At 57.9% G+C, this 50,110-nt stretch carries 27 protein-coding genes; 6 read left to right on the forward strand and 21 right to left on the reverse strand.

Features of this window, described 5'->3' with window-relative positions; translation table 11 throughout:
- The first annotated feature begins 419 nt into the window (after positions 1-419).
- Complete coding sequence (locus KYK14_RS08460) at positions 420-953, forward strand: fasciclin domain-containing protein (protein WP_219158442.1); 534 nt, start codon at positions 420-422, stop codon at positions 951-953.
- A 90-nt stretch (positions 954-1,043) separates the two neighbouring features.
- Here the strand turns inward: KYK14_RS08460 and KYK14_RS08465 are convergent, their stop codons facing one another.
- From KYK14_RS08465 to KYK14_RS08485, 5 genes are all read right to left on the reverse strand, one after another.
- Positions 1,044-3,458 (reverse strand): glycoside hydrolase family 2 TIM barrel-domain containing protein, encoded by a 2,415-nt coding sequence (locus tag KYK14_RS08465; protein ID WP_219158444.1) that lies wholly within the window; start codon positions 3,456-3,458, stop codon positions 1,044-1,046.
- 33 nt (positions 3,459-3,491) lie between these two features.
- Entirely contained in the window at positions 3,492-5,066 is a 1,575-nt protein-coding gene (locus KYK14_RS08470; RefSeq protein ID WP_219158445.1) for a glycoside hydrolase, read from the reverse strand.
- A 175-nt stretch (positions 5,067-5,241) separates the two neighbouring features.
- Complete coding sequence (locus tag KYK14_RS08475) at positions 5,242-6,786, reverse strand: RagB/SusD family nutrient uptake outer membrane protein (protein ID WP_219158447.1); 1,545 nt, start codon at positions 6,784-6,786, stop codon at positions 5,242-5,244.
- A gap of 140 nt (positions 6,787-6,926) precedes the next feature.
- On the reverse strand, positions 6,927-10,001 hold the full coding sequence (locus KYK14_RS08480) for a SusC/RagA family TonB-linked outer membrane protein (RefSeq protein WP_219158448.1): 3,075 nt from the start codon (positions 9,999-10,001) through the stop codon (positions 6,927-6,929).
- Between the two features lie 629 nt (positions 10,002-10,630).
- The gene (locus tag KYK14_RS08485) at positions 10,631-11,860 is read right to left on the reverse strand and encodes a PQQ-dependent sugar dehydrogenase (RefSeq protein ID WP_219158450.1); all 1,230 of its coding nucleotides are present in this window, start codon (positions 11,858-11,860) and stop codon (positions 10,631-10,633) included.
- A 220-nt stretch (positions 11,861-12,080) separates the two neighbouring features.
- On the opposite strand from KYK14_RS08485, the gene KYK14_RS08490 reads away from it, so the two are divergent.
- Entirely contained in the window at positions 12,081-12,887 is an 807-nt protein-coding gene (locus KYK14_RS08490; protein WP_219158452.1) for a DUF1223 domain-containing protein, read from the forward strand.
- Positions 12,888-12,963: 76 nt separating this feature from the next.
- Here the strand turns inward: KYK14_RS08490 and KYK14_RS08495 are convergent, their stop codons facing one another.
- The 3 genes from KYK14_RS08495 to KYK14_RS08505 all read right to left on the reverse strand — a co-directional run bounded on the left by KYK14_RS08495 (position 12,964) and on the right by KYK14_RS08505 (position 16,946).
- Positions 12,964-13,800, reverse strand: a complete 837-nt coding sequence (locus tag KYK14_RS08495) for a bacteriorhodopsin (protein ID WP_219158454.1) — start codon at positions 13,798-13,800, stop codon at positions 12,964-12,966.
- Between the two features lie 317 nt (positions 13,801-14,117).
- On the reverse strand, positions 14,118-14,630 hold the full coding sequence (locus tag KYK14_RS08500; RefSeq protein WP_219158456.1) for a hypothetical protein: 513 nt from the start codon (positions 14,628-14,630) through the stop codon (positions 14,118-14,120).
- A 21-nt stretch (positions 14,631-14,651) separates the two neighbouring features.
- On the reverse strand, positions 14,652-16,946 hold the full coding sequence (locus tag KYK14_RS08505; RefSeq protein ID WP_219158458.1) for a GH92 family glycosyl hydrolase: 2,295 nt from the start codon (positions 16,944-16,946) through the stop codon (positions 14,652-14,654).
- Positions 16,947-17,148: 202 nt separating this feature from the next.
- On the opposite strand from KYK14_RS08505, the gene KYK14_RS08510 reads away from it, so the two are divergent.
- From KYK14_RS08510 to KYK14_RS08520, 3 genes are all read left to right on the forward strand, one after another.
- Positions 17,149-17,481 carry a hypothetical protein gene (locus KYK14_RS08510; protein WP_219158460.1) on the forward strand — a complete coding sequence of 111 codons (333 nt, stop codon included), beginning with the start codon at positions 17,149-17,151 and terminating at the stop codon, positions 17,479-17,481.
- A gap of 196 nt (positions 17,482-17,677) precedes the next feature.
- Positions 17,678-20,941: a VCBS repeat-containing protein gene (locus KYK14_RS08515; RefSeq protein ID WP_246601748.1), complete on the forward strand. Its 3,264-nt coding sequence runs from the start codon at positions 17,678-17,680 to the stop codon at positions 20,939-20,941.
- On the forward strand, positions 20,938-22,272 hold the full coding sequence (locus KYK14_RS08520; RefSeq protein ID WP_219158464.1) for a vanadium-dependent haloperoxidase: 1,335 nt from the start codon (positions 20,938-20,940) through the stop codon (positions 22,270-22,272). The genes KYK14_RS08515 and KYK14_RS08520 overlap by 4 nt, the downstream gene beginning before the upstream one ends.
- A gap of 86 nt (positions 22,273-22,358) precedes the next feature.
- Here the strand turns inward: KYK14_RS08520 and KYK14_RS08525 are convergent, their stop codons facing one another.
- The 3 genes from KYK14_RS08525 to KYK14_RS08535 all read right to left on the reverse strand — a co-directional run bounded on the left by KYK14_RS08525 (position 22,359) and on the right by KYK14_RS08535 (position 28,292).
- Entirely contained in the window at positions 22,359-23,471 is a 1,113-nt protein-coding gene (locus KYK14_RS08525; protein ID WP_246601749.1) for a carbohydrate-binding family 9-like protein, read from the reverse strand.
- Positions 23,472-23,579: 108 nt separating this feature from the next.
- Positions 23,580-25,181, reverse strand: coding sequence for a SusD/RagB family nutrient-binding outer membrane lipoprotein (locus tag KYK14_RS08530; RefSeq protein ID WP_185280689.1), 1,602 nt, complete (start codon positions 25,179-25,181; stop codon positions 23,580-23,582).
- Between the two features lie 9 nt (positions 25,182-25,190).
- The gene (locus KYK14_RS08535; RefSeq protein ID WP_185280690.1) at positions 25,191-28,292 is read right to left on the reverse strand and encodes a SusC/RagA family TonB-linked outer membrane protein; all 3,102 of its coding nucleotides are present in this window, start codon (positions 28,290-28,292) and stop codon (positions 25,191-25,193) included.
- Between the two features lie 1,145 nt (positions 28,293-29,437).
- Here KYK14_RS08535 and KYK14_RS08540 point away from each other — a divergent pair.
- Positions 29,438-30,502 carry a LacI family DNA-binding transcriptional regulator gene (locus KYK14_RS08540; RefSeq protein WP_219158466.1) on the forward strand — a complete coding sequence of 355 codons (1,065 nt, stop codon included), beginning with the start codon at positions 29,438-29,440 and terminating at the stop codon, positions 30,500-30,502.
- Between the two features lie 149 nt (positions 30,503-30,651).
- On the opposite strand, the gene KYK14_RS08545 is transcribed toward KYK14_RS08540, so the two are convergent.
- The 10 genes from KYK14_RS08545 to KYK14_RS08590 form a co-directional block, all read right to left on the reverse strand.
- A complete protein-coding gene (locus KYK14_RS08545; protein ID WP_219158468.1) occupies positions 30,652-32,973 on the reverse strand; it encodes a GH92 family glycosyl hydrolase in 2,322 nt (773 codons plus the stop codon).
- 32 nt (positions 32,974-33,005) lie between these two features.
- The gene (locus tag KYK14_RS08550; protein ID WP_219158470.1) at positions 33,006-35,297 is read right to left on the reverse strand and encodes a family 20 glycosylhydrolase; all 2,292 of its coding nucleotides are present in this window, start codon (positions 35,295-35,297) and stop codon (positions 33,006-33,008) included.
- A gap of 190 nt (positions 35,298-35,487) precedes the next feature.
- Positions 35,488-38,130, reverse strand: coding sequence for a glycoside hydrolase family 2 protein (locus KYK14_RS08555; protein ID WP_219158472.1), 2,643 nt, complete (start codon positions 38,128-38,130; stop codon positions 35,488-35,490).
- A 58-nt stretch (positions 38,131-38,188) separates the two neighbouring features.
- A complete protein-coding gene (locus tag KYK14_RS08560; RefSeq protein WP_185280696.1) occupies positions 38,189-39,475 on the reverse strand; it encodes a sugar MFS transporter in 1,287 nt (428 codons plus the stop codon).
- A gap of 35 nt (positions 39,476-39,510) precedes the next feature.
- Positions 39,511-40,398, reverse strand: coding sequence for an ROK family protein (locus KYK14_RS08565; protein WP_219158474.1), 888 nt, complete (start codon positions 40,396-40,398; stop codon positions 39,511-39,513).
- A gap of 264 nt (positions 40,399-40,662) precedes the next feature.
- Complete coding sequence (gene nagB, locus KYK14_RS08570) at positions 40,663-42,582, reverse strand: glucosamine-6-phosphate deaminase (RefSeq protein WP_219158476.1); 1,920 nt, start codon at positions 42,580-42,582, stop codon at positions 40,663-40,665.
- A 110-nt stretch (positions 42,583-42,692) separates the two neighbouring features.
- On the reverse strand, positions 42,693-43,943 hold the full coding sequence (locus KYK14_RS08575; RefSeq protein ID WP_219158477.1) for an ROK family protein: 1,251 nt from the start codon (positions 43,941-43,943) through the stop codon (positions 42,693-42,695).
- 319 nt (positions 43,944-44,262) lie between these two features.
- The gene (locus KYK14_RS08580) at positions 44,263-45,300 is read right to left on the reverse strand and encodes a sialidase family protein (protein ID WP_219158478.1); all 1,038 of its coding nucleotides are present in this window, start codon (positions 45,298-45,300) and stop codon (positions 44,263-44,265) included.
- Positions 45,301-45,439: 139 nt separating this feature from the next.
- On the reverse strand, positions 45,440-47,827 hold the full coding sequence (locus KYK14_RS08585; RefSeq protein ID WP_219158480.1) for a glycoside hydrolase family 3 N-terminal domain-containing protein: 2,388 nt from the start codon (positions 47,825-47,827) through the stop codon (positions 45,440-45,442).
- Between the two features lie 150 nt (positions 47,828-47,977).
- Entirely contained in the window at positions 47,978-49,864 is a 1,887-nt protein-coding gene (locus KYK14_RS08590) for a beta-galactosidase (protein WP_219158482.1), read from the reverse strand.
- Positions 49,865-50,110: the final 246 nt, after the last annotated feature.

Genomic DNA, 50,110 nt, shown 5'->3' on the forward strand with positions numbered 1-50,110 from the left:
CCGCCTGTTGGCCCTGGCTTGCGGAATCTGGAATTGGCATCTCAGAAAACGAAAAGAGATTATTTAGGAACAAGTCTTATGTATACTACTCAAGACGTTTTGTTCTATCAATAGCCCGATGGGCAGGCGTAGTTACAGGAAAAATAGATTGTTAGAAAAGGCAATCAATAAGAAATTCTCACTGACATACGCCCGACGGTTCTCGCCGATAATGGCTTAGTGCCCTTACCCTACTCATCGCCGAAAGCAAGCCCAAGGATAAGGTCATGATGGCAACGCTGGTGGTAGATATGATTACCCAAGAAAACTAAACAGTAGTCTTGCCGGCTAGGTCAGATGAACGCGTTACTATACGAACCCTATCCTACTACCTCCGTAAGTACATATCTATAAGCTCTTTACAAATACTGCAAACACCTATGAAAAATCTGCTTTTCACTTCTGCTCTTTGCTGCGGCCTGCTGGTTGCCGGTCTTGATACCACGGCCCTCGCGCAAACCGGCGCCCCGGTTACCAATCAGGCCAACGGCAATCTGCTCAATATGTCGCGGCTTTCGTCCAACCATAACACCCTGATGAAAGCCGTGAAAGCGGCTGGCCTCGACGATAAGGCCCGCGGCACCACCAAATACACCGTTTTTGCGCCTACCGACGCAGCCTTCAACAAGCTGCCCAGCGGCAAACTAGATGAGCTGCTGAAACCCGCCAACAAGCAGCAGTTAGCAATGCTGATTTCCTACCATGTGGTACCCGGCAGCTATCTGGCGGCCAATCTGAAAGACGGTCAGACGCTTACCACGGTACAGGGCGAAACGCTCACAGTGATGCGCCAGGGCCAGTCCATTATGATTAAAGACGCCAAAGGCAACACTGCCAACGTGGTCAACACCGATGTTGTGGCTTCCAACGGCATTGTACAGTCCATTGATGCGGTGCTGATGCCCACGAAGTAACCAGGCTTCCCGTCACTTGCTGCATATTAAAGGCCCAGCCGGTATTGCTACCCGCCGGGCCTTTTAGCGTAAACGCGGCAGCTTCTGCCGTTATTTCGCTTGCAGCGTTACCTGCTGGCTTTGCAGCCCTGGCGCCTGCATCTGCACACTGATACGCCCCGCGCCAGTGGGCTGCACAAACACCAATAGCTTGCCGTGGTAAGCACGGTGCTTGGGTGCTTGGTAGTCCTCATGGCTGGCCAAGTCGCCGCTTTCGATGCCCACCACCATGCCGGGACCCTGCACCGACACGCTAATTTCGTGGGTGGCATCTTGCATTAGGTTGCCGCTTTGGTCTACCACGCGCACCTCCATCTGCGCCAGCTCGTGGGTGCTGGCTGCGAGCTTGGTTTGATAGGCCGTGGCTTGCAGCGCGTGCGGCGCGGTGGCAGTGTGTAACTCGGTGCGGCTGACCTCCTTGCCTTGGTTGTATCCTTTGAGTAAGAGGGTACCCGGCTGGTAGGGCACGTCCCAATACACCTCGCGGCCGGTTTTGCGGCCCAGCGATTTTCCATTCAGCACCAACTCCGTGGCCTCGCAGTTCGTGAAGCCTACCACCCGCACCTGCTCGCCGGCAGGCCAGTTCCAGGTAGGCTGAAGGCGGCGGTGGTTTACGTTAGGCGAGTCGCCGGCTTTGGGTGCGGGCGCAACGGCCACGTACGTCATCGGCTTGGTAGTCCAGAGGCTTTGGCGGAAGTAGTATTCGGGTTTCGGGAAACCGGCCAGGTCCAGCAGGCCCGCGCCATTGCTGCGCTGGGGCCACTTGCCGGCCTCACCCATATAGTCGATGCCCGTCCAGAGGTACTGGGCCGAGATGTAGGCGTTGGTATCAACGGCTGCCCAGGCGGCGCGGCCCATGCCGTTTTCGCTGCCGTAGATGATGCGGTTGGGGTATTTCTGGTGGTCTTCGGGGTAGCGAAACTCCTGGTAGTTGTAGCCCACTACGTCCAGCACATCGGGGTAGTCGGTGAAGTTGGACATGACCACGCCCGCCAGCGCCGCCGTAATGGGCCGCGAGGTGTCATACTGCTTGGCTACCTCCACTAGGTGCCGGGCCAGCACGCCCAGCCGACTGGCCGGCGGGTGGTCGGGTAGGTAGCCTTTGCCGTAGATCTGCGGATTACGGCCGGTGTTCAGCACCTCGTGGGAGTAGGGGTCGTTGGGGTAGTCAATTTCGTTGCCGATGCTCCACATAATAATAGATGGCCGGTTGCGGTTGCGCAGAATCATGTCGCGCAGGTCACGGTCGGCCCACTCCTGGAAATGCTCGTGCGAGCCAAACTTGGCGGGCGTGCCCACGTTCCATCCTTCCACCCACTTGTTTTTGCCTACCTCCCACTCATCGAAGGCCTCGTCCATCACCAGGAAGCCCATCCGGTCGCAGAGCGTGTAGAAGTAATCGGCGTGGGGGTTGTGGCTCATGCGGATGGAGTTGCAGCCTACCTCTTTTAGCGCTTTCAGGCGCCGCTCCCACACTTCCAACGGCACGGCCACGCCCAGCGCGCCGGCATCGTCGTGCAGACACACGCCTTTGAGCTTGAGGTTCTTGCCATTCAGAAAGAAACCCTGCGCAGCATCAAACCGAATGGTGCGCACGCCTACCTCCTCCTCCACTGCATCAAGGGGTTTCCCTTGCACCGATAGCGCCACGCGCAACTTGTACAGGTTCGGATTCTCTACTGACCACAGAGTAGGCTTGTTGATTTTCAGCGTGAGAACAGCCGGCGTATCGGTGCCAGGCTGGGCCTGTACTTGCTGCTGGGCTGTGGCTACTACCTTGCCTTTGGCATCTGTTAACGTGGCCTTTACCAGCACCGGCGTAGCGGTGGTGCTGGCGTTGGTTACGGCCACCGTCACCTGCCCCGTAGCCGCTACGGCCGTTACCTCGGGCGTGGTGAAGCCTACCCCCCACCGCGCCACGTGCACGGGCGCAGTGCCTACCAGGTACACGTTGCGGTAGATGCCCGAGCCGGTGTACCAGCGTGAATCGGCTACCTGGCTGTGCTCCGCTTTCACGGCCAGCAGGTTCTTACCATTCGGGTTCAAGTAGGGCGTCAGCTCGTATTCGAAGGAGGCAAAGCCGCTGGGGCGCTTGCCCAACGAGTGGCCGTTGAGCCACACTTCACTGTTCTTGTACACCCCGTCGAAATACACGAATACCTTCTTGCCGCGCATCTCAGCGGGCACCTCAAACGACTTGCGGTACCAGCCCACCCCGCCGGGCAAAAACGCCGTGGCGCTGGCCCACTCCTGACTGAATGGCCCTTCGATGCTCCAATCGTGAGGGAGCAGCACAGTGCGCCACGCGTGGTCGTCGAGGCCGGTGGTTTCGCCTGCGGGCACGTCGCCTTTGTGAAAGCGCCAGTCGTCGTTGAACAGGAGCGTGCGGCGCTCTTGCGCGTGGGCGCTTGTAGTGGCAAGCCAGCCCCCTATCAGAAGCAGTGTAAGTAGAAATGTACGGGTCATGGGAAAGGAAGAGTAGCTAGGTGGAGGTAGTGCTTAGCGTAGGTTGCCGATGAGGGTAGTGATAGACTGCGGCGCGACCCGCACCGGCTGTTTGGCGCGCGGCGCGGGGGTAGGCACCAAATTGGCGGTGGCGGAGGTAGTGTAGGTGCGTTGCGGAAGCCAGGCTTTCTTGCCCAGTTGGAGGTTCAGCGCCGCCGCGTCGTTACTCGAGTTGACCACTACTACCACGAGCTGCTTGCTGGCCGCATCGCGGTACGCCGATACTAATAGTTGCTGTTCCGGCGTGGCTTTCTGGGCTATTTGTGCCGCTACGCGCACCGCGCCGGGGCGCACAAACCGGCTGTAGTTACCCAAGGCCCACAGCATTTTGCTGTCGTGGTAGGCGCCGTCGGTTTTGTTGCGGTCGATGTAGATGAGGCCGTCTTTGTAGTCGTAGGGCGAAATGGCTACCCACCACTGCCAAGCTGCGGCGTTGGCTACCACCAAATCGTTGTGGATGGTGCGCGCCAAATACAGCGCCGGCCCGATGCCCAGGTCGCGCTTGTTGCCGTTGATTTCGCCCGCGTTATCACCCAAAATGCAGTACTCCGATTGCCAGTAACGAAGACCCTGCACCTGCGCTACCTTATCGGCTAGTTGCTGCCGCACGGCCACGGCCTGGGGGTAGGGCGAGGTGGTGAAGTAGCTGTGCCCGGCAATGATGGAGGCCACACGCGGCAGGTTGCCCACGTAGGTAGGCGAGCTGGGTTTAAAGAACGCGTTGATCTGGTCGCCGCGCTCGGGTTTGTCTTCCGTTGCCAGCAGGTAATTCAGCTTGCCTGCTTCCATCAACAGAATCTTGGTAGGCAGGTTTTGTTGCACTAGTTGTGCGTTCAGCGCCTTCGTAAGACCCGCAATTTCTGCGTTGCGGAAGGGCGTGCCTTCCTGGCCGCCGTCGCTCCAGTCCCATTGGGGCTCGTTTACGGGGCTCAGATAGTCGAAGGTGATGCCGGTCGTCTGCTTCACGCCTTCTACTACCTTGGCCATGTAGGTGGCCGCATCGGCGTAGTGCTCGGGAGCCAGGTTGGTCTTGGCGTCGGTGGCGTAGGCTTTGCCATTGACGGTGTATTGCACGGGCGGACTATTCAGAAAGCCCAAAAACTGCCGCACGCCGCGCTGCTGCGCCGCTTTCAGAAACCACACTTGGCCAGCTTGCTTGGTCCAGTCGTAAGTATTGTCCGAAGTCAGAAACGACTCGGCGCGGCGCCACTCGTCCTTGATGCCGCTTTGCTCGCCCTGCTGCGCGCTTCCCGCGCCGATATTAAAGCGCCACATCGACAGGCCAATGCCCTTGGGTTGCCCGCCGGGCCCTACCTCCGTGCTGAATAGCCAGTCGGCCATGGCGTTCTTTTTGGCCTCGGGCCACTGCCCCACAAACTGGCACGACCACGCATCAGAAGCGCTGAAGTTGTCGATAGTCTGGTAGGTTTTAGCCGGGTCGATGGCGACAGTTGTTGCCGTCGAGGACTGACCGTGTGCGGTGGCAGCTCTTAGCAGGAGGGCTGCTACCCAAGCGCCCGAGCAGTAGGCAGGCACTAGTCGAAAAGGCCATATTACGTTGTTTTTCATATACTTCTGCTAAGTATTGTGGTAAGGCGACCGGAGTGGCGGCTGCATCCTGAAACGCTTATCACCCCAGTAGAACCACGGCAAGCGTGACCCACTGGGGTGAACTGAATAGTCGCGGCTGGGTGCCGGTCCAACAAACGAGACACAGAACAGTGTGTCGTTTGTCGAGTGCCCTTTAGTACCCGGGGTTCTGCACCACGTTGCCTCCCGAGAGCTGAATCTGGGGGGTAGGAATGGGGAACAGGTTGTTCTTTTCCGAAATCTGGTCTTTCACTTTGCCCTTATCGTAGGGGTCGGTGCTGGTGAGCTGGGCGGCGTTGAAGGCTTGTATCACGGCTACCAGGCGCTTTTGGCGCACCAAGTCGTAGTAGCGGTGGCCTTCCATGGCCAACTCCAGGCGGCGCTCCAACCAGATGTGGTTGAGCAGGTCCGTGCCCGTGGAGGTGCGCGGCAGCACCGTGCCGGGCTGCAAGCGGTTGGCGCGGGCCCGCACTAGGTTCAGCGACGACAGCGCTTTGGCCTCCTGGCCCAGCCGGAACGAAGCCTCAGCATGCATCAGCAGCAAATCGGCATAGCGCAGCTCAATACGGTTGAGGGGGGCGTGCTCCCGCTCGTTGGCGGGGCGGTCGGCCAGGGGTAGGAAAATCTTACGGCTCATGCGGCCCGACTCGTTTTCCGAGGGCTTGGTGTCGTAGTTGGAGTAGTCGAAATTGGCGGTTTTCGGTCCCACGTTGTCGCCCTGCCGGATGATGGTCCACTGCCGGCGCGGGTCGTTTTCCTGGATGAAGGCCTGCTCCAGGTTGCTGCTGGGCGTGTTGAAGCCCCAACCGCCATCGGCACGGCTGCGCATAATCACCGTCATCGACGTGCCCAGGTTGAACGTCTGGTTGGGGCTGTAGTTCAGCTCAAACAACGACTCGGGGCCGTTCACGTTGCCCACCGTCCAGATGTTGCTGAAGTCCGTGCTCAGGTTGTACTCGTTGGAGGTCATCACCGTTTCGGCCGCCTGCTGGGCCTGGGCCCACTGCTCGGTGTAGAGGTAGGCTTTGGCCAGGTAGCCGTTGGCGGCACCTTTGGTGGCGCGGCCCAGGTCGCCGGTGGCGCGGGCGCTCTTGAGGGGTAGGGCGGCGGCGGCTTCCTGCAAATCCTTGATAACCTGCGCGTACACCTCAGCGGCGGTAGCGCGCGTCAGCGTTATCGACTCGCTCGGGGATACGGGCGTGAGCACCAGCGGCACGCCGCCGTAGCCCTTCACCAGCTCAAAGTAATTGTAGGCCCGAATAAACTTCACCTCGCCTATGAGTTGCTGCTTCAGCGTGTTGTCGATGGGGGCCGACTCGATGCCTACCAGCGCCGCGTTGCAGTTGCCGATGGACTGGTAGATGTGGGTGTAGCGGTTGTCGAACCACTCGTTGTTGGGCAGCCAGAAAAAGCGGGCGAAGTCGCCAAACTCGCGCTGGTCGCCGGCAATGGCGTTGCCTTTCCAGGCGTCGTCCGAGCCGGCGTCGCCGAACATGCGGGTGCGGTCAATCTTCCACCAATCGTCCTGGTCGGTGGTGGCGTAGCAGCCCATCACGGCCGCCTTGCACTCCTCGGCATTGGAGTAGTAGTTGTTCACGTTCTGCTGGCCCTGCGGGGGCTTGTCCAGGAACGATTCGCAGCCTTGCAGGCCCAGGCCAAGCCCGAGCATCAGGGTGAGAGTAAAGCGGATATTTTTCATGATACAGTGCGGGAGTTTTTTTAGCTGTTAGCTGATGGCTGTTAGCTATTAGCTTTTTTCATCAGAATGCAAGCCAAGCTTCTGTTTATCAGCCAGTAGAAAGCTAATAGCCAACAGCTATCAGCTAACAGCTTAGAAAATTAAAAGCCGATGTTAGCGCCCACCAGGAAGGTGCGGGCCGTGGGGTAGTTGCCCAGGTCCACGCCGCGGTTCAGGGCCGAGGCGCCATCAGTGTAGGAGCGGCCGTACCCGATTTCGGGGTCCACACCGCTGTAGTTGGTGAAGGTCAGCAGGTTCTGGGCGCTCACGTAGAGGCGCAGGCTGCTGGTGTGCAGCATGGTGTTCACGCCCTTGGTGAAGGTGTAGCCCAACTGCAAATTGCGCAGACGTGCGTAGGAGCCGTTTTCCACGTAGAAGTTGGAGAAGCGCGTGAGGTTCTGGTTGTTGTCGTTGGCGACAATGCGCGGTACCGAGTTCGAAGTACCCTCGCCGCTCCACGCCATGTTTTCGAGGCCAGCAATCTTATTATAGTTGTAGCTGCCCGAGTACCACCAGCCCTTGTTGGCATTCACAATGTCGTTGCCGAGGCTGCCGATGAGCGAGGCTTGCAGGTCGAAGCCCTTATAGCCCATGGTCAGGTTCACACCAAAGGTCAGGTCGGGGGTAGGGTTGCCGATGTACTTCTGGTCTTTCTCGTCAATCACGCCGTCGCCGTTCAGGTCGGCAAAGCGGAAGTCGCCGGGCTTGGCGTTGGGCTGAATGAGCGTGCCGCCGGCCGAACGGTAGGCGTCTACCTCACCCTGATTTTGGAAAATACCCGTGTTCTGGTAGCCGTAGAAGGCGCCTACGTAGCCACCTTCCTCAGTCTTAGAAGGCCGCCCAAAAATGGGCGTGTTACCCGAATAGATGGCCTGCCCGTTAGCCAGCTTGTCAATCTTGCTGATGGCGCGGGTGGCATTTACGCTCAGACCGTAGGTGAAATCACCTTTGGTTTCGGCGTAGCCCACTGTGAAGTCCAAGCCATTAGTATTCATGCTGCCTACGTTGGTCACGGGGCTGTTGTAGCCGTAGCCTGCGTGCCCCGGAATCGACTGGAACATGAGCATGTCGTAGGTATTGCGGCGGAACACGTCGGCGGTCAGGGTCAGGCGGTTCTGCAACAGGCCCAGGTCCACGCCAATGTCGTAGTCCTCCACGGTTTCCCACTTCACGTTGGGGTTAGGCACGTTGCCCTGCACGGCGCCCAATTGCAGGGTGCGGTCGGGGCCGGTGACGTAATACGTTCTACCAATGGTGCCCGTGTAGGCGCTGTTGGTCAGGCTGGCAATGTTCTGGTTGCCTACCCGGCCCCAGCTGGCGCGCAGCTTGGCGAAGTTCAGAGCGTTCTGGTTTTTCAAGAAGCTCTCCTCCGACACCAGCCAGCCCACCGACACCGACGGGAACGTGCCCCAGCGGTTGTCCGTCGGGAACACCGAGGCGCCGTCGCGGCGGATGCTGGCGCCCAGCAGGTACTTGCCGCGGTAGTCGTAGTTCACGCGCCCAATCAGCGAGGCAATGGTATTGGTGAAGGTGTTGCCACCAATGGCAAAGCCTGTGGTGGCCGCATCGGGGTAGCGCAGGCTAGGGTCGTTGCTAGGAATGCCCTGGCCCGAGGTGTATTCTGTATTCGTCTGGAAGCGCTCCAAGGTCACGGCCGCCAGCGCCGACACATTATGGTCACCAAAAGCATGGGTGTAGTTCAGCGTGTTGGTGTTGTTCCAGTTGATTTCGATGTTGTGCTCCCGCACCACCGAGTTCACCTGGTTGCGCTCGTTGGCGTCGATGGTGTAGAACGGGTTGAAGTTGTTGCGGCGGTACACGTTGTTGTTGGTACCGAAGCGCGTTTCCGCAATCAGACCCGGAATGAACTCGTAGTTGGCGTACACGGTGCCCACCAGGAAATACTGCTTGCGCTTGTCGTCATTGCGCTCCACGGTGGCAAGCGGGTTGCCCACGTCAGTAGGCGAGGCGCCGTAGTAGTCGTAGGGGTTGCCGGAGGTGCCGGGCACGCGGGCCGGCGTGATGGGGTCGTCGTTGAAGGCGTCGCGGAACAGCGAGCCGCTGTTGAGGTAGTTGCGCGAGGTCATCGAGATGTTGAAGTCCTCCCCTATTTTCAGGCGCTTGGTGGCCTGGTACTCCGATTTCATGCGCAACGCTAGTCGATCGAAATCAGAGCCTTGTACCAAGCCGCGCTCCTTGAAATAGCTCAGGCCCGTGGAGTACACTACCTTGTCGCTGCCACCGGAGAGGCCCACCGAGTAGTTCTGCGTGATGCCGCGCCGGGCAATTTGCTTCCACCAGTCGGTGGTCTGGGTGTACTGCTCGGGGTTAGGGTACACGGCGGCGTTGCCCGAGTTGGTAGCCGCCAAGTTCATAATGCGGGCGTACTCGCTGGCCGAGGCCATGTTGGGCACGTTGGTTGGGTTCGACACGCCAAAGGTGCCGTCTACCGTGATGCGCGGCTCGCCTTTTACACCGGCTTTCGTGGTGATGAGCACCACGCCATTGGCCGCCCGCGAGCCGTAGATAGCCGCCGAAGCCGCGTCTTTCAGTACGCTCAGGGTCGCAATGTCCTTGGGGTTGAGGTAGTCGATGTTGGCCACCGGGAGGCCGTCTACCACGTAGAGCGGGCTGTTGCCGTTGATGGTCGAAATACCGCGAATCAGGATTTGCGGGGCCGAACCGGGCTCCGAGCCCGCGCCTACCACCGTCACGCCGGCGGCTTTGCCTTGCAGGGCGCTGCCTACGTCGGCTACCGTCAGCTTGCTCAGCTCTTCGCCTTGCACCGTCGTCACGGCGTTGGTGAGGGTGCGCTTTTCCTGGCTGCCGTAGCCCACTACCACCACTTCCGACATCACCTGGTTATCCGTACCCAGCGACACATTGAGGGTAGTGCGGCCGCCAATGGCTACCTCCTGCTGCTTGTAGCCCACAAAGGAGAATTGCAATACTCCCGCGTTGGCATCGGGCACATCCAAGGAGAAGTTGCCGTCAGAGCCCGTGGCGGTGCCAGTGGTGGTGCCTTTTAGCAGCACCGTTACGCCGGGTAGGCCGGTGCCCGTTTCATCGCGCACGGTGCCCCGCACCGTGGCAGATTGGGCAAAGGCTGTCGTAATCGACAAGCAGAAAAGCAGTAGGTACGCGGCGTACCATCGCGGGGGGAAGAAGTTTTTCATACAGATGAGTTGGTGGATTTAGGAGAAGATTGAATGCAACTATAGGCGGCGCGGCGGCGACTCTTCGGCAAGTGAATCCTGTCTACCACTTTCCATTTATTCGCCTACCCTAGAGAAGCAGCATGCCGCTTTAGAGCAGCTTATAAGACGTGCCCTACCGTTCGCAATCGTTTGCAAAACACACGGTACCAAGGCGTTTTCAGAAGCAAAACTACGGTCTCCTGCTGTCTACGGGCGGGGGTATTCTCGTGAAAAGGCGGGGGTATTTTAGGTCCTGAGTGCGTCTAACAGCTATTTGAGGCCGTCATTTTCGCATACCGTCACAGGGTGCCTACTGCTCTGCTGGCGTGTGTGCCGGGCGCGCGCACTTACCGGTTCCGCATCTGTGACGCGCACGGTCGCGCACGGTCGCGCAATCAAGCCGAACGTTTCAGATGGGGCAGCGGTGCAGGCAGACGCGCGCTAGCCTTCCCTACCCGTTGCCACCAAAAAAACTTGCTCTTGACGAACGGAAGATTCCGTTTATCAAGAGCAGGTTTTTTGGTGGAGATAGGAAGCGGGTAGTCGATTATTAAAGCGCCCCTACCCTGCGCTTACTGCGTTGCGGCGCGAAGCCTGGAAAACGAGTGCTACGATCTATCAATCCGGTACAACCGGCCCTGATCGGTAATGGCATACAAGGCGCCGTCGCTACCCTGGGTGATGGCGCGGAATCGCTGCTCCTCGCTTGCTAGCAACCGTTCTTCGCCTACTACCCGGTTGTTGTCGATAACCAGGCGAACAATGTGCATACCGCTCAGCGAGCCGATGAACAGATTGTTCTGCCACTCCGCTATTCGATTCCCGCTGTAAAAGGTCATGCCGCTGGGCGATACCACCGGGTCCCAGTAATACACGGGCTGTTGCAATCCTTCCTGTTGCTGAATGCTGCTGCCAATGGGCTGCCCACTGTATTCGATACCGTAGGTGATGGTAGGCCAGCCGTAATTGGCACCCGCTTGCAGGCGGTTTATTTCGTCGCCGCCGCGAGGGCCGTGCTCACTCTGCCATACCTCACCGGTAACGGGGTGGATAGCCAGTCCCTGCGGATTCCGGTGTCCGATGGAGTACAGCTCGGATAGGGCGCCTGCCTGCGCAAACACCGGGTTGCCGGGTGCGGGCTGCCCGTCTTTGGTGATGCGGATAATCTTGCCCAGAGCCGACGTGACCAACTGGGCCTGGGGCCGGGTCACCAAATCCGACCGTTCGCCGGTGCTCACCAGCAGGTTGCCGGTGCGGTCGAACACCACCCTACCTCCGTAGTGCAGCGTGCCGGCATAGGCCGGCTCGGCCCGGTAAATAACGGTGGCCCCTTCAATCGTTCGTTCATCGGTAGCCAGCTTGCCTTTGGCAATGGCTGTTACGTTGCCGCCGGGGCGGGCTTCCGAAAACGACCAGTACACCATCCGGTTCGTGGCGAAAGCAGGGTCGAGGCATACGCCCATCAGTCCGCCCTGCCCGGCTGGGTTCACCGCCGGAATGCCCGTAATCGGCTCACTGACTGTACCGGAAGCCGTAACGATGCGCATGCGCCCGGCCTTCTCGGTCACTAGCACGCGCCCATCAGGTAGCCCGGTGATGCCCCACGGACTGGTCAGAGAAGACGTGATGACATCCGCACGGTAGCTGGCGGTGGTGGTCACGCCCCCTACCCTGGTTTGCCCGGCAAAAGCTGGCTTGTAAGTGGTGTTGGGGGCCTTGGTTTCCACAGGCTCTGTGGTAGGGCCAGGCGTAACCGGGTCGGTAACCTGTTGTTTCTCATCTGAACACGAGAGCAAGACCAAAGAAGAACCAAGCAGAAAAAGCAGACGATGTTTCATAGAATGCAGAGTGAAGTGGAGAAACGGCCCGTTGAGTAGGAGTAGTATCGTTCGTACTCCGGATACGGCCTTACCATTTCTCGTCTACGTTGATCAGCACAGTTCGTAGGAAAACGCCTCCATACTACTCTCTACGTAAGCCCATCGGTGCCAGAAAGCAGCAATGAACTACCCGCTGTGAATGGCTGTCTTCCGTATACTTCTCAGCAGTGTATAGTCTATGAAAACCGTTTTCCTTTCGCTGCTCAGCGCGGGTGTGCTGGCCAGCGTGGCCCTACCCTATGCCAGCAAGTTAGCTCCCAAAACCAGTGCTCCTACCCTGCCAGCCGCTGCTCGCGTGCCCGTGGTTGTGGAGCTGTTCACCTCAGAAGGATGCTCTAGCTGCCCCGCCGCCGACGCCACGTTGCGCGAGTTGGCTGCCACGCAGCCGGTGTCCGGTGTGGAGATAGTGGCGCTGGGGGAACACGTGGATTATTGGAACCGCCTGGGGTGGAAAGACGCTTACTCATCGGCGCAGTTTACGGAGCGGCAACGGCAGTATGCCGCCCGGTTTGGCACCGGTTCCTACACCCCGCAGGCCGTGGTGAATGGCCAAACGGAGCTAGTAGGCAGCCAGCGGCAGAAGCTCGCGGCGGCTATAGCGCAGGCCGTTACGGCTCCACGCGCCACCATTCGCCTCACGCGCCCCAACCCGACCAGCATACACGTGCAAGTGTCCTCCCTACCCACCGGCGCAAAGCAAAGCCAGGTACTGCTGGCCCTTACCGAAAGGGGGCTGTCGTCGCAGGTAGGGCGGGGCGAAAATGCCGGGCGTTTGCTGCGCCACGCGCCCGTCGTGCGGGCTTTGCGCACCGTGGGCACGGTAGACGGCGCGGGCAGTTTCGCCGCTACGGTGCCACTACAGTTGGCAGCGCAGTGGCAAGCTGCGGAGGTGCGTGCCGTTGTGCTGGTGCAGGAAACTGCATCGCGGCGCATTGTGGGCGCGGCGAGCCTGGCTGTAGATGCTGGTGCTGACGCTACACCATAGATGCGCCAAAAGCCAAAAGCGCCATGTTGCTCAATCAGCAACATGGCGCTCTTCTCTATACTATCGTGCTGGGTAGCTAGTTGATCTGGTAGGCTGGTTGCGTGGCCTCCTTGGGCACCCGCTCGTCGAGGAGCGTTTTGCCGGCCAGGTACACGACCACCGATAGCCCTACCTTATTAATGATGTCGGCCACGGAAAACGACAGGTGAATCCAGTTCATGTCAATGTCGAGCACCGACAGCACGTAGCCCAGCGGGTACACGCCCCAGGTGGTAACCGTAGACAGTGCAATGATTTTGAACGACTTGCGCTCGATGGGCTTGGCTTGATCCTTGAAGCGGTTCCAGAGACGATACAGCACAAACGGCACCACTAGGTAGCCCACCGTAGATACGGCGCCCCAGAACAGCTTCGGCCCTACCAAGATATGCCCGGCAGCATCCAGCTGCTGCTCGCCGATGTAGCCCGTGAGCACCATAAAGAAGTCGGCCAGCAAGAGCGCCGTAATGGCCCCTTTGGCCTTAGAAGACTCTACGCGCAGCATCGACACCATTTTCAGCAGCAATAGCGGCGTGGTCACAGCCCAGTCCATGTAGCGGTACTGCCCGATGGCGTTGTAGCTGGTGCGAATCAGCTCCTGCCGCTCCGCCTCCGTGCCCAACGCCGACAAATCGGCCAGCATGTGCCGGTAGTAGTCCTGAATGAAGTAGTACGATAGGCCCGCCACGGCCGCAATAATGGCGCCCATCACCCGCGTGATGCGGTGCTCGGGCACGATGCTGTTGTGGGTGGTCAGCGTGAAAATGAGGTTGGCTAGGAAGGCATACATGGCCACCAGCATAAAGAAGTACACGACCATGGACAGGACGCCTACGTTGGCCGCGGTGGGCACAAAAATGTCGGAAAGGTGCATGAAAGAAAAGGGTTTGGTGGAGGAAAGAATTTGTCTCTCTTCTACGCGCTTTTCAACACCTGTAATATGACAAATTAATGATATTTATTATACATTTTCTAGCTCGTCAGTCACTTAATATAAAGAGGTGAATATCAGGTGAATTGCCAAAATTATTTACTACGCTGGCTGCATCTATAACACGCAAATGCATACGCCCGCACAATGGAAACACGCGGCACGGACAAGTCGCGTTGGAGACCCGAGACCGGAAAGCTTGCTTCAAGGCCACGCTTTACTTTATGTTTTTACTATTAAAGCAACAGTTACTATATACCTCAACCTTTGAATTCTCTAGCAAGAAAAGAAATAACCAATTTTTCAAATTCTATAAACTTTTGAAAAGGAAAGTCGCTACGCCTATTTTCTGCATAACTTTTTTCTTTTAACAGAAGAAATGTTTTCTTCAGTTGCATGTAACATATTACCAGCAATGATTTTAGTTTAATTTCAAAGCTGACTGTCCGTTCAAAACCAGTTATTTTACTACCCCAGTCCTCACGAAAACCCTGCACATCAACTAGTACTGCATCGTGACGAGATTCCAACCTAGTTATTGTTATTCTCTCGCCACCTGGTTCGCCATACCAAAAGAACTCCGTGTTCTTCTCACTATGAAGCAGGCTAATGAGCGACTGAATAAGATCTTCATAGGGGTCATTAAAAATATGAGTTATTGCTAATTCATAAGGCTTCCCTTTTATATAGATAAAGCAGGTGCTCCAACCATGCGGATTCATTGTTAGAATCAAATCGATATCATCTGTATCAGACAGTGTCGTTGAATTCATAATTAATTTTCGTATTCTATTTCACGGCTTCCCCGCCATCGTAAACACCAACTCCCCACCCTTCACCACATCCGCATACGCCAGGAACGGCCGCGTGAGCTTCTGACCGTTTAGACGGGCTTCCTTCACGTACACGTTCTTATCACTCTGGTTTTTGACTTTGATGCGGAAGGTTTTGCCGTTTTCCAGGTTGATGGTGGCGCCGTACACTGCCGGGCTGCCCAGGGCGTACTCCGGCGAGCCGGGTGCCACGGGGTAGAAGCCCAGCGACGAGAAGATGTACCAGGCCGACATCTGGCCGCAGTCGTCGTTGCCGCCGAGGCCATCGGGGGTAGGGCGGTACATTTTGGGCAGGATCATGCGCACGCGGGCCTGGGTTTTGTAGGGCTGGCTGGTCCAGTTGTAGAGGTAGGCGGCGTGGTGGGCGGGCTCGTTGCCATGCACGTAGTTGCCGATGATGCCGTCGCGGGTGATATCCTCGGTTTCGGCGAAAAACTCGTCGGGCAGGTGCATGGTAAACAGCGAATCCAGGTGGGGGATGAACTTCTTTTCGCCGCCCATTTTGGCGATGAGCGCAGCCGGGTCTTGCGGCACGTAGAGGCTATAGTTCCAAGCGTTACCCTCGATGAAGCCCTGGTCGTTGGTGCTCAGCACGTCGAAGCGCTGACGGAAGCTGCCGTCGGCGAGGCGAGGGCGCATGAAGCCAATGCGCGAGTCGTAGACGTTCTGCCAGTTCTGGGCGCGCTTGCTGAACTCGGCTTCTACTTCCTTGTTACCTAACTTCTTAGCTAGCTGCGCAATGCACCAGTCATCGAAGGCGTATTCCAGTGTTTTCGAGACAGAAGCGCCGCTTTTGTCTTCGGGCACGTAGCCTAGTTGCTCGTAGTAGCCAATGCCATCGTAGCGCTTTTGGTGGGCGGTGGTCACGCAGGCGTCGAGGGCGCGCTGGGCCTGGTCGGCGGGCACCACGCCTTTCAGCACGGCGTCGGCAATGACGGGCACCGAGTGGTAGCCAATCATGCACCAGTTTTCGTTGGCGTAGTGGCTCCAGATGGGCAGCATGTGCAGGGTGCTCTGGTCGTAGTGGCTAAGCATCGACTGCACCATATCGGCGTTGCGCTTGGGTTCCAGCAGGTTAAAGAGCGGGTGCAGGGCGCGGTAGGTGTCCCAGAGTGAGAAGGTAGTGTAGTTGGTGAAACCCTTGGCCTGGTGAATGTTCTGATCGAGGCCGCGGTACTGGCCGTCTACGTCCATGTAGGTGGTCGGGCTGAGGGCGGCGTGGTACATGGCCGTGTAGAAGTTCTCCTTGTCTATCTTTTTGGGCGACTCAATGGCCACCTTGCCCAGCTGCTCCTGCCACTGTGCCTGCCCCTGTCGTTTCACCGCCTCAAAGTCCCAGCCGGGTATTTCGGCCCGCAGGTTGCGCAGCGCCCCCTCGGTGCTCACGCCCGACAAGGCCATTTTCACTTTGATTTTTTCGTTGGCCGTCGTCTTGAAATCGAAGTACAGGCGCAACTGTTCACCGGCCAATTCAGGAAAGTTGTGGGCCTGGTCGAAGCGGCCCCAGAAGCCGCGGTACACCTGTTTCTTGGAGTAGTTGCGGCTGCCGTAGCTCGCAAACGGCTTCGAAAACGCCATGGCAAAGTACTCCACGCGGGTGCGCGCCCAGCCGTTGGTTTGGCGGTAACCGGTTATGAGCGAGTCGTTTTCGACCCGCACAAAGGTCCAAACGTTCTTATCGGGGTAGTTGTAGATGCCAGCCGTGAGGTCGAGGATGATGTGCGCCTGATCGGACTGCGGGAAGGTGTACTGGTGCATCCCTACCCGGTTGGAGGCGGTTAGCTCGGCCAGGATGTTGTGGTCGTCGAGCTTCACGCGGTAGTAGGCGGGCTCGGCTACCTCGTTCTGGTGCGAAAACCGGGACCGGAAACCCTTCTCCGGCTGGTCGGCGGTGCCGGGGTTGAGCTGGAGCGGACCGGTGGTAGGCATCACCTGAAAATCGCCCAGATCAGAATGGCCCGTACCGCTGAAGTGGGTGTGCGAGAAACCGACAATGCTTTTATCAGCGTATTGATACCCAGCGCAATACTCGTATACCTTGGGGTTGTACTTGCCGTTCAGCTCATAGGGAATGGTATCCGTATCGGGCGAGAGCTGCACCATGCCGAAGGGCACCGTGGCGCCGGGGTAGGTGTGCCCCATCTTGGCCGTGCCCACCAGCGGGTGGGCGTATTGCACGAGGTTTTCGGTAGAGGCTTTCTGAGCGAAAGAAGGTAGGGCAGCGAGAAGAAGAGTCGTGAGGGTCAGGCGTTTCATCAGCTTCAGGTAGGGGCGTTGAAGCTGGGAAGTTAGGAGAAAAGGACGCGAGAACGACCTTTCCCGCGCTATTCTATTAGTGCTCGTTTACGGTATAAATCAACATGAAATGTATTATTTTGTTGAATATCAATCATTTAAACAACCACGTTTTTATTATTTTCTATAAGTTAGAGCTATCACTGACTAACCCTAGCGCTTTATGAATGCTATTCTCCTCCTATTCACGTGTTTAGCGCCTTGCACTTTATGGGCGCAGTCTCGGAACGTTGATAAAGCGAAGCCCGCTGACAAAGGTCCTGCTGAAACGATTGTTTCAGTACAAACTGTCACTCCACCAGAGCGTACCACACATCAACGTGCCGATAAATTGCCTACGCCGGGCGTTTATCAAAGCAAACCTCACGCGTTGCGCATTCTGGTTCCAGACTCAACAAAAGACGCTCTTCCCCGTGCACGCCCTTCTACTTCCGCCGCCAAGGGTCTTATTGCGCCACTGCCTAAGGAGCGTCTACAAAAAGTTAAGCCGAAGTAACAGTTCAGTTGGTTGCACTACTGGGCTAGCGTGCATCTACGATGCACACTAGCCTTTCTTTTTTACTATTTAAGCTAAAAAAACATCTAATTATCACAACTGTATCTTAACTTAGTCGATTGCTACGTCCTGCCTCCTATTTCTTCGCACCATGTGTAACTGCTTTACTAGCACCACTTGTACGACTGTACTATTGTTGCTTTTAAGTATTGTTTCTCCTGCCAACGCCCAGCAGTCACTGTTCAGCTTACTCAGCCCAAAGGAAACCGGCATTACCTTCCAAAACGACGTCAGCGAAACCGAGGCGCTGAACGTGCTGTCGTATGAGTATTTCTACAACGGCGGCGGCGTGGCCGTGGGCGACATCAACAACGACGGCCTACCCGATTTGCTGTTCACCGGCAACATGCGGCCCAACCGGCTCTACCTCAACCAGGGCAATTTCAAGTTCAAGGATATCACCCGCCAGGCCTCCCCGCTGCTGGAAGGCCGCAAAGACAGCTGGAAAACCGGCGTGACCATGGCCGATGTAAACGGCGACGGTCTGCTGGACCTTTATATCTGCTACTCGGGCAAGAAGGACGAAGCCACGCGCCGCAACCAGCTGTTCATCAATCGGGGCAACGCTACCTTCAAGGAGGAAGCCCAGGCCTACGGCCTCGACGACCCCAGCTACAGCACCCAGGCCGCCTTTTTCGACTTCGACAACGACGGCGACCTGGACATGTTTCTGCTCAACCACAGCATCAAGAAAATCGACAACATGGCCTTTGCCAGCCTAAAAGGGCAGGCCGACGTGCTGTCGAGCAACAAGCTGTTTCGCAACGATAAGGGCCATTTCACCGACGTATCCAAAGCCGCGGGCATCGTGCAAAACCCGCTCACGTTTGGGCTGGGTATTGCCGTGGCCGATATTGATAAAGACGGTTGGGCGGATGTATACGTCACCAACGACTACAACGAGCCCGACTACCTCTACCACAACAACCACGACGGCACGTTCACCGACCAGTCAAAGCAGGTGCTGCGCCATCACTCCCACTTCTCGATGGGTGTGGACATTGCCGATTTCAACAACGACGCCCGCCCCGACATCCTGACCTTGGATATGATGCCGGCCGACAACCACCGGCAGAAATCCTTGCAGTTGCAGGAGAACTACGAGTCGTTTGCGTTGATGCTGCAACAGGATTTGTACCACCAGTACATGCGCAACATGCTGCACCTCAACAACGGCGACGGCACGTTCAGCGAGATTGGGCAACTGGCCGGTGTGTCGAACACCGACTGGAGCTGGTGCCCCCTGCTGGCCGATTTTGACAACGACGGCTACAAGGATATCTTCATCAGCAACGGCTATCTGCGCGACTACACCAACAAGGATTTTTTGCGCTATTGGGGCGATTATAAGATCAAGAAGGCCATGGCGCGGGAGCCATTCCTACTCATGGACCTCGTGACTGCCATGCCCTCCACGGCCGTGCCCGATTACATCTTCCGCAACAACCACGACTTGACGTTCACCAACAAGCAAACCGACTGGGGCCTCAACCAAACCAACATGTCGAACGGCGCCGTGTATGCCGACCTCGACAATGACGGGGATTTGGAGCTGATTGTGAACACGATAAATCAGCCGGCCAGTATCTACCGCAACCGAAGCGTGGAGGATCAGCACACGGCCTACCTGGCGTTCAAGCTCACGGGCGCAGGCCAAAATACCCAGGCCGTGGGCGCGAAAGTGTATGTGTACGCCGCTGGCAATGCGCAGTACCAGGAGGTGAACCCCAACCGCGGCTACCTCTCCTGCGTGCCTACCACCCTGCATTTCGGGTTGGGTAGCAGCTCGGTAGTGGATTCGGTGCGAATTGTGTGGCCCAACCAGACCCGGCAGTTGCTGACCAAAGTAAAGGCCAACCAATTGCTGAAACTGACCGCGCCGGCTGCCGGCAAAAACCTGGCGGCTCGCTCGGCCCCTACCCCCAAAACCTTGTTTCAGCCGGCCACGCCGCTGTTTGCGTTTCAGCCCGAGGAGGTAGCCCTTAACGACTTCAAGCGCCAGTTGTTGATGCTATTTATGTACTCCAAAACGGCCCCAGTGCTCACACAGGCCGATGTGAACAAGGACGGCCTCGACGACCTGTTTGTGAGCGGTGCACCCGGCGAGCTGGGCCGCGTGTACGTGCAGCAGCCGGGCGGCACCTTCCAGGAACAGGCGCTGGCGGGTGGTGCTAGTCCGGCCGCGGGCACCGTGGCTGCGGCTACCTTCCTAGATGCCAACGGTGACTCCTACCCTGACCTTTACTTAGCCAAAGGCGGCTATGCCTTGTATGAAGCCAACACTCCCGATTTGCAGGACGAGCTGTACCTGAACGATGGCAAAGGCCGCTTGGTGCTGGCTCCCAACGCCCTACCCTCGCTGCACGGTAGCAGCAAAGGCTGCGTGCGCGCCGCCGATGTAGACGGCGACGGCGACCTGGATTTGTTTGTGGGGGGTAGGGTAATACCCGGCCATTACCCACTGGCGCCGCCCAGCTACCTGCTGCTGAACGACGGCAAAGGCAAGTTTGCGGCCGTGGCCGACGCGCCGTTTGCCCGCGCCGGCATGGTGACGGATGCGCAGTGGGTGGACCTGAACAAGGACAAGCGCCCCGACTTGGTGCTGTGCGGCGAGATGATGCCCCTCACCGTCTGGATCAACACGCCGCAGGGCTTCCAGGACCAGACAGCCGACTACTTTGCTACCCCGCAGCAGGGTTTCTGGTTCAGCCTGCACGTGGCCGACGTGAACCAGGATGGTCAGCCCGACATTGTGGCCGGCAACCTGGGGCTGAACACGCAGATACGCGCCACAGCTCAGCAGCCAGCCGAGTTGTACTATGCTGATTTCGACAACAATGGCTCCATCGACCCCTTCTTCAACTTCTACCTCGACGGCAAAAGCTACCCCTTTGTGAGTCGCGACGAGCTAAACGATGAAATCTACCCGATGCGCCGCCGCTTCACCTCCTACAAGGCCTACGCTGATGCGACCATGCAGGACATTTTTCCGGCTGAGGATCTTAGTAAGGCGAAGAAGTTGGAGGCCAACGAGATGCGCACCATGCTCTACCTCAACCAAAACGGTAAATTTGCAGCCGCCCCCCTACCCACCGAGGCGCAGTTCTCGGCCGTGACCCACATTGCCAGCGGCGACTACAACCACGACGGCCACCCCGACTTGCTCCTGCTGGGCAACCACTCCGACAACCGCCTGAAGCTAGGCAGCTTGGATGCCAACTATGGCTGCCTGCTGCAAGGCAATGGCAAAGGGGGGTTCCGGTACGTAACCCAGCCCCAAGCCGGCCTGTGCGTGCTGGGCGACGTGAAATCAGTGAGTGAAATAACGGTGAATAAGCAGCCCTACCTGGTGGTGGGCGTGAGCAACGGCGCCGTACAGTTTTACAAGAAGCAAAAATGAAAAAGCAGGTTCTCTTCCTGATGAGCTTGGTGCTGGGCGGCCACGCATCGGTCTACGCTACCGCGCCTCCTACCCCCCTGAACCCCGGCAAGGCCCTGGATGCCATCAACATGACGCTGGTGCACGATGTAGTGGCCCCTCCAGTGGCAGCGCGCTACTACGCGTACACCACGCTGGGCGCTTATGCCATTGTATCAGCCCACAACAAGAGCCTGCCCGCCCCTACCCGCTTTATCACGGGCTACACCACCGACCTGCGGCTGGATACGGTGAAGGGCAAATACGACTACCAGATAGCGGCCTATTACAGCATGCTGGAAGCGGCGCGCTTGCTGCTTCCTTCCGGCGAAAATCTGGCCGCAGAGGAAGAGGAGTTTGTGCGCGGCCTGGAAAAACAAGGCGTGAAGCCGGCCGTGCTGGCGCAGTCGGTGCGGGTAGGGAAGCTGGCGGCAAAAGCGGCTGTTGCCTTCTCCAAAAACGATCGTTATAATCGTCTGAGCGCCCTGAAGCGCTACACTCCCGTGAAGGCGGAAGGCGCCTGGTACCCTACCCCACCTGCTTACATGGAAGCGGTGGAGCCCAACTGGAAAACGATTCGGCCGCTGATGATAGACTCGGCCGCGCAGTTCCGCCCGGCCCCGATGGTGCCGTTCAGCAAGGACACGGCTTCGGCCTTTCATAAGCAGGTGCTGGCCGTATACAACGTCTCGAAGCACCTCACCGACGAGCAGCTACAAATTGCCCAGTTCTGGGACTGCAACCCGTTTGCGGTCAATACCGCAGGGCACATGGCCATCGGCTTCAAAAAGATCAGTCCCGGCGGACACTGGATGAACATTGGGGCTCTGGTGGCGCAGCAGCAAAAGGTAGGCTTCGACCGCACGGTGCTAGTACTGGCCATGGAGGGCGTAACGCTGATGGACGCCTTTATCAGCTGCTGGGAAGCCAAGTACGCCACCAACCGCATCCGTCCCGAAACCTACATCAACCGCTTCATCGACGTGAAGTGGCAGCCGATTCTGCAAACGCCGCCTTTCCCGGAGTACACCAGCGGCCACGCCGTCGTGTCCAACGCCGTGGCCGAAATGCTCACCTACCTGCTCGGTGACAACATTGCATACCTCGACAACACCGAAATTCCCTTCGGCAGCGGCGAGCGGGCCTTCACCTCGTTCCGGCAGGCCGCCGGCGAAGCTTCCGTGTCGCGCTTCTACGGCGGCATTCACTACATGGAGAGCGTCAACAACGGCAACGAGCAGGGCAGGCAAATAGGCCGTTACCTGGTAACCAAGCTCCGCAACGCCGGCGTGAAGCCGCTGGCGAGTAGGTAGATTCCATTAGGCTGTTAGCTACTAGCTGATGGCTGATAGCTCTTGTTCAATGAAAAGCTATCAGCCATCAGCTAGTAGCTAATAGCCTAATGGAGCGTTTCTACCAACCCCTCATCATTGATGCGTAGGGTAGCAGCGCCCGGCGCCGCGAGAGTAGCCGTGAACTGCTCGGGCGTGGCCGATAGCTGCAACTGATTGGACTTCCCGGCCACATCTACATGGGGCGCGATGTTCAGCTCGGCTAGCGAGGCGGCGTAGCGGCCGTTTTTTTCGCGATACGCTTGCTGGCGGTAATACACCAGCCACAGGTAGCGGCGGCGCAGCTCAGCGGTGGGTAGCACAAAGGCGGGTGCTTTGGCTTGGCGTGTGAACTGCAAATACCCCCACCGCTCGGGGTAGTGCATGTTAATCACGCCCTGTGGCGACCATACCCAGTTGTGCTCAGACAGGTCTTTGCCGGAGTTGTCTTGCTGCTTCACGTAGTTGCCGTTGGCCGCCCGCGTGTCCCACTCCACCCTGGAGAAGTTGATACGCCACAAGGTGCCCTCCGTGGGGGCGTTGAACGGGAAGCCCATCCGCACCGCCTTCAGCGGAATAGCCATTTCCACGGTCCATCTTTTATCCTGGTCCTTGGGTTGGTTGAGCGTGCCGTTGATGCTTACGCCAGAGCGTAGGCCGGCCACGTCCCAGCTGATGAGGGCGTCGCCGTGGTTGCGGTAGGGTTTGGGTAGGAACAGGTCGAAAATCTTATTAAGGGCATTCACCTCCACCTCGAAATACTGGTGCGTATTGTCGTCGGGGTCGATGAACACCTCGAAGTCGTTGTCCTTGTAGATGATGTCGTCGTGGTGGGTTTGGTAGGCCCAGATGTGCGGCTCCTGCAAGGTAGCGGCAATGAACAAGGTGGAGTCGTTCCACAGCATCTTCACCCGCGTTTGGTAGGTGGGCAGCGGCTTGGCGGCGCCTTCAATATCCACGAAATCAGAGGTCCAGGGAGCTTGCTGCCAGGCGCTTTCCCGTAGGTTACCGTCCATGGTTAGGGGCTGCGCAGTGTGCTGCACTACGTAGCCTTTGGGCAGGGTAAAGAGGTGCTCCATCCCCTGAAATACCTTTTGGTCCTGTGCCGAAGCCGATAGCCCTACCCCGCCGAGCAGGAGCGTTATGGTTGCGAGAGTTTTGAAATTGAAAAGATGCTGCATGCGTATGATTCTTCCGAAGAAACTGATTTACCGTGTTCTATAAAAAGAGAGGCTTTACCCCATCGTCCGGGATAAAGCCTCTCTTTTACCTGTGCAAAAAATACACTATTACTTATCCCACCATACCCGCGAGGTCAGCAGGTCGCCGCCGTTCAGGCTGGCTACCCCAGACCGGTACCCGGCGGGATTGTTAGAGATTTCAGCGGCCGGATATGGCAGACGACGCGGAATGGTTCCGTTGGTCACGTTGCCGGGGTAGTTCACGGGCGTCAGCATGGGATAGCCCGAACGACGCCAGTTAAACCAGCCTTCAATAAAGTTGAAGGTAGTGGACGTTTCCAGCCAGTACTGGTTGTTGATCTGCTGGTAGGCGTCCGTTGCCGATGTTGTGGTCAGCGGGTGAGCAGCTACATAGGCGGTGATGGTAGCGGCCGGAATGGTAGCCGCCGCGTCCATCTGCGTCAGAGATTCCATGGCGCTGCGCAGGCCGTTGGCGTAGTGGGTAGCAGCCGTAGCGCCCACGCTCCAGCCGCGGGTAGCGGCTTCGGCCAGCAGGAACTCCGTTTCGGCGTAGGTCAGCAGGAAGTTAGGAGCGTTGCGCTTGATGTACACGTTCACGCGAGGGCGGGAGTAGTTGCCCAGCGGCGCAATATTGCCAGCGGCGCCCGTAGGCCCCGGATAGTCGGCACGCTTCCGAATATCAAAATCTCCACCAGCCAGGTCGTAGCCATTCGGCAGACCACGCTGCACAGCTGGGTCGGTGTTGCCAGTCAGGCCCTGGTTAGCGTTGTTGGTAGCACCCGCCTGCGGAATCTCGGCAATAGCGCCCAGGCGTGGGTCATCATTGGTGCGCAGGTAGTCAATCAGCGTCTTGCTCCACTTCACTTCCCGGAAGTCATCGGTCGTGAGCAGGGCGCCCGACGTCGCATTCTGGATGTCGCCCTGCGAGGCGTCGGTTTGGGCAATGGCGTTGTCGCTAGTAGCCGTCATGGTGCCGCCCGCCACGGCTTTCTCGGTCCAGGTTTTTGCCAGGGTAGGGTTCACCTTGGTCATGCGCATGGCCACGCGCACCATCAGGGAGTAGCCCAGCTTTTTCCACTGCGCTACATTACCGCCGTACAGCAGGTCGCCGGTAGCCAATGGGGCCGTGGTGTTCAAGCTATTGATGCCTGCTTCCAACTGCGTCAGCAAAGCCGGGTAAATGTTCTCCTGCTTGTCGTAAGCGGGGGCCGTAATACCCTCCTGCGCCATCAGCGCTTCCGAATACGGAATATCCCCGTAGGTATCAGTGAGGCGCTGATAGATCATCACCTTCATGATATTGCTGATGGCAATGACGTTGGCAAAGCGCTCAGGGCTCTGCGTGTTAGCTACCCTAATGGCCTGCTCCAAGCGGCTCAGCGCCGTGTAGCAGTTATTGAAGGTCAGGGCCTGATAGCCCCCAAAACCACCCGCGTTAACGTACTTATCCCCGTTGCCGTAGTAGTTGAACGTGCTGGCCAGCGCCTGAATGGCCGGAGCTTGGTACAGCAACTGCGCATAGCCCGTATTGGCGTAGCCCAACTGGCCGTCGGTGAGTAGGTAGTTGGGGTTGAGGTTCTCAGCTGAAGCCGCGTTGGGATTGGTGTTGACGTCGTCGAAGCGGTCTTCGGAACAGGAACTGCTCCACAGCGCCGCAGTGAGTGCTATAAATAGGAATGGCTTTTTCATATTCCTGTATTACTTGAATTTTACGTTGAGCGTGAAGCCGTATGTGCGGGCAAATGGCAGGGAACCGCCTTCTACCCCAGCGTACGCCACCAGAGGAGAAATTGTATTTTCCGGATCTATGTTATCCGTGCGCTTCATAATCGTGAACAAGTTACGACCTACCAACGACAGCGTCACAGCCTGGAAAGGTGTTTTTGCCAGTACGGCTTGGTTGAGGGTATAGCCCAGCGTGAGCTGACGGAACTTGATGAAGCTGCCATCCAGCACAGCCAGGGCATCCACGTTGTTGATCAGCTTGGGGTAGTACACATAAGCCGGCACCACAATGTCGTTGACTTCATTTGTTACATCTCCGTCACTGTTCATTTTCACCCCTTCTGCTACAATGCCGGTTTCGCGACCTTCCAAGGTGGCTTTGTTCAGACCACGCGTGTAGGAGTAGTATTCCGTAGCCGACAGCACCTTGTTGTTGAACTTGTAGTCGATCAGGAACGACAGGCTGAAGTTGTGGTAGTTGAAATCGTTGTTCCAGCCGCCGAATAGGTTAGCAATGCCCGAGCCCATCGGCTTCAACTCGCCCCGTACTGGTACGCCATCGGTTCCAATCACCACGTTGCCGTTGGCATCGCGCATAAAGTCGTACGCCCGGATCTGGGCAATCGGCAGCCCCTTCACAATGGCAATGTTGGCACCACCGTTGGCACCAGGGCGGTAGGTACCCGTTTGCAACGGGTTGTTGGCACCGTTGTCAATGTCCAATACTTCGTTTTTCAGCTTGGTGATGTTGAACGACGACGTCCAGGTGAAGGCACCCGTTTTCACCGGCGTCACGGTCAGGGCGGCTTCCACGCCACGGTTCAGGGTAGAGCCCAGGTTCACCGATCGGCTATTGAAACCGGTGGCCGGTGACAAGCTGGCGCCTACAATCTCACCATCGGTTTTGCGGCGGAAGTACGCCACGTCTAAGCCAATGCGATTCTGGAAGAACTTCAACTCCGTGCCCACCTCATACTCGTTGAGGCTGTAGGGTTTCAGGTTGGCGTTGGGCTGACGCGAATCAAACGAGGCGCGCGGAATGCCGTTGATGGAGCGGTTGATGTTGTAGTAGAAGCCCGTCTGGTAGGGCTGAGCCGGCTCGCCGCTGGTTTCGGCGTAGGAAGCACGCAGCTTACCGTAGCTCAGCACCGAGGATTGCAGCAGATCCGAGAAGATGAAGCTGGCAGCTACCGAAGGCGTGAAGATGCTACGGTCGTTGCGCGGCAGGGTAGAGAACTGGTCGTAACGGCCGGTCGTGCTCAGCGTCAGATACTTATAAGTAACATCTGCGGTGTAGTAGGCCGAGAACGTTTCTAGGAGGCTGTACTGATACTCCTGCGAAGGAGTGCGCAGGTTGGAAGGCGTGTACAGGTAGGGCACGATGAATTGCCCGCCATACAAACGCGTAGCTTCAAAGTTGTTGCGGCGGAAGTTGCTGCCTACGCTGGCACTCACGGAAATATCCTGGTTCAGGTCTTTGCTGAACGACAGCAGTGCGTCCGTGTTTAGTTCCAGGCGCGAGCCCAGGGTCAGGTTCTCCAGTCCGCCCTCACCGTTAGACGAGTACAGCGTGCCGTAGGGCGTCACGTTGAAGCGCCGGTCGCTGGAGTAGTCGTAGCCTACCCGGCCTTGCAGGAACAGGTAGTCGGTGAAAGCGTAGCGGGCCGACAGGGCGCTGATCAGACGCTTGCGCGAGAGGTCATTTTTAAACTGGTTCACCACAAACCATGGGTTGGAGGCGTAGCTATCGTTGTTCCAGGCTGTTTCCAGGCCGTTGTTACTGGGGTCGTAGCCGGGGCGCAGGGTAGCCTGGTCGATGTTGGGTGCCAGGAAGGTGATGTTGTTGGCGTTCAGCGGCGAGTCGCTCAGCTGCGGACGGTTGTTGTCTTTCTGGTCGATGTAGTTGGCCGTCAGGTTGAAACTCAGCTTCTTGGTCAGGTCGTACTGGGTGTTGAAGTTCACCGTGCGGCGGTCCAGGCCGCTGTTGCGCAGAATCGACTTGGCGTCCAGGTTCGATACCGACAGGCGGTAGGTGCCTTTTTCGCCCCCACCCGACACGGCCAGCGTGTTGGTCCAGGACGGGGCAACGCGGTAGAAGTCTCTGATGTTATTCTTCTGTAGCGAGTAAGGATGCTCCTGACCGTCGATGCCGATGGTGGGCTGACCGTCCAGCCGCTCACCCCAGGCCGTGTTGCCCGAGTTGATGGCCGAGGCCCGGTCAGAAGGACGCACGCCCTGGCTGCCCTGGCCGTACACCGTCTGGAAGTCGGTGTTGTCTACTGCCTGGCTGAATTGCAGGTTGGTGTTGTACTCGATGGTGGTTTTGCCACGGTTACCGCTTTTCGTCACAATCTGAATAACGCCGTTGGCGGCGCGGGCACCGTACAGAGCCGAAGCCGTGGAGCCTTTCAGCACCGTCATCGACTCAATATCGTCGGGGTTGATGTTGCTGATACCATCGCCCAGGTCGGCGCCGCCCCACTCACCGGAGCTACCGCGCACAGAGTTGTCCATAGGCACACCGTTGATAACAATCAGCGGCTGCGAAGCACCCGAGAAGGACGTTACGCCGCGAATGTTGAGGCGGGCTGAGGAGCCGGGGCCACCGCTGGTGCCGCCCACGTTCAGGCCGGCCACGCGGCCCTGTAGGGAGTTTGCCACGTTGGTTTCGCGGGCCACGTTCAGCTTTTCACCGTCTACCGTCGTCACAGCGTAGCCCAGCTTGCGCTCGTCTTTCTTGATACCCAGGGCTGTAACCACTACCTCGCCCAGCTGCTTGGTGTCGTTGGCCAGAATGATGTTGATGGACGAACGGCCATTCACGGGCACCGTTTGGCTGATGTAGCCGATGTAGGAGAACACCAGGCTGGCGCCGTCAGGGGCCGTTACGGTGTAGTTGCCGTCTACATCAGAAGTGGCGCCTTGCGTGGTACCGCTTACCACTACACTCACCCCAATGAGCGGCTCATTGGAGTTGTCGGTTATCTTGCCCGAGACCTTCGTCCCCTGTGCCCAGGCCTGGGCCTGACACAGCAGCAAGAGCAGTACAAATAATTGTAGAGTTTTTCTTATCATGGTGTATGGAGTGAGAGGAATGAAGATGAGTTACTTGCGTTAAGCAGCCCGCGAATCGGACCCGCTAAAATGCACTAGCTGCTTCCTACCCTACCTTATCAGGTAACGCAGCATAGCAGCGAAAGAAAATTGGTGGAAAGGGCGGGAAAGGACGGCAGCAGACGGACCTTACACAATCGGTTGTACTTCGTGGCAGTGTAGCAGCAACGAGTGGAAAGCGTATTAGTAAAGGTGCTTTTTAGCCTGTTGAGAAATAAGATTTTCCCAACAGGAAGTATTTAGTTCCTTTCAAACATACTAAACCACATCAACTAAATCAAAACCAAAGAAAAGAAATGTGTGCGTACACGCGAAAACTGTTTCGCTTTCTGTGCTATTTTTTACTTGTATCACACAATACCGCGAGTTACCATACTGCGGCCTTGAAATGTAACTTTTTCAATTTGGCGGCATACCTATCTAACTCCCTTACCCAGTACAAGCTGGAGGGTTTACAGATGTTGTTGCAGTTGTGCTACCAGTCAGGTTCCCAACTGAATACGGCAAGCTATATCGAACTGCATTTTAAGAAGCTGAATTCGTTGGCTTAACTCAAACGTAATCATCGCTTAATTATAAAGCAAATAATATAAAATAAAAATGTGTGGGCACACGCAGAGCTGAATATAGCAAGTGTGCGCACACGCAAAAAGATATTTCTTCTATGTATTATTGTTGTATTTTAGACTTGTTTTTAGGACAAAACCTAGTAAATCTGCACTATTACGAGTCTCAGCCGATTGTAGAAGCTTGATGGTAGATAAATAGCACATGATCTAGCCCTTTTGCTCTTAACAGTGCCCCCTATTTTTGGCAGAACCAGCCATACTAAGCTGCATTTTCTACCCTTCGTAGAGAGTTACCCACTATTTACCAACGCGGCATTGCAACGGCGCTTGGATTTAACCGACCTTTCTAGCAGCAGCTACTTCGTGTGGTGGCATGCTTTGTGGCTACGGCCATGCACTCTGGCAAACGTACAGACCTGGCTTCGCTGGTTTCAGCTGTAGGCACGCATGATGGCCACTTCGGTATCAGCTCGTATTGTCAGCCGTTTTTTCACATGATGCAGATCATCAGGTTTCACTTACATATAAAGTATAGTTATGGGTAAGAATGCGGTACGCATTAAGGATATAGCAGCGAAGGCAAACGTTTCGGTGGGCACGGTAGACCGGGTGCTGCATAACCGCGGCCGGGTGGCCGAGGACGTGCGCCAAAAGGTGCTGCTGATGATGGAGGAGCTGGAATACGAGCCCAACATGATTGCGCGTACGCTGGGCTCCAACCGCACGTACCGGCTAGCAGCCATTCAGCCAAGCCACACGCTGGACCCCTACTGGCAGGCCCCGTGGGAGGGCATCAACAAGGCAGCCCGGGAGTTGCAGCAGTACGGCGTGGTGCTCACGGTGTATCCCTACGATATGTCGCGGGTAGAGTCTTTTCTAGAGCAGATGGAGCTGGCTACGCAAGCCCAGCCCGATGGCATTGTGATTGCGCCGCTGTTCTACCGCGAGTCGTTGCCGTTTTTTGAGCGGTGGCAGCACGCCAAGATTCCGTACGTGCTATTCAATACCTACATCACGGAAATCAATCCGCTGAGCTACGTGGGGCAGGACTCCTACCAAAGCGGATTTCTGGCTGGCAAGCTGCTTCAGTTTGGACAGGCGCAGCCGGGCACCTACCTCATTGCCCACATTGCCGAGGACATTGCCAACTCCGTGCACGTAACGCAGAAAGAACAAGGCTTCCGCGACTACTTTGCCCAACTGCCCGCCCCGCAGGCAGCCGGCAACACCATTCGCAGCATCGACCTCCCCTACCCCACCGAGTCTACCTTTGCCTGCCAACTCACCGAGCTGTTGGCGCAGGATCAGCAGTTGCGGGGCATCTTCGTCAGTACATCCAGGGCGTATGCTATTGCGCCCTACCTCCAACCCTATGCCCACCGTATTCGCTTGGTAGGCTACGATTTGCTGGAAGAAAACATTCAGTATCTGCAGGAAGGTACCATTGACTTCCTGATCAATCAGAACCCTAAGGAACAGGGATATTATGGCTTGTATGCCCTAGCCGATCAGCTTGTTTTCAAAAAGGAAGTGTCTCCCTTCAAGTACTTACCGCTGGATATTATCGCAAAAGAAAATTTACACTACTACGTAGAAAAATAGTCGGCCCTTACCCATGCTATGGGCATGAGCGGGCAGTTTATCGCCTACTACACCACCCAAAAAGAAAACCGGCTGCCTGAGGCAGCCGGCTTTGCGAACGGCACGCGAGGTGTAGACGCATGCACTAAGTTAGGGTGAGGTAGGTCGGCTTACTGCATCACGGAGCGCGGCCGGTTTTCCGGCGCTACGCCCCAGGTAGGGCTAGGCTTAGGTCCCATTTCCAGCACCAATGTGCCGCCCTGCATCAGGTCCTGGTGGGTGATGTAGGACTTGGGGTAGGGCTGGCCGTTGCGGGTCACGGACTGGATGTATTTATTAGTAGCGCTATTATTCTTGGCCTCAATGGAAAGCGACTTGCCGCCGGGTAGGGCCAGCGTGGCCTGCTGCACCATAGGGCTGCCAAACACGAAGGCGCCGTTGGCGGGGTTCAGAGGGTAGAAGCCCATAGCCGACAGCACGTACCATGCCGACATCTGCCCCACGTCCTCGTTGCCGATGATGCCATCGGGCTTGGTGGTGTAGAACTGGTCCATGATATAGCGCACCTTCTCGGCGGTTTTCCAGGGCTGGCCCACGTAGCTGTAGAGGTAGGTGATATGGTGGCCGGGCTCGTTGCCGTGGGCATACATCCCAATGAGACCCGAAATATCGGGAGATGCTTCTTCGCCCATGTTGCCCTGCACTGTAAACAGCGAATCGAGCTTCTGCGTGAAGCGCTTCTCGCCGCCCAGCAGGCCAACTAGGCCTTCCACATCCTGCGGTACCAGCCAGGTGTATTGCCAGGCGTTGCCCTCTGTGAAGTCGCTCTTCATGTGCACCGACTGGAAGGGGCTAAACGGCGTGCGCCACTCCGTTTTCGACACGCGACCCCGCATGAAGCCCACGCTTTTATCGAAGTAGTTCTGGTAGTTTTTGGCGCGCTTGCTGAAGTAGGCATAGTCTTCCTGCTTGCCCATCTTCTTGGCCATCTGGGCAATGCACCAGTCATCCACAGCGTATTCCAAGCCTTTCGACACGTTCTCTACCTCGCTGTTGGCGGGGATGAAGCCCAGCTCTTTCACAGCTTTTAGGCCACTTTCGTCGCGCATGGCGGTGGTTTTGATGGCCTCATAGGCCAGATTGGCGTCGAAGCCGTCGAAGCCTTTGAGGTAGGCGTCTACTACCACTGGTACGGCGCTGTAGCCTACCATCGTGTTGGTTTCGTTGGCCATCAGGTGCCACACAGGCAGCTTACCCTGCTGCTGGTAGATGGCCAGCATGGTGTTCACCATGTCGTTTACCCGGCTGGTTTGCAAGATGGTAAACAGCGGGTGCGCCGCCCGGTAGGTATCCCACAGCGAGAAGGTAGTAAGGTTGGTGAAGGACGCGTTTTTATGCACTTTTTTGTCGGTGCCCCAGTAGTCGCCGTTGTGGTCGTTGAAGGTCGAGGGCGCAATCATGGTGTGGTAAAGCGCCGTGTAGAAAACCTTTTGCTGGTCTTGGTTCTCGGTTTTGATCTGCACCTTGCCCAATTCCTGGTTCCAGGCGGCATCGGCAGCGGCCACGGTCTTCTGGAAATTCCAGTGCGGAATCTCAGCCCGGATGTTGGCCAGCGCATTCTCAGTGCTGACGGGCGAAATCCCTACCTTCAGTTTCACCTGCTCGCCGGCCTTGGTGGCAAATGTGACTACCCCTTTCAGGCGGGTGCCCTTGGTGGCCGGCGTGGTATTGCCCAACGAATCCACAACCTGCACGCTGGCAAACTCGCGCATAGGCTTCGAGAGAACCGCCGCGAAGTACAGGCGCTGATCCTTGGCCCAGCCTTTCGAGAAGCGGTACCCCACCAGGGTGCTGTCGTTGAGCTTTTCCAGGTGCGTATCGGTGGCCTGGTCCCAGCCGATGCCCTGCTGCAAGTCAATAATCAGGTGCGAATCTTTCGCCTGAGGGAAGGTGTACTGATGAAAGCCTACCCGCTCGGATGCCGTCAGCTCGGCCCGGATGCCGTAGCGCTTCAGCTGCACGGCGTAATAGCCGGGGCGGGCGGTTTCGTCCTCGTGCGAAAACGCCGACACGTAGCTACGGCTCTTGTTTTTCACTGAGCCGCGCATCACCTGCACCTCGCCTGTAGTGGGCATCACCGCCACGTCGCCCAGGTCGCCGATGCCGGTGCCGCTGAGGTGGGTGTGCGAAAAGCCGATGATGGTGGAATCGGAATAGTGGTAGCCCGAGCACCAATCCCAGCCCTCGGAGATATTCACCGGCCCCAGTTGCACCGCTCCGAAGGGCACGTTGGCCCCCATGAATACGTGCCCGTGGAAGCCCGTACCAATGTAGGGGTCTACGAACCGGGTGAGGCCTGTGGGGGCCGGAATGGCAGCGGGAGCAGTAGATCCGCTGGCTACCTTGGTAGTACCAGAACATGCGTTAAACACGGCAACGCTGCCGGCCAGCGCCACAATAGACCAGATAGAGCGGGTGGGTTGTATCTTCATTAAACTACAGAGGTTAGAATTGTCGTGTGCTTTCAGTGCTTCAGCCAATTGGCTGGCACTTGCTGCGGCTCGCTGCCGTCTTTGCTGTATTTGAGGAGCAGCGTGTAGCCGCCTCCACCTTCTACAAAATCGAGGGCGATAGGGTGCAACCCTTTCGTGAGGGCTACCTGTCCGGTTTTCTCAATGGCCGAGTGCAGGCCGTCGTTGTCGACTACCATGCGGTCGGCGAGGCGTAGGGTGCCGCCGTCGTCGCAGGTGAGGTAGAACGTGTAGATGCCGGTTTCCGGTACGTCGAGGTAGCCCCGAAACTGCACCCCGAACTGGTCGGCCTCTGCCTGCTTGGGTACCTGCACGCTGGTTACGGTGGTGCTACCATTGGCCTTAGCCTGCTGCATCAGCGCCGATTTTTTGAAGTAACCAGTGAAGTACGTAGCCGTAAGGCCCGGCGCCGGCGCCTTTGCCGATACGGGTGCGGCGTAGGCTTGCTGCTTGTACCGGATGGCGTATGTATCGCCCCGCAGCCCCTCCGGCGTGAAAGCCACCAACTTCACCGTAGTGGGCTGGGTGATGGGTAGGGCAGCCGGCAGCACAGGCGAAGCGTCCGTGGGGATGCTACCATCGGTGGTGTAACGGATGATCAGATTATCGAGCGGCTTCTCGACCTGCAAAGACGTTTTGTCCGTGAAAACGCTTTCCTCGGAGAAGCCTGCCAGGTCGGGCACGCGGTAGTGCACGTTCAGCAGGGCCAGGCGGGGGTAGTGCTGGCGCAGGCGGGTGAGGTAGGAAGCGTACTGTTTTTTGTTGGTCCACACCACCTCGGCTAGGGCCGTCATCCGGGGCATCACCATGTAGTCGGCGCGGTTTTCGGAGGGCACTTGTTCGGTCCAGAGGTTGGCCTGGGCACCCAGAAGGGCCTTTTGGGCCTGGGCAGCATCTACGCCGGCGGGAACCACGTCGAAGTCGTACACCTTGCCCAGGGAGTTCTTATCCGGGAGGTTGTCGAAGTAGAGCGTGCTCACGGGCGTCATAATCAGCGTATTGCCGTTGCGGATGGCTTTGGCGGGGGCATCCTTCACCCAGCTGCGCCAGTACATCACAGTGGCCGATGGGTCGATGCCGCCTTCCAGCATGTCGTCCCAGCCAATCATTTTCTTGCCTTTGCTCTGCAAAAACCGCTCGACGCGCCGCACAAAGTAGCTCTGCAAGCCGTTCACGTCCTTGATGCCTTCCTTCTGCATCAGCTCGGTGCAGGCTGTCGTGTTCCAACTGGCTTTGTCTACCTCGTCGGCGCCAATGTGCACGTAGGGGCTCGGGAACAAGGCCGCCACCTCCTTCAGCACGTTTTCCACGAACTCGTAGGTGCTTTCGTTGCAGGGGCAGATGGGGGTCGAAAACAGCTTACCCCAGTCGTTTTTGCCGTTGCAGGTAAGAAAGGGGTAGGCCCGGATGGCGGCCATCATGTGGCCGGGCATGTCGATTTCGGGAATGACCTCAATATGACGCGCCGCGGCGTAGGCAATGATGCCGCGCATATCGGCCTGGGTGTAGAAGCCGCCGTACTCCGTTTGGCCATTGCGCTGGCGCAGGAACTTGGGTTCCAGGGCAAAATCCGGGTTGTCCTTCGACTTACGGATGCAGCTGGAATCCTGGTTGTTGAAGGTACGCCACGCGCCTACCTCCGTCAGCTTGGGGTATTTCTTGATTTCCAGGCGCCAGCCCTGGTCGTCGGTGAGGTGCAGGTGCAGCTTGTTGAACTTGTAGAGCGCCAGCAAGTCCATGTATTTCTTTAGGTAGGCGACATCGAAGAAATGGCGGGACACATCCAGGTGCATCCCCCGCCACGCATAGGCCGGCTGGTCTTCAATCTGCACGGCGGGCAGCGTAAGGGGGCTAGCGCCTTCTCCGGTCTTTTCGATGGTAGGCGGCAGCAGTTGCCGCACCGTCTGCACCGCCCGGAACATACCCGCTGGCTCCTTGGCCGCCAGCGTCATCTGCTGCGGTGTGATGGTCAGGCGGTAGCCCTCTGGGGCCATTATCGAGGCATCGTAGCGTAGCTCAATGCCGTTAGCGACTAGTTTCTTTGTGGTTTTCAGCGGCGCTCCTACCCCATTGCGCAATAACGCTTGTAGTTGCTCGGCTTCCTTTTCGAAACGTTTGCTCTCTTTGGGTAGGGCCAGTTGGGTGGCTTTGGTAATGGTGAAGGTGCCCGTTGCCGGTGTCAAAGAGGCAGGGTAGGGAATCAGCGGGTAGCGCTCGGGGGCGGTTTGGGCAGTGGCTGTACCGGTGATGAGGAGTAGGAAGAGCAACCACAGAAATCTAGTCATAGGTGTTGTTCAACGATTCACCCACCCCCCCGGCCCCCTCCCCTCCGGGAGAGGGGGAGCCGGACGATTTGGCTAACAGCTTTCTAGTTTGAATAATGCTAATGGCTAATGGCTAATAGCCATCAGCTAACAGTTCCTGTCACGGCTCCCCCTCTCCCGGAGGGGAGGGGGTTGGGGGGTAGGGTCTCCCCTACTGTGCCACCGGCACCACCTGCTTCGCCACGTTCCAGCCCTCCACCGACACAGCCGGCGTGCCGACTTCCGCGCCGGGCGTATAGTCCAGCGTTACGGTTTTGCGTTCCCCCGGCAGCACCGACACGTAGTTGTCGCTGTAGAAGGTAGGGAGCACGCGCTTCTGGGTCTGTTGGTTTACCAGCGACACGCGGTTGAAGAAGGCCACGGGTTGGTTGGCGGGGTTCGTGAGGGTTACTTCTACCTTACCGGGCGCGGTCTGGCGGGCCGAGAGGCCTAGAGGCGCCTTATTCATGGTTTGTAGGCCCGAGTACTGTCCTTTGGCATCGGGTATCCAGTAGAAGTTCTGGCTCACCGGCTGCTTGTTCAAATCCTGCAATTGCAGCATCAAGAATGTACCTTTCTCCTTCGCCAGCTTGCGCATCGTGCCGGCAATGGGTAGGTACTTTTTGGCTTGCGAGGGGTTGATTTCCACGATTACCTGCGTCAGGCTGGTTTTCTTACCGGCCATGTCGTAGGCGTCTACCACCAGCATCAGGTCGCGCTTGGTTTCGAAGGTGTTGTTCACCAATACCACGGCGCTATCCACGGGGTTGTACATCACGTGTAGCGGCTCGCTGCCAGAGCGCAGGCCGTAGAGGCAGGCGTTGGGGTCGAGGTAGTAGTCGTACATCTGGCCGCGCAGGGCGGTCCAGGGGTTTTGGGTTTTCCAGATGATGCTGCCCGTGTACCACTCCCACATGTGCGAGCTAAAGCCCTCCATCAGAGCGCGGTACTGGTCGTAGTTTACCAATTGGGCTTTCAGGCCGAAGTCGCGCACGTTTTTGGGCGCGCCGTAGGGTAGCAGATGGTCTTCGTAGCCAATGTAGAGGTGGTATTGCCACACCGAATCCACGGCCTCCGTGGGCTTTTTATCGGCGCCGAGGTAGCGCGGGGGCACCATGTTGGCCGGCGGAACAAACCGCGCCAGCGACTCCTCATCGCCTACCCCCACCGAGCCCACTTCCGAGTTGAAGGGGTAGGTGCGGTGCTCCCAGAAGCTGCGCAGGTTCTGAATACCATAAGGCCCGTCGCCGTTGCCGCCCTGGTTGTTGTACGACATGCTATCCGAGTTGGAGTAGGGCACAAACCAGCGCGTGCCGTCCAACTTGGGCAAAACCGAATCCTCCAAGGCAGTAAGAATGTCCTTGGGCGGAGTGATTTCGTTGCCGCCGCACCAGATAGCCAGCGAAGCGTGGTTGCGCACCATCTTCACCTGGTCGGCCGCCGACTTGATGAACAATTGGTGGTCGTTGGGGTACTTGCGGCGGGTCCACTGGTCTTCCAGCTTCATGGGGTCCACCCAGCGGCCGTTGGCGTCGCCCGACATCCAGAAGTCCTGCATCACCAGCATGCCGTATTTGTCGCAGGCCTGGTAGAACTCGGGGCGCTCTACCAGCGCACCGCCCCACACCCGAATCAGGTTCAGGTTCATGTCGCGGTGGAAGCGGATTTCCGCGTCGTAGCGCGCATCCGTGAAGCGCAGCATGGCATCAGAAATAATCCAGTTGCCGCCCTTGATGAAGATTTTCTGCCCGTTCAGGTGCACCTCCATGCTCTGGGTTGTGGTGTTCCACTCCCGCTGAATCTCGCGCACACCCACCTGCACCGTTTCCTCATCCGACACGGTTTTGCCCTTCACCAGGAATTGTAGCTTCGATTCGTACAGTGGCTGTTCACCGTAGCCATTGGGCCACCATAGCTTGGGGTTGGGTAGGCTGAGGTCCTTCAGGCTCACCTGCTGGGTAGTGCGGGCCGGAATGGTCACTTTCTGCTCCGCCGTGCGGCCATCAATGGTGTAGCGCAGCACGCCTGCCACGGCTTTGGCCGTGGGGTTGTCCAGTTCCGCCGATACCTGCACAGTGGCTGGTGACTGCAGACCGGTAGGCTTGCGCTTACCCGGCACGCGGGTGATGATGTGCGGATTTTTAACGTTGATCTGCTGGGTCTTCTCAATCGTTACCTTGTCCCAGATGCCGGTATTCCGGTCGCGAATGGGCTGAATCCAGTCCCACCCGGCGGTGTACTGCGTGGTGTTGTTGCGGGCAATGGTGCCGTCGCCGCCCTGGCCGCCGTTGGGGTTGCCCACGGGGTCGGGCGGGTACACGATGACGGCTAGGCGGTTCTTGCCGTCCTTGGCCAGGTAGGGTGTTACGTTGTAGGTCTGGCGCAGAAACATGCCGTGGTGGGTCTGCGCGTTCAGCTTCTGCCCGTTCAAAAACACGTCGCAGCTGTAGTTCACGCCGCGCAGGTGCAGCCACACTTGCTCGTCGCCGCTAGCCTTTTCCGTGAAATCCTTGGCAAACCAATAGGTGTAGTAGTCCCTACCTGTCTTGTAAATATCAGGTATCTGCTTGTTGTTCATCCCGTAAAACGGGTCGGGCACTTGCTCGTTAACCAACTGGGTAGTAAGCACCGTGCCGGGCACCACGGCGGGCTGCCACCCGCTCAGGGCGTAGGTAGGCTGCGAAAGCGCGGTTCCTTCTACGCTCACTTTACCTTTGGGCGTGGCCTGCCAGCCGGTGTTCAGCTCGTAGCGCTGCTGCGCAAGTAGCGGGGTAGCAAGCAGGAGAAGCGGGAGTAGGAGTTTGTGTGGTGACATGCGAGAACGATGCAGACGTAGGTGTTGGTAAGCGGAAGCGGGGGCCGGGGGTGAGGTTTTACCGGCGGACTTTGTGCCCAGCCAGGCCGTAATAGAGAATGAACAAATAGCAGGGAATCACCAGCCAGTACGCTTGTTGGGGGCTGAACGCATCGGCCAGACCACCGTAGAGGGGCGGCAACACGGCCCCGCCGGCAATGGCCATAATCAGGAAAGACGAGCCAATCTTGGTGAAGCGGCCCAGGCCCGCAATCGCCAGCGGCCAGATGGCTGGGAAGATGAGCGAGTTAGCCAGCCCGAGCAACGCAATGAACAGTACCGACGTGATGCCGCTGGTAGACAGCGCCCCCAAAGCAAACGCCACTCCTATCACAGCAAACAGTTGCAGCGCCTTTTCCTGAGAGATGAACTTCGGAATGGCCACAATACCGATGAGGTAACCCACAATCATGGCACCCATCGTAAACGTGGTGAAAAATTTGGCCGTTTCCAGCGCAATACCCTGTGCGTTACCATAGCTGATGATGGTATCGCCAGCAATAACCTCCACGCCCACGTAGAAAAACATAGCTAGCGCCCCCAGTAGCAGGTGCGGAAATTGCAACACGCTGGTTTTGTTGGTATTGGCAGCCGCTACGGTTTCGTCCTCGTGGTCGGTGTCGATTTCGGGTAGGGAAGAGAAGTAGATGAGCACAGCCAGGAGCACCAGTACGGCCGTTATCAATAGGTAGGGGGTCACCACGCGGGCGGCTAGTGCGTCAAGCTCGGCGGCTTTGGTGGCCAGATTCATCGTTTTGAGGCGCGCTACCAAGGAATCGGCATCTTTTAGTACCACCGCACCAAGGGCAACGGGAGCTAGCGCACCGGCCACCTTGTTGCAAATGCCCATCACGCTAATGCGCTTGGCAGCGCTTTCGCGCGGCCCCAGAATAGTGATGTAAGGGTTGGAGGCTGTTTGCAGCAATGCTAGTCCCGAGCCCAGAATAAACAGGCCTAGCAAAAACAGCCCATAGGTACGTGTGTAGGCCGCCGGAATAAAAACCAGTGCCCCCACGGCCATCACTAGCAACCCCACCGACATGCCTTTCTTGAAACCCGTGGCTTCCAATACCCACGCTGATGGTATGGCCATCACGAGGTAGGAAATATAGAAAGCGGAGGTGACTAAGTACGCCTGAAAGTTGCTCAGCTCGCAGGCAATCCGCAGGTAGGGCACCAGCACCGAGTTCAGCCACGTCACGAAGCCGAAAATGAAGAACAGCGCTCCAATGATGACAATGGACCTGGTTTGCTGCGTGTTGGCCGTGGGCACGGTCGCCGGAGACGTGGTAGCTGCTTTCGTCATGGTGTAGGGTTTGAGAAGGAGGCTGAAATAGGCAGTTAGAGGGGCAATGTTTGGGGAGTAGCGGGGCTGAGTTCCTGCTTCATTTTGCACAGCGCGGCCGCGCCCAGCACGGCCGCATTGCGCAGTTCGGAGGGCGCTACCACCAAGCGGTCGGTTACCAGACGGAAGGGAAACTCGCGGATGCTGGCTTCCATAGCCTCCCGGAAAAACTCGTAGCAGTGGCTCACCGACCCGCCCAGGAAAATGGCTTCCGGCGCCAGCGTGTGCAGGATCATCTTGATGACATTGCCCAGGTGGCGGCCGTAGCTGGCCAGCGCTTCTAGGGCGCGGGCGTCGCCGGTACGGGCCAGGGCGTGCAGGGCGCCCCCCTCCTGCTGATACTGCTGCGCGAAGAATTTGCCGCTGCAATAGTCCTCCACGGTCTTGTCGAGGTAGGGAATGCAGCCGAACTCACCGGCGCTGGAAAGCACGCCCGCGTGGAGGTCGTGGTTGATGATGATGCCCGCACCGAGCCCCGTACCCAGCGTAATGCCCACCAGATTGGCGTAGGGCTGGCCCTGGCCGAAGATTTTCTCGCCCACGGCAAAGGCGTTGGCGTCGTTGGTCATGTACACGGGCTGCGCGAAGTGCCCGGACAGGTGTTCCTTCAGCCGTACTTCCCGCCACGAGGGTATGTTCTGCACGTTGTGCACCACGCCCTGCTGCTCATCCACCAGCCCTGGCACACCAATTCCAATACCGGCCATGTCGGCGGTATCCAGCATCAGCTGAATATGCCGCACCAGTTCACCCAGAATCTGTTCCTGCGGCGCCTGTGCCGAAGTTTCGAAGCGAACTTCGTTTATAATTTGCCCATCCTGCACCACGCCGATGTGCACCTTGGTGCCCCCGATGTCAATGCCGATGTAGTTGGTTTGGGTCATTCTATTTGCTTCTGCGTGCCTACCCGAAAGCAGCCTGCTGTATGCGTGTGGCGAAAAGTGAATGGCGAACGGTTTCGCTATTTATCGTATCTGTCATCCCTAGCTTCTCTGTCATCCTGAGCGGAGCGAAGGATCTTCTCACGTCAGAACGACCATCGTACCAACGACTCGTTCAACTGGCATGAGGTCCTCCGCTCCGCTCAGGATGGCAGAGAAGGTAGGAATGACGGATAAGCAGGATGACTGTAGGAAAACTATCCTATCCTAGAAATGCCAGCGCACGAAGGCCTCCATGGCTTCGTAATCAGCCAGGCCCAGGTTGTCGTATTGCAGGGCGGTTTCACGGTTGCGCTGCTCGGCGCGCACCCAGAACTCGCGGGAGTCGTCGCCGGGGAACACAGGCGTGTCCTTCTGGCTTTGGTGCTTGAAGATAGCGTTGCGCTTGCGAATCACCTCCAACGGCGACAGCGGCACGGCCATTTCAATTTCGTAGGGCTTAAACTCGTGCCACGCGCCACGGTACATCCACACCCAGCAGTCCTGCACCCATTCCTCGGTCTGCTTCAGGCGGCGCAACGACTCAGCAATAATGTTGAAGCACACGATGTGCGTGCCGTTGGGGTCGGCAAAGTCGCCGGCCACGAACACCTGCTGGGGCTTCACCTCTTGCAGGAGCTCCATCGTCAGCTCAATATCGGCGTCCGTTACGGGGTACTTCGAGGTTTTGCCCGACTCGTAGAACGGTAGGGCCTGGAAGTGAATGTGGCTGTCGGGTAGGCCGGCATAACGGGCGCCCGCAATGGCTTCACTCTTCCGAATGTAGCTCTTCACGTTCCGGATTTCCTGCGTGTCTACCTGGTTGGGTTGCTTCTGCTCGATAAACTCGCGCATGTTGTCATACACCGTTTGCAGCTCGCTGCTGTCGCGGCCCAGGCTGTTTTCCAGGTCAATGGCAAACTCCATGTAGCGCAGCACGTCGTCGTCCCACACCGCCGTATTGCCCGAGGTCTGGTAGGCCACGTGCACGTCGTGGCCCTGGTCGATGAGGCGAATAAAGGTGCCACCCATCGAAATCACGTCGTCATCGGGGTGGGGCGAGAACACGATAACGCGCTTTTTGGCCGGCAGGGCGCGCTCGGGGCGCTGCGAGTCGTCGGCGCCGGGCTTGCCACCGGGCCACCCCGTGATGGTGTGCTGGAGCTTGTTGAAAATCTGAATGTTGATGTTGTAGGCCGGGCCGCGCTCGGTAGCCAACTGGGCCATGCCATTGTTGTTGTAGTCTTCCTCCGTGAGCTTCAAAATGGGCTTGCACAGGGTATTCGACAGCCAAATCACAGCCTTCTTGATCAGCATTTCGTCCCACACGCAGTCCTTCACCAGCCAGGGCGTATCAAAGCGCGTCAGCTCCGAAGCGGCGTCGGCATCCAGCACAAACTCCACGTTGTCGGCCAGTTGCAGGTAGGTAGCCGGCACCTCGCCCGATACCTCGCCTTCCACCGCTTTCTTGATGATGGGCGCTTTCTTGCCGCTCCAGGCCATCAGCACAATTTCGCGGGCTTTGAAGATGGTGCCGATGCCCATGGTAATGGCCTTGGTGGGCACGTTTTCCTTGCCGCCGAAGTCGCGGGAGGCGTCGCGGCGCGTAAGATCGTCCAGGGTTACCAGGCGCGTGCCCGAGTTGGGCGCCGAGCCCGGCTCGTTGAAGCCCACGTGGCCCGTCCGGCCAATACCTAGAATTTGCAAATCCAACCCGCCTACTTCCTCAATCTGCCGCTCGTAGTTCAAGCAAAACGCTGCTACCTCTTCCGGCGCCAGGGTGCCGTCGGGAATGTGAATGTTCTCCCGCTTGATGTCGATATGGTCGAACAGGTTTTCGTTCATGAACGTGACGTAGCTCTGCGGCGCATCGGGCAACATCGGGTAGTACTCGTCTAGGTTGAACGTCACCACGTTCTGGAAGCTTAGGCCCTCCTCCTGGTGCAGGCGCACCAGCTCCTCGTACACGCCCACCGGGGTAGCGCCGGTGGCTAGGCCCAGTACCGCCTGTTCGCCGGCTTCCTGCTTGCGCTGGATCAGGCGCGCAATGCGCTCGGCCACCTTCACGGAGGCAGTCTGCTTATCGGGGTAAACGGTTACCGGCAGCTTCTCAAAACGAGTTTCTTCGAGTAGGTTTAATCGTGCCATAAGCGGTGTAGGTGAGGGGGTAAAAGGGTTGTTAGGCGGTTGAGGTTTGCGGGACGGAGCGGGGAAATCTTGAAAGAAAGCGGTAGTAAAAAGTAGGTAGGCAGTCGAGCTTAGGTCAGGTCTAGGGGCGTCTCAAATACGTTCTCCATCACCGTAGCTACGGAGCCCAGAATCATGGCGTCGCGGCCCAGCTCCGACACCACAATGCGGGTATTTTCGCGCAGCTGCTTCATGCAGTAGATGGTAATGGCCTGCTGAATGGCAGGCAGCACAAAGGGCTTGGCCTGCGCAATTTCGCCGCCCAGAATAATCAGCTCGGGGTTGAATAGCTGAATCAGGATGGCAATGCCTTTGCCCAGATTCAGCCCTACCTCGGCCAGAATGTTGATGGCAAACTGGTCGCCGTCGTGGGCGGCGCGGATGACCTGCTCCACCTCCAACTGTTCAATCTCAGGCTCCGACAGGGCTTGCAGCAGGGTGTTCTCGCCAGCCCGGATGCCTTCCTGGGCATTGCGCACCAGGGCGCTGCCCGAGGCCACGGTTTCCAGGCAGCCGCGCTTGCCGCAGTGGCACAGGCGGCCATCTTCCACCAGCGGAATGTGCCCGAACTCGCCGGCAAAGCCCGAGGCGCCGCTGCGCAGCTTGCCGTCTAGGATCATGCCTAGGCCCACGCCCCAGTCCATGGATAGCACCAGCACGTCGCGGCGACCATGGGCTAGTCCGAAGCGGTACTCGGCCAGGGTGGCGCTTTTCACGTCGTTTTGGATGTACACGGGCTTGCCGAACTTGTGCTCTAGCAGTTGCTGCAACGACTCCGCGCCGCCAGGCACACGCAGGTAGGTGTGGTTGTTTCCTTCCTTGGACGCCACCAGGCCCGGCATATTAATGCCTACCCCAATCAGCTTCTGTGGGTCGATGCCCGACACTTCAATCAGCCGCATGGCCTGCTCGTGTACCTGGTCTACGGCCTGCAAATCCTGCGTCACTTCAATCGGGAAGGTCTGCATGCCGGTTACAGGGCTGTTGTTGTTATCGAAAATAGCTAGGCGCGCCTTGTACTTCTCCATGTGGATACTCAAGACAAACAGCGACTTATCCTTCAATCCATACAACTCTGGCTTGCGGCCGCCGATGGATTTGCCCCTCCCCTGTTTCTCCACCAAGCCCTCGGCAATCAGCTCGTTCAGCATGGCCGTGGAGGTAGGGGCGCTAATCTGAAAACGGCCGCAGATATCGGCGTTTGTCTTGGCGCCCTTTACATACAAGTGCTTGACAATCTTTATCTTCTGCACGTATTTCCGCCGTTCGACATTATTCAGCCCGGCCAGAAACGTATCCTCCAAGGCTAATAATGAACTCATGGCAGCGGGTTTTCTCTGAATGATGTCTCAAGAAGCCCACTTTTTTCAACAAGTCAAAGCACTTTTCTAAAATTTTAACAAAAGATTATCTTATATAGGTAAAGAATAGTAGAACTGTAGAGGATGCCATTTTGGTCAATGGGGGAAATTTCGCTTGATGGTGCTTCCTTTCAGTAGAGATACCTCAACTCCGCCATGCTCGCCTTAATCAGACATCAGCACGCGAGATTTCTTCCGTTGGTCGAAATGACGTTTTATTGAAACCGTAGAGATGCTTCGACAAGCTCGGCATGACATTCTACTACTTCAACGCTGCTACCTACTTCCCGCCTCCCTGCAACACCACATGCTTGATGTTTTTGCGGTCGTAGGTGTAGGTGATGTGCACGCGGCCGTCGCGGGTCTGGATGATGGCGGGGTAGCTGTATTCCTCTTGCTCGCCATTTTCGAGCACGGCCACGTCGTGCCACGTCTGGCCGTCGCGCGACTGGGCCACGCGGAGCTTGCCGCGGCCGTTGAACCAGTCTTTGCCGGGCACATCGGGGTTGTAGACGATGAGCTGGGAGCCGTCGCGTAAGGTCACGGCGTCGGTACCGGAGTTGGGATTGAGCAGCGTGGTTTTCGACAGCTTACCCCAGGTAGTACCACCGTCCGTCGACCAAGCTTGTACCACGCTACCCTGTTTGCTCCGGCACAGCATCTGTAACCGACTGCCTGGATAGTGCAGAATGCTGGGCTGGATGACATCGAATGCCGAGGCCGTATCCACGGGAATTCGTTGCCACGTTTGCCCGTGATCGGTCGATTTTTCGAGGTGTACTTTCCAGCGTTCCGTGGTTTCCTCCACACTCGATGGCGACAGAATAGTGCCATTAGCGAGCTGAATTGGCTTGTTCTTGATGGGCCCCAATATGCCCGGCGGCAAGCGGCGCGCCTCAGACCATGTCCTACCCTCATCGGTGGAGGTTTTCACCATGCCCCACCATTCCCGTGGGTTGGGGCCTACCTTATAGAATAAGAATACCTTGCCGCCGCGCTCCTTGAACAGCACCGGATTCCAGGTTGGGTAGCGCAGCGTGTCGTTTACAACCCCCGTCGCCACACTTTCCGGTTTCGACACCTGACCTTGTTTGTCGATGGAAGCCAGCCAGATAGCCACGTCCTTCTGCCCCTCACCTGAGCCACCGAAGCACGCCACCAACAGGCGGCCATTCCCTACCTCTACCAACGTGGAAGCGTGGCACTGCCGAAACGGTGGATTCGGGAACAGCACCTCTTCCTTCAGCTTCACCCAATTGGATTGAGCCGAAACGGACAAGGGCAGGAAAATGGCGGCGAGTAGAAGAGGAAGTTTCATAGAGTAGAAGCAGCCATTGAACGTCATGCTGAGCGGAGTCGAAGCATGACAGTACTATCTCACATCAGCACACGAGATTCCTCGCTCCGCTCGGAATGACGTTCTACTTGCTGACGTTCAAAAAGCAACAACAAGAACCTTACTGCGCCGCCGACAGCCTAATAGGCTGCTTCACTTCAAAATCAGCCTTCAATCGGATATCCTCCGACGAAGCCCCTACCATTGCGGTGAAGGCGCCAGGCTCCACTACCCATTCCATCTTTGGGTTGAGCAGCTTCAGGTCTTCGGCAGTTAGCTCGAATGTCACTTCCCGCTGCTCCCCGGCTTTCAGGGTGATGCGTTGGAACTTCTTGAGCTGCTTGGCAGGCGTTACGGTGGAGCTTATTTTATCATTGAGGTAGAGCTGTACCACTTCGTCGCCAGGGCGGGCGCTGGTGTTTTGTACAGTGCAGCGCACTTGTACGCGCACGGCGCCGTTGCTTTCCGTGGGGCTCACCTGCAAGCCAGAATACGCAAATGTGCTGTAGCTCAGGCCGTGCCCGAAGCTGTAGAGCGGCTTTGCATCCATTTCCACGTAATCGTGCTTGTTGGGGCTTTTGAAGTTGTAGTACACTGGCAGCTGACCCACGCTTTTCGGCACCGAGATGGGTAGGCGACCGGCGGGGTTGTAGTCACCGAACAGCACGTCGGCAATGGCGTTGCCGCCTTCCTGGCCGGGGTACCACGCATCCACCATAGCCGGCACGTGTTCGGCCAACCAATTCATTTTCAATGGCCTACCCTTGATGAGCACCACCACTACCGGCGTACCGGTAGCCGCTACGGCCTGCACCAACTCCAGCTGCTTACCCAGCAAATCGAGGGTAGCGCGGTCGTAGCCCTCGCCGCTTTCCATGTCGCTGATGGGCTGGTTGCCCTTGGCCGCCGTGACGGTGGCGGCGCCGGTGCTCTGGTACTCAGTTTTGAAGTCGCGGGCGCTGGAGCCACCCAGTACCACTACTGCTACTTGCGCCTGCTTGGCCGCTGCTACCGCCGCCGCAATGTCGGCCGTGGTGGTGTCCCGGATGGCGCAGCCCTTCACGTAGGTGACCTGCGTGCCCTTGCCTACTTTGGCCTTGATGCCTTCCAGCACCGTCACAATGTTTTCGTCGGGCTGGGGCGCGGTATAGTCGCCCAGTTGGTTGTAGATGTTATCAGCATTGGGGCCGATAACGGCAATGCGCTGCAACGACTTCGACAGGGGTAGGGCGTTGTTCTCATTCTTCAGCAGTACTACCGACTCGCGGGCTACTTGCCGGGCCAGCGCCACGTGCGCCGCCGTCTTCACCTGCCGGGCCGCCTTCTTGGCATCGACGTACGGATTCTCGAACAGGCCCATGTCAAATTTGAGGCGCAACACCCGGCCCACGGCCCGGTCCAGCACCTCGGGGCTCACCAGCTTTTGGTCGATGGCCGCGCGCAGGGCCTTGTCGTAGCCGTAGCTGCTTAGGTCGCTGTCTAGGCCAGCGTTGAGGGCCAGGGCGGTGGCAGCGGCGGGCGTGGCCGCCACGTGGTGGTTGCTCATCACCCCCACCACGCTATTCAAATCCGACACCACGAAGCCTTGAAAGCCCCAGCGCTGGCGCAGCAAATCGGTCAGTAACCACTCATTGGCCGAACACGGCACGCCGTCGATGGAGTTGTAGGCCGCCATCACCGACAACGCCCCCGCCCCCACCGCCGCCCGAAACGGGGGCAGGAAACTCTGGTACAGCTCGCGCTGCCCGGTGCTGATGCTGCCGCCGTTGTGGCCGCCCTCGGGCACGCCGTAGGCTGTGAAGTGCTTGAGCGTAGACACAATGTTGGCGCCGCTTTTCAGATTATCGCCCTGAAAGCCCTGTACCATGGCCACGCCCATCTGGCCGTTGAGCACGGGGTCTTCGCCATAGGTTTCCTCCACCCGCGACCAGCGCGGCTCCCGCGCCAGGTCCAGCACCGGACCATAACCAATGTGGGCACCCTGCGCCCGCGCCTCGGTGGCAATGGCCGCCGCCATCTGCCGAATCAGGGTTGGGTCCCAGGTGCTGCTTTGCCCGATGGAGGTAGGAAACACAGTGGTACCAATGGCCATGTGGCCATGCGGGCATTCCTCAGCCAGCAGCAGCGGAATACCCAGCCGGGTGTGCTCCACGGCGTACTTTTGCAGGGCGTTGGTGGCCTCGGCGGCCAGGGCTGGGTTCAGGCCTGTTTTCAAGGTTTTCTGGGTCCAGGGGTCGGCGCGCAGAGTGGCCCACAGGGCACCAATGTGGCGCTCGTCTATGGCCTTGCGGTAGGCGGCGCTGGTGCCCACGCGCTGGCCGTTTTTCTCGTACATCTCCCAGCCCAGCAGCGTGCCCAGCTGGCCTACCTTCTCCTCCGTCGTCATGCGTCCCAGTAGGTCTTTCACCCGCGCTTCGGTGGCGGCGTTGCGGTCTTTGTAGAGCGGTTTTTGCGCAACTGCTGGGGTTATGCTGAGTAGGCTAAGGCTAAAGAGAAGAGGTTTTAGCATGTTAGGGTAGAAGTAAGAAGAAATATTCTGCCGGGTCGTTGTAGAGACGCATAGTTGCGTCTCGTCGTTGAATAATTCAGGCGGTGGACGTTCAATGACGAGACGCAACTATGCGTCTCTACAGCCCCCGAAACCTATGTCGGGCATTCGCTATGGAGTGGAAGTTTTTGCTGGTTTCGCGGACAGCAATTCGTCCAGAATCGGCTTGTCAACGGTTTTCAGGGCTTGTTGCAGCTTCTTGTTTTGCTGCTCGAACACCACTACTTCGTTCTTGCCTTTCGTCAGCCAGCAGCCGGGCACGTAGAGCGTTTGCTGGGGGCCAATTTTCCAGTAGCGGCCCAGGTTATGGCCGTTCACGAAGACAATGCCCTTGCCCCAGTCGCGCATGTCCAGAAACGTGTCGCCGGGCTGCATCACGTCGAAGCTAGCCGTGTAGAGGGCAGGGCGTCCTTCCTTGTTTTTGGAGATGTAGCGGGTCAGGTCGGGCACCTTGTCGAAGGGCATTTTGTACATCTGCCAGTCGCCAATGAGGACCGAGCCATCGAGGGTTACGGGCTCAATGATACCTTTGATGTTGTGCACGATTTCGGCCCCGTAGTTAATGCGGCCCATGTTTTCGACCAGCAACTCCAAAGTTCCGTTGGCGGGAATTTGCACGGGTAGCGTGTAGCGGTTGTCCTGGCGGTTCAGCTCCCCTACCAGCTGGCCGTTCACGTACACCGTGGCGTAATCGCGCAGGCCCGGTACCGCCAGCTGGCCCTGCGACGCCGGCCCAAACCGCCGGCTATACAGCACGTAGCCAGACCCCTGGTTCAATTCCTCAAACGACAGCGGCTGGATGCTCCTCACCGGCTGAATGTCGTTTTTCAGATCAAACACATCCACTGATTTTTCCAGAATGATGTCGGGTATCGTCACCACGGGAAGTTGAGCGGGCACGGCCGGCACGGCGTACTTCACGTATTTCTGCATCAGGGCCCGCACGGCCGTGTACTTGAGCGTGGCCCAGCCCGGCTCACTAATCAGCGCGTCGTAGTCGTAGCTGGTGATGTCGGGCTGAATGTCGTGCTCCTTGCTGTAGTTGGCGCCCGCGGTGAAGCCAAAGTTGGTGCCGCCGTGCACCATGTAGAAGTTGAAATTGATGCCGTTTTTCAGATAGGTTTCCACCTGCTGGGTCACTTGCTCGGTGGGCACGCGCACAAACGGCTCGCCCCAGTGGTCGAGCCAGCCGGGGTAGTACTCGGCCACCATATAGGGACCCTGGCCGCCGTGGTACTGGTTCACGGCCGTTTTCAGCACCTCTACGTTACCCTCGCCGTTGGCGGTGGGTAGGGCGCCCGGCGTGGCGCCACCCTCAAACAGCCCCGCCGCATCGGAGGTGAAAAACGGCCCCTCAAAGCCCGCTTCGGTAAGTTGCTGCTTGATGGCAGCGTTGTACTTGCGGTGCTCTTCCAGCGGAATATCCTTACGCTGGTCCACATAAGAGCCAAACTCATTTTCCACTTGCGTCATAATGATGGGGCCGCCCTTGCTCACTTGCAAGTCCTTCACCTGCCCGGCCAGCTTGTTGATATAGACCTTGCAGGAGTCCAGAAACGGCTGGTTGTTGGCCCGAATCACCAAATCTTTGTTTTTCTGCAACCACCACGGATAGCCCCCAAACTCCCACTCGGCGCAAGCATACGGCCCCGGCCGCAGTATCACAAACAACCCCTCTTCCTGCGCCGTTTTCACGAACTGCGCCACGTTGTGGTTGCCCGTTTTGAAGTCCCACACGCCCGGCGCGGTGTTGTGGTAATTCCAAAATACGTAGGTGGCTACCGTATTGAGGCCCAGCGCCTTCATCATCTTCAACCGGTGCCGCCAGTACGGCTGCGGCACGCGGGCGTAGTGCATCTCCCCGGAGTGAATCTGGGTAGGCTTGCCGTCGTAGAGAAACTGCCCGTCTTTGATAACAAACGTGTGTTTCTTCTGCGCCTGGGTAGGTAGGCTGGCAAGCAGCAGCAGGGCGAGCAAGGAGCGGGTGAGGATGGTCATGGCGATTGTTCTAGTGTGGGACCCCACCCCCCGGCCCCCTCCCCTCTGGGAGAGGGGGAGCCTGATGATTTAGCTGTTAGCTAGTAGCTGTTGGCTGTTAGCTTTTCCTAGAACCGAGCTATCGGCTAGTAGCCAGCTAACAGCTCCGGTAAAGGCTCCCCCTCTCCCGGAGGGGAGGGGGCCGGGGGGTGGGGTGAATCGTTGTTTACTCCGCCGCGTAAGCAAACGCCAACGCGGGGTAGGCGC

The sequence above is a fragment of the Hymenobacter profundi genome (genome assembly GCF_019334315.1).
Lineage (GTDB): Bacteria > Bacteroidota > Bacteroidia > Cytophagales > Hymenobacteraceae > Hymenobacter > Hymenobacter profundi.

Bases quoted from the DNA above. Each gene is read 5' to 3' on its own strand.
- KYK14_RS08460 (WP_219158442.1), top strand. From the start codon at position 420: ATGAAAAATCTGCTTTTCACTTCTGCTCTTTGCTGCGGCCTGCTGGTT.
- KYK14_RS08465 (WP_219158444.1), bottom strand. From the start codon at position 3,458: ATGACCCGTACATTTCTACTTACACTGCTTCTGATAGGGGGCTGGCTT.
- KYK14_RS08470 (WP_219158445.1), bottom strand. From the start codon at position 5,066: ATGAAAAACAACGTAATATGGCCTTTTCGACTAGTGCCTGCCTACTGC.
- KYK14_RS08475 (WP_219158447.1), bottom strand. From the start codon at position 6,786: ATGAAAAATATCCGCTTTACTCTCACCCTGATGCTCGGGCTTGGCCTG.
- KYK14_RS08480 (WP_219158448.1), bottom strand. From the start codon at position 10,001: ATGAAAAACTTCTTCCCCCCGCGATGGTACGCCGCGTACCTACTGCTT.
- KYK14_RS08485 (WP_219158450.1), bottom strand. From the start codon at position 11,860: ATGAAACATCGTCTGCTTTTTCTGCTTGGTTCTTCTTTGGTCTTGCTC.
- KYK14_RS08490 (WP_219158452.1), top strand. From the start codon at position 12,081: ATGAAAACCGTTTTCCTTTCGCTGCTCAGCGCGGGTGTGCTGGCCAGC.
- KYK14_RS08495 (WP_219158454.1), bottom strand. From the start codon at position 13,800: ATGCACCTTTCCGACATTTTTGTGCCCACCGCGGCCAACGTAGGCGTC.
- KYK14_RS08500 (WP_219158456.1), bottom strand. From the start codon at position 14,630: ATGAATTCAACGACACTGTCTGATACAGATGATATCGATTTGATTCTA.
- KYK14_RS08505 (WP_219158458.1), bottom strand. From the start codon at position 16,946: ATGAAACGCCTGACCCTCACGACTCTTCTTCTCGCTGCCCTACCTTCT.
- KYK14_RS08510 (WP_219158460.1), top strand. From the start codon at position 17,149: ATGAATGCTATTCTCCTCCTATTCACGTGTTTAGCGCCTTGCACTTTA.
- KYK14_RS08520 (WP_219158464.1), top strand. From the start codon at position 20,938: ATGAAAAAGCAGGTTCTCTTCCTGATGAGCTTGGTGCTGGGCGGCCAC.
- KYK14_RS08525 (WP_246601749.1), bottom strand. From the start codon at position 23,471: ATGCAGCATCTTTTCAATTTCAAAACTCTCGCAACCATAACGCTCCTG.
- KYK14_RS08530 (WP_185280689.1), bottom strand. From the start codon at position 25,181: ATGAAAAAGCCATTCCTATTTATAGCACTCACTGCGGCGCTGTGGAGC.
- KYK14_RS08535 (WP_185280690.1), bottom strand. From the start codon at position 28,292: ATGATAAGAAAAACTCTACAATTATTTGTACTGCTCTTGCTGCTGTGT.
- KYK14_RS08540 (WP_219158466.1), top strand. From the start codon at position 29,438: ATGGGTAAGAATGCGGTACGCATTAAGGATATAGCAGCGAAGGCAAAC.
- KYK14_RS08545 (WP_219158468.1), bottom strand. From the start codon at position 32,973: ATGAAGATACAACCCACCCGCTCTATCTGGTCTATTGTGGCGCTGGCC.
- KYK14_RS08550 (WP_219158470.1), bottom strand. From the start codon at position 35,297: ATGACTAGATTTCTGTGGTTGCTCTTCCTACTCCTCATCACCGGTACA.
- KYK14_RS08555 (WP_219158472.1), bottom strand. From the start codon at position 38,130: ATGTCACCACACAAACTCCTACTCCCGCTTCTCCTGCTTGCTACCCCG.
- KYK14_RS08560 (WP_185280696.1), bottom strand. From the start codon at position 39,475: ATGACGAAAGCAGCTACCACGTCTCCGGCGACCGTGCCCACGGCCAAC.
- KYK14_RS08565 (WP_219158474.1), bottom strand. From the start codon at position 40,398: ATGACCCAAACCAACTACATCGGCATTGACATCGGGGGCACCAAGGTG.
- nagB (WP_219158476.1), bottom strand. From the start codon at position 42,582: ATGGCACGATTAAACCTACTCGAAGAAACTCGTTTTGAGAAGCTGCCG.
- KYK14_RS08575 (WP_219158477.1), bottom strand. From the start codon at position 43,943: ATGAGTTCATTATTAGCCTTGGAGGATACGTTTCTGGCCGGGCTGAAT.
- KYK14_RS08580 (WP_219158478.1), bottom strand. From the start codon at position 45,300: ATGAAACTTCCTCTTCTACTCGCCGCCATTTTCCTGCCCTTGTCCGTT.
- KYK14_RS08585 (WP_219158480.1), bottom strand. From the start codon at position 47,827: ATGCTAAAACCTCTTCTCTTTAGCCTTAGCCTACTCAGCATAACCCCA.
- KYK14_RS08590 (WP_219158482.1), bottom strand. From the start codon at position 49,864: ATGACCATCCTCACCCGCTCCTTGCTCGCCCTGCTGCTGCTTGCCAGC.